The organism is Micromonospora sp. CPCC 206061 (assembly GCF_036906915.1).
Classification (GTDB): domain Bacteria; phylum Actinomycetota; class Actinomycetes; order Mycobacteriales; family Micromonosporaceae; genus Phytohabitans.
Map to the genome: position 1 here is coordinate 1 of NZ_JBAKHX010000048.1, position 55,669 is coordinate 55,669.

Genomic DNA, 55,669 nt, shown 5'->3' on the forward strand with positions numbered 1-55,669 from the left:
CCGCCGGGACCGCCGCGGAAGCCGCCGCCAGCGCCGGCGCCACCGCCGCCACCGGGACGGAAGCCACCGCCACCGCCGCCACCGCCGCCACGGAAGCCACCGCCACCGCCGCCACCGCCGGGACGGAAGCCACCGCCACCGCCACCGGTGCGACCGCCGCCGCCACCGCCGCCACCGGGACCGCCACCGGGACGGCCTGGACCGCCGCCGCCAGCAGGACGCCCTGGCCGCTGGCTCGGCATGGAAGCCGGGCTGGGCCGCGGCGGCATCGACGCCGGACTCGGCCGCGGCGGCATCGACGCCGGGTTGGGCCGAGGCCCACCGGACGCTGCCGGACGCTGGCCGCTGGGCGTGATGCCGAACGGGTTGTTGCCGCCACTGCGCCCACCCGGACGGGGACCGGGTCGACCACCGGAGCCGGGCCCACCGGACCCACCGGGACCGGACGGGCGGGCCGCCGGCGAACCAGGCCGCGGCGGGATCGCACCCGGGCCGGGCCTCGGCCGGGTGGCGCCGTCGGCCGGCGGCTCGCGCCGGGCCGTGTCACGCTGCTGAGCAGCCTGCTGCGCGGCCTTGACCGCGGCCTCCTGCTCCTTCTTCAGCCGGGCCGCGCGTTCCTCCGCCGCGGCGACCTCGATGTCGTGGGCACTGGCCGGTTTCGCCACCGGGGTGGGTGACGGCGGCGCGGGCACCGGGCCACGCGGACGGCCACCCGCGGGAGCCGCGGGCGCTGCCGGTGACGTCGGCGATGCCACCGGCGACGACGGCGCCGATGGCGTCACGCGCCTCGGCGGTGCCGGTCGGGCCGACACCCGGGCCGCGGACGGCGCGGGGGCTGCCGGTGGGGCCGCCGGTGCGGCTGCCTCCCTCGGTGCCGCAGGCGCGCTGCTGCCTGCCGCGAACGCGCCACGCAGGCGCCGTGCGACGGGTGCCTCGACCGTGCTGGATGCGGACTTGACGAACTCGCCCATTTCTTTCAACTTGGCGAGAACGGTCTTACTTTCGACCCCGAGCTCTTTCGCAAGCTCGTGTACGCGGGCCTTGCCTGCCACTGCACTCCTCACTCCGAGGTCGTGCGGGCGGCACCCGCAGCGACCTCACTCCTGCACTTGAAGCCTGGTCATTTCAGCGACTTCATCGTGTGCTCATGTCGGTCGTCCTACCTTGCTCTGTCTGCGACCCTCGCCCGACCTGGTGGCCGGTCGTAGTGGTTACCGCACGGAGGTGCTCGGCCAGCGCACCGGTGTCAAGGACCCCGGTGACGCGAAGCGCCCTGCCAAAGGCACGACGCCGCTCCGCCAGCGCGAAGCAGGCCGGATCAGGATGCACATGTGCTCCCCGACCCGGCAGTCTACGGGTCGAATCGGGCATGAGGCTGTGGCCAGCCTCACTGGCGACCGCGACAACCCGCAGTAACTCAGCGGCCGGCGCACGTTGCCGGCAACCCACACAAGTACGTACCGGCCGCGCACGTCGTACCAACGGAAAGTCTACCCCTAAGCCTCGGCGACCGCTCCGCCCGGTTCGGTCGCGTGATCACTGCCGCCATGTCGCGGCGGTCCAGCCGCCGGCGGCTGGTCGGTATCGGACCGGATGTCGATCCGCCATCCGGTGAGGCGGGCGGCCAGGCGGGCGTTCTGCCCCTCACGGCCGATCGCCAGGGAAAGCTGGAAATCCGGGACGGTCACCCGGGCCGTGCGGGCCGCCGCGTCGACGACCTCCACGCGCAGGGCCTTGGCCGGTGAGAGGGCGTTGCCAACGAACGCGGCGGGGTCGTCCGACCAGTCGATGATGTCGATCTTCTCGCCGTGCAGCTCGCTCATGACCGCACGCACCCGCTGGCCCATGGGCCCGATGCACGCGCCCTTCGCGTTCACGCCGGACGCCGTCGAGCGGACGGCAATCTTGGTGCGGTGACCTGCCTCACGGGCGATCGCGGCGATCTCCACCGTGCCGTCGGCGATCTCCGGTACCTCCAGCGCGAAGAGCTTCTTGACGAGGTTCGGATGCGACCGGGAAAGGGTGATCTGCGGCCCCCGGAACCCCTTCGCGACGTGCACCACGACGCACCGGATCCGCTGGCCGTGCGCGTAGATCTCGCCGGGCACCTGCTCGGAGTGCGGCAGCACCGCCTCCAGCTTGCCGAGGTCGACGGTGACGATGCCCTTCTCCGTACGCGCCTCGTGCGCCTGCACCACACCGGTCACCAGGTCGCCGTCGCGCCCGACGTACTCACCGAAATGCACCTCATCGGTGGCCTCCCGCAGTCGCTGGAGGATCACCTGCTTGGCGGTCATCGCGGCGATGCGGCCGAAGTCGTGCGGCGTGTCGTCCCACTCCCGGACGACAGCGCCGTCAGCGTCAAACTCCTGCGCGTACACCAGGGCCGCGCCGGTCTTGCGGTCGATCTCCACCCGAGCGTGCGGCTGGGCGCCCTCGGTGTGCCGATACGCGGTCAGCAGTGCTGTCTCGATGGCCGCGAGAATCGTGTCGAACGGGATCTCCCGCTCGCGCTCCAAGGCGCGCAGGGCCGCGAGGTCGATGTTCACCTCTCCTCGTCCTCCTCGATCTCGTCGTCGACGTCTTCATCAAAGTCTGCGCCGGCCCGGGTGAACTCGACCTCGATCCGGCCGGGCCCGAGGTCGGCGTACGCCAACTCGTGCCGGACGCCCTCGACGTCGAGCACCACCCGCTCGTCGTCGGCCTCCTCGATCCGGCCGGTCAGCGGGCGGCCGGCCGCGGTCACCTTGACCAGCCGGCCGGTGTTGCGCCGCCAGTGCCGGGGCAGGCTCAGCGGCCGGCTGACCCCACGGGAGCCGACCTCCAGCTCGTACTCGCCGGGCAGCAGGTCACCCTCGGCTTCCTCGGCCGCGTCGAGCGCGGCGGACATCGCCCGGGACACGTCAGCGATCGCGTCGAGGCTCACCCCGCCGTCGCCGTCGATGGCCACCCGTACGACGTGACGCCGGCCGACCCGGGAGACGGCGAACTCCTCCAGGTCGTACCCGGCCGCAGCGACCACGGGCTCGACGGCGGCGCGAACGCGGTCGGCCGAGACTCGTGGCGGTACGCGGGTGGTGCGGCCACGCTCCGTCATCTCCGCACCCCTTTACCTCGGTGAAGCCCCTGCCAGCAGCCACGGCTTCGTGCCGCCGGACCCACGCGCCCGGTGGCTGCGCAGAGCGTAACGCGCCCACGCACCTTCGGACCGGCCGGCGCACCGACTTGGGGACCACTGGTACGGGTACGGCAGACTTGGCCGGTGCAAAGCTGGCCGAACGATCGACCGCACGCCGCCCACCGGACCAAGCGCCGGGGCGTGCTGCGCGCCACCCTCCTGGCGGTGGCCGCGTACCCACTCGCCGGGTGTGACGTCTTCGAATCCGAGCCGGAGCCGGCGGCCAGCCCGGACCCGCTCGCCCCATTGCTCGCCGCGACGCTCGACCTCGCTGCGCGGCACGAGGCGGCCATCGCCGCGTACCCCGCACTGGCCGACCGCCTGACCCCGGTACTGGAGGCGCACCGCCAGCACGCGACCGAGCTCGCCAAGGTGACGGGAGCGGCGAGCGCGTCGCCGGCGGCTCCCGCCGCGAGCGCGAGCGCGGCCCCGGCGGGCGACGCCACGGCCACCCTCGCCGCCCTGCGCACGGCCGAGCAGCAGGGCCAGAAGGCCGCCGCCGACGCCTGCCTCGCCGCGCCCGCCGCGCGGGCCGCCCTGCTCGGCTCGATCTCCGCCGCCCGCGCCACCCACCTGGAAGTCGTCCGATGAAGTACCTCACGAAAACGCTCCGCTCCGCTCCGCGTCTCCATGGGGGCCTCGCATGAGCACCTTTGCTGACGCCCTGGCCGCCGAGCACGCCGCGATCTACGCGTACGGGCCGATCGGGGTGCGGCTCGCGGACGCCGCCGCCACCGCCGCCCGCGCGGCCGAGGCGGCACACCGGTCGCGGCGTGACGCGCTGATCCTCAAGCTCGCGGGTGCGGGTACGACCCCGGCGCCGGCCGCGCCCGCGTACACGCTGCCCTTCCCGGTCACCGACCGGACGAGCGCACTCCGCCTCGCCGTGGAGATCGAGGATCGCACTGCGGCGGTCTGGCGGGCCTGCCTGCCGGGCACGACCGGCACCGACCGGGCAACCGCGTTGGCGGCAATGACCGATGCCGCGGTGCGCGCCACTCGCTGGCGCCGCACCGCGGGTGTCAAGCCAGCAGTCGTCCCGTTCCCCGGCCGCCCCGCCTAGGGCCGTGGCCGTCCCGCAGCCGTAATCCAGCACGAAGTTGCGGCTAAAACGTGACAAAGACGGTCCGACTTGCCTACGGCATACCGGGTATGCATACTCGGTAGCCATGTCCATCCGCCACGGTCTGCTCGCCTTGCTCGAGCGCGGCCCCATGTACGGCTACCAGCTCCGCGCCGCCTTCGAGGAGTCGACCGGTGCCACCTGGCCCCTCAACATCGGGCAGGTCTACACGACGCTCAACCGCCTGGAACGCGACGGTCTCGTCCGTCCGCTGCCGGAGAACGACGGGGGGCAGCGGCCATACGAAATCACCGAACCGGGACGGGCCGAACTCGCGGTCTGGTTCACCACCCCGATCAACCGCACCGACCGCCCGCGCGACGAGCTGGCGATCAAGCTGGCGCTCGCGATCACAACGCCGGGGGTCGACGTGAAGACGGTGGTGCAGACCCAGCGCACCGCGACCATGCGCGCGCTCCAGGAGTACACGCGGCTCAAGACCCGCGGCGAGGAGGGCATCGACCTGCCCTGGCGGCTGGTGCTCGACGCCATGATCTTCCAGGCCGAGGCCGAGGTGCGGTGGCTCGACCACTGCGAGGCCAGCCTGATCCGACATACCCGCACGCCCCGGCCCCAGTCCGCTGCGCCGAGTCCGGCGCCGGAACACAGCGAGGTGACGTCATGAACGTTCTGGAGATCCGCGACGCCTACCGCACGCACGGCACCGGCGAGGCGGCCGTGCACGCGTTGCGTGGCGTCACGCTGACCGTCAGGCCGGGCGAGCTGGTCGCCGTCATGGGACCGTCCGGTTCGGGCAAGTCCACCCTGCTCAACCTGGCCGGCGGGCTCGACCGGCCCAGCCGAGGCGAGGTGTTCGTCGAGGACCAGCAGATCGGCAGGATGTCGCGGCGCCAGCTCGCCGCGATGCGGCGGCGCTCGATCGGGTACGTCTTCCAGGACCTGAACCTGCTGCCCAGCCTGACCGCCGCGGAGAACGTGGCGCTCCCCCTCGAACTCGACGGGGTCAGCGTGCGCAAGGCGCGCCGCCTGGCCGTCACGGCGCTCGGCGAGGTCGGCCTGGGCGACCTCGCGCCGCGCTTCCCCGACGAGATGTCCGGCGGCCAGCAGCAGCGCGTGGCCATCGCCCGCGCGCTGATCGGCGACCGGCGACTCGTCCTGGCGGATGAGCCGACCGGCGCCCTCGACTCGCAGACCGGCGAGGCCGTGCTGCGGCTGCTGCGCGCCCGGGTGGACGCCGGCGCCGCCGGTGTACTGGTCACCCACGAGGCGCGGCACGCCGCCTGGGCCGATCGGGTGGTGTTCCTGCGCGACGGCGTCATCGTGGACACCTCCGGCCCGCTGGCCGAGGCCGAGCAGCTCCTGGAACCCGCCTCATGAGCGGGTTTGTGAACGGCTGGCGCACCGCGCTGCGGATCGCGAGCCGCGAGGCGCGGCGCGCCAAGGGCCGCTCGGCGCTCGTCGTCGCCATGATCATGCTGCCGGTACTGGCGCTGTCCTTCGCCGCGGCGAGCTATGACATGTTCAACCTGACGCCCGAGGAAGAGGCCAACCGGGAGCTCGGCACCGCCGACGCGCTGGTCGACTGGTCGTTCGCCGGGCCTGTGCGACAGGCACCCAACGGCGACGGCTACGGCTCGGACGGGAACCCTCGCACCGAACCGGTGAGCAGCACCGAACTGCTCGGTGCCCTGCCCGCCGGCAGCCGAATCCTGCAGGCGCAGGAGGGGCTCATCGACCTCCGCACCGCCAACGGCGTCGGCACCCTCAACGCCTATGGCGTGGACGCAGCCGACCCGCTGGTAGCCGGCTACGCCAAACTGCTGGACGGGCGCGCGCCCACCGGCGATGGCGAGTTGGCGGTCACCGAGAGGGCCATGAAGCGGCTCGGCGCCGGTATCGGCGACACCGTACGGAACGCCGACCGCACCCGCTCCTGGACGGTCACCGGGGTCGTCGAGATCCCCTCCGGGCTCCACGAGAACGTGGTGTTCCCGAGCGGCCACCTGCCCACGCGCGGCAGCGACTGGGGCGTGAACCGCTGGCTGTGGGACGCGCCCGGCCCGGTCACGTGGGAACAGGTCAAGCAGCTCAACCAGCGCGGCATGGTCGTCAAATCCCGCGCGGTCCTGCTCGACCCGCCGCCGGCCAGCGAGGTCGACAGCTCGTTCGGGAGCAGCGACGTCCGCGCCGAGGCGGTCGCCGTGGGCGGCCTGATCGCCGGTCTGGGCGTTCTCGAGGTGGTGCTGCTCGCCGGGCCGGCGTTCGCGGTCGGTGCCCGCCGCCGCCAGCGTGACCTGGCGCTCGTCGCCGCCAACGGCGGTACCCCGGCACACCTGCGCCGCATCGTGCTGGCTGACGGCGTCGTGCTCGGCGCTCTGGGCGCTGGTGCCGGGCTGGTGCTCGGCGTCGTGGCCGCGTTCGCGGGCCGCCCGCTGATCGAGGAGTACCTGACTCACGCGCGGGCCGGCGGGTACCGGATCTTCCCGCTCGCTCTGGTCGCCATCGCCGGCGTCGCGCTGCTGACCGGGCTGCTCGCGGCGCTCGTGCCCGCGTTCACCGCCGCTCGCGCCGACGTCGTGGCCGCCCTTACCGGGCGGCGGGGCGTCATGCGGTCCCGCAAGCGGTGGCTGGTGCTCGGCATCGCGCTCGCCGTGATCGGCACCGCCACCGCGACGCTCGGCGCCTGGCGGGTCTCGTCGAACATGATCCTGGTCGGTCTGGTCGTTGGCGAGCTGGGACTGGTGCTGTGCACGCCGTCGCTGGTCGGGCTGATCGCCCGGCTCGGCCGCGTGCTGCCGCTCTCGCCGCGGATCGCGCTGCGTGACACCGCGCGCAACCGGGCCGCCGCAGCACCCGCGATCGCCGCCGTCATGGCGGCCGTGGCCGGCAGCGTCGCCTTGGGCGTCGTGCTCACCGCTGAAGAGGACCGCAACCGGCTCGGGTACCGGCCGACCCTGGTGACCGGCAACGTGCTGGTCCAGTACTACGCGACGAGCCCGGCCGACGCCACGCACAAGGCGCCGGACGTGAACCGGGTCGCGGCGATCGTCAAGGATTCGCTGCCGACCAGCGAGGTCGTCCCGCTCGCAAGGGTGATCTGCCCCGCCGGCACGGCGCCGGAGGCGTTCTGCGGCGCCAGTCCCCGCATCCCCAAGGAGCGGACCTGCCCATGGTCGGAGGCGAGCGGCCCGCTGACCCGCGACGAGCAGCGGGCCGCCCGCAAGGACTCCCGGTGCGATCACAGTTACGGCTGGAGCACCGGTGGGTACGGGTTGGCCGTCGGTGGGCCGGAGGTCGTGAGCGCCCTGACCGGGGCCACCGGCGACGATCTCGCCCGCGCGAAGGCAACCCTGGAGGCCGGGGGCGCCCTCGTCGACGACGCGAAGTACATCGTGGACGGCAACGTGACCCTGGAGCTCTACGACCCGTCCACCGACGGCACCATCACGCCGGAAAGCCAGCAGAAGCTGCGCACCATCACGGTGCCCGGATACGCCGTGAGGACCGGCACACCGCTGTCCGGCACGGTGATCTCGCCGGGCGCGCTGAGCAAGTCCGGGTTCGCCCACGAGCCGCACGGTCTCGTCGTCGCCACCAGCCGGATGCCCAGCCAGGCCGAGCGCGACCAGCTGGCCGCTGGGCTGCGCGACCTGGACCCGGGCCTGCATTACAGCGTGGAGACCGGGCCGCCGCGCGGCAGCGACGACCCGACCCTGCTGATCCTGGCGGTGGCGGCCGGGCTGATCACGCTGGGTGCGGCGAGCATCGCGACCGGCCTCGCCGCCGCGGACGGCCGTGCGGACCTGTCCACCCTCGCGGCGGTCGGGGCCAGTCCAGGGGTACGCCGGCGCCTGTCGCTCAGTCAGTCGGGTGTCATCGCCGGGCTCGGCTCGGTGCTCGGGGTGCTCGCCGGCCTCGGCGCTTCGGCGGCGGTGCTGTACGCCTTCAACCGGGCCAGCGCGGACATGTTCCCGGCCGAGCAGCCGTACCCGATCGGCGTGCCGTGGGACTCGCTCGCCGTCGTCCTCGTGGTGCCGCTGCTGGCGATGCTCGGGGCGGGCCTGCTGACCCGCTCCCGGCTGCCGATCGAACGACGCCGTTTGACGTAGTCCACACTGTGCCGATGGCAGGTATCCGTTCCCTCGCCCGCCGGCTCGGTGGAGCCGCGTGGTTCGCCAATACCGGCCGGATCCTGGTGCCGGCCGACCGTCTGGTCGGCCGGCTCACCGGCGGTCGCGTCGTCGCGCTCGGCATCGTCCCCTCGCTGCTGCTCACCACCACGGGCCGGCGCTCGGGGCAGCTCCGCACGCAGCCCCTGCTGTTCGTGCCGGACGGCGACGGGTGGGTGGTGACCGGCTCGAACTGGGGCCAGACCCACCAGCCGGCCTGGGCGCTCAACCTGCTCGCCAACCCTCGGGCCACCGTGACGGTGAAGGGGCGGCGGATACCGGTCGAGGCGCACCTCGCCACGGGCCCCGAGCGCGAGCGCCTGTGGCGGCTCGTCACGACCGAGTGGCCGCCGTACGAGGCGTACGTTAAGCGGGCCGGCGGGCGCGAGATCCACGTGTTCCGCCTGGCGCCACGCACCTCGTGAAATGCGCATGTCCGCGTAAGCGCAGCCCAGCGGCCACCATCCCTTCCATGCGCTCGACGAGATTGACCCCCGGTCATCGCGAACGAGGCAGCCGGCACCCGACGCCCTGCTGCGCCGACCATCACTAGGGCGCATCACTAGGGCGCATCACTAGGGCGCGGACGTCACCTCCAGGCGGGCAGCCGATTCCGGCACCAGTCCCAATTGGACGGTCTGGCGCGGTAGGACGGCGTCGAGCGCCCAGTCGACGGCGGTGCGCAGCCGGTTGCCCGGCATCGCCAGCAGGTGGTAGCCCGACGTGACTAGCTTGGCGGGCGGCCCGGCGAGCGGGATCCGCAGCGGGTTGGCGGTCGCCTGCCAGCCCCCGAGGTCCACCACGAACCCGAGGTCAGTGTGCTTGTACGCCCGCTTTTGTTTCCGGCCGTAGGACGCGGCGACATTGTGCGCGGCGAGCCTGCCCTGCCGGCTGGCGTGCTGCGCGGTCATCGTGGTGATCTCACCGGGCCGGGTCAGGTCGGGCACCGCCGCCGCGTCGCCGCACGCGAACACCTCCGGGTGACCGGGCACGTTGAGGTACTCGTCGACCACCAGCCGCCCCTTCGTGGTGGGCAGGCCGAGGTCGGCTACCAGCGGATCCGGCCGTACTCCGACGCACCAGACCAGCGTGCGGGTCGGCACGAACTCGCCGTCCGTGAGGTGTACGCCGTCGTGGGTGGCCTCCTTGACCGAGGTGCCCATGCGCACGTCGACGTCGCGCTCGCGCAGCACCTTGGCGGCGGTCGTCGACAGCCGCGGGTCCAACTCCGGCAGCACCCGGTCGGCGACGTCGAGCAGCAGCCAGCGCACCGGCTGGTCGAGCAGCCGGCGGTGCGCCTTGATCAGGTCGCCGGTGAAGAGCGCGCCGTGCGCCGCGACCTCGGTACCCGTGTAGCCGGCACCGACCACGACGAACGTGCACCGGGCGGTCCGCTCCTTCGGGTCATCGGTCAGGTCGGCCATCTCGATCTGGCGGGTAACGTGGTCGCGCAGGTACAGCGCCTCCGGCAGGCCGCGGAAGCCGTGCGCGTGCTCGGCGACCCCGGGAATCGGCAACAGCTTGTTGACGCTGCCGGCGGCGAGCACGAGCCGGTTGTACCCCATGTCGCGGTACACGCCCTCGGCATCGGAGTAGATCACCTTGCGCCGCTCCAGGTCGATGCCGGTCGCCTCGCCGAGCACCAGCCGGACGCCCGGCAGCGTCGCCGGCAGAGACACCGACACCCGCCGCGGCTCCAGCACTCCGGTCGCCACTTCGGGCAGCAACGGTACGTAGAGAAAATAGTCGGTCGGGTTCAGCAGCACGATCTCGGCCGCGCCCCGGGCGAGCCTGCTCAGCTTGCGGGCAGCCTGGTACCCGGCGAAGCCGGCACCGATGATCACGATCTTTGGTCGGCTCATCTGCCCGCCCTACCCGGGCGGTCGGGGATCAAACTTCCTGGCACTATCGGTCACATGCGCCGCCTCGTCATGTGGGACATCGACCACACGCTCATGGACGCCGGCAGGGCGGGGCCGCTCGCCTGCGCCGCCGCATTCACCGCGGTCACCGGACTGCCGCACCGCGAGACGGCGCTGATGGCCGGACGGACCGACCGGGACATCGCGATGCAGACGTTCACGCTGCACGGCATAGCCGACTGCGAGCCGCACCTCGACGGCTTCTTCGACGTGGTAGTCGCCGAATTCCTCGCCCGCCGGCACCTGCTGCGCGAGCAGGGCCGCCTGCTGCCGGGCGTGCCGGACGTGCTGACCGCGCTCGGCGGCCGGCCGCACGTGGTGCAGACCCTGGTCACCGGCAACCTACGACCGATAGCCGAGGCCAAGCTCGCCGAGTTCGGGCTGACCGGGCTGGTCGACGTGGAGATCGGCGGGTACGGCACCGAAGACGTCGTACGCGCCACTCTGGTGCGGGGCAGCCTGGAGCGGGCCACCGCGCGGCACGGCGAGTTCAGCTCCGCCGACGTGTTCGTGGTCGGCGACACCGTGCACGACGTGACCGCCGCACTGGCCAACGGCGTCACGGCGATCGCGGTCGCCACCGGCGGCACCACCGCCGCTGACCTGGCCGCCGCCGGGGCTCACGTGGTGCTCGACGACCTGGGCGACGTCGATGCGGTCGTGCGACTGCTCGCGGGGGCACCCGACTGACGTTGGGTCACCGTACCCTTACCGGATGACCGTGAATCGACGCACGTTGATCAAGGCCGCCGGTGCCGCGCCCTTGGCACTGGCTGTCACACCGCCTTCTGGGCGGCCGCCCGTCACGGTGCGGGTCGCGACCCCATTCGCGGCCGGGCACATCCTGGCCGACACCGCGCTGAAGTTCAAAGAGCTGCTCGAAGCCGACACGCGCGGGCGGCTCACCGTCGAAGTGGCGACGTCGGTGCTCAACGAGCAGACCATCAACCCGGCGATGATCCCGTGCGACCCCGCCGAGCGGGTCGCCGACATCATCCTCACGGGCGGCCAGCCGATCCAGGACTACGCCCCGGCGTACTTCTTCTTCAACGGGCCGTACGTCATCCAGGACTACGCCCACTTCCTGCGCGTCTGGGGCAGCCACCTCGGTGCCGAGGCGCGGGCGCTGGTCAGATCCGGTGGCAACCTGGTCTCGCTGGGCACGGTATACAGGGGCTTCCGGCAGTTCACGTCGAACAGGCCGATCGTGGTGCCCGCCGACCTCGCCGGCATCAAGCTGCGACTCCCGCCCGTCCCCGACTGGGTCACGGTGTGGCGTGCGCTCGGCGTAACGCCCGTCGAGGTGCCACTGACCGGCATCTACGAGGCCCTGCGCACGGGCGTGGCAGAGGCTTCGGAAGGCGACCTGACCCAGATCTCCTCGCTGCGCCTTTACGAGGTGCAGTCGCACCTCACGCTCACCGGCCACCTGGTCGGCTTCGGGCTGGCCGCCGCCAACACGTGCTTCCTGCGCGACGTGCCATGGCCGCACAAGGTGCGGCGGGCGATGCGCGGCGCCACCGAGTGGGCCAGCCAGTCGATGGCGGATCGGGAAGCGGGCCTACAGACCCAGCTGGAGCAGGCCGGCATGACCGTGGTGACCCCCGACGCCGCCGCGATCGAGGCCGCCGCCCGCCCCGCGATCAACGACCTCTTCGCAACAAAGTGGACGGTGACAACCTGGGACGAGGTCCTCTCCCTCTAACCCCTCCCACCCCCTCACCCCCTCTGGCCCCTCCCCGCCGTCTCGCCTCTCCCCGCCGTCTCGCCCCTCTCTCCGCGTCTCGCCCCTCTCGCCGCCTCTGGCGCCTTACCCTGCGTCTCGCGCCTCTCGCCGTCGATCAAGGGCGAACGCATGTGGTTTGATCTCTTTTCCACGTGCGTTTGCCCTTGATCCGTGGTTTGCCCTCGATCGACGAACGTCTGATCACCCCTACGCGGAGGCACACTAGCTGCGGGAAAGCGCCACCCCGTCCGAACAGCGAGGGTCGATCATGTTTTGATGGGGTCATGCCGGTACAGCCCGACCCCGACACTCGCCGTGGGCAGCCCACGCGGCGGCCGGCGGGGCCACGCACCAAGTGGGTGCCGGTGGAGGAGCTTTCGCCGCTGGCCCGCGCCCTGCTCAGCGAGGATCTGGGCGGCCGCGATGTGGTGCCCGCGCACGTGGCCAGCCGGGTGACGGCGCAGGCAGACGAGTGGAGCGCGCACGGCTTCGACGCGGAAACCCTCCGCCCATGGCAGGACATGGACCCGGCCACGGCCGCCTACCTTGTGCAGCGCGGCGTCGAACCGCGAGTGCTGGACCTGCCGGTGGCCGCGTTCGCGAACGCGCAGCCGGTGCCGCTGCGGCTGGCGATCACCACCGGCCGGATCACGGTGGAGCGGGCGTACGAGTTGCTGGTGCTGACCGGCGAACACCAGGAGCCCAGACCACCCGCCCTACAGTCGCCGGTGACGCCCGCCGCACCACGCACGGCCGAACCCTCCAAACCGGCCCCAAAGGTGACGCCGGTCCTGTTCTCTCACGCCACGATCCCCACCGACGACCTCCCCTAACGACCAGCCCCACCGCGCGGCCCTGTCCCGCCAAGCCCTTCGCGGCCGCCGACGACGCTGGCGCTCCAAGATCAGGCGGGTACTCGTGCGTGACGCCCAGCCCGCGTCAAGCGGGCGGCGGACGCTCCCACCCGTGTCGCTGTCGGCGGCGGCCTGAGGCCGCGTCGATCAAGGAAATCTGCATGGATCAAGGGCAAACGCACGCGGAAAAGAGATCAAACCCCGTGCGTTTGCCCTTGATCGACGGACAGAGGGGCGCCGGCCGGTGCGGCGCGGCGCGGCGCGGCTACTGAGTGGGTGGGGGGACTGGGTTGGGGAGGGCGCCGCCGAAGCGGCGGTCGCGTTGGGCGTACAACTCGCAGGCGTACCACAGGTGCCGGCGGTCGAAGTCGGGCCACAGCGTGTCCAGGAAGACCATCTCGGCGTACGCGCTCTGCCAAAGCAGGAAGTTCGACGTGCGCTGCTCCCCCGACGGCCGCAGGAAGAGGTCCACTTCGGGCACTTCCGGGTGGTACAGGTATCGCGCGACCATCTTCTCGTTGACCTTGTCAGGGTCGACCTTTCCGGCCGCCACATCCCGCGCGATAGCGGCCGCCGCGTCAGCGATTTCGGCCTGCCCGCCATAGTTGACGCAGAACTGCAGGGTCAGCATCGAGTTGTGCCGCGACATCTGCTCGGCGGTCACCAGCTCGGAGATCACGCTCTTCCACAACCTGCCGGGCCGGCCCGACCACACGACCCGGACGCCCAGGTCGACGAGCTGGTCGCGGCGGCGCCGGATGACGTCGCGGTTGAAGCCCATCAGGAAGCGGACCTCGTCGGGCGAGCGCCGCCAGTTCTCGGTCGAGAAGGCGTACGCCGACAGGTAGGGGATGCCCAGCTCGATGGCGCCCTCGATCGCGTCGAAGAGCGAGTATTCGCCCTGCTCGTGCCCCCTTGTCCGGGGTAGGCCGCGCTCCTTGGCCCACCGGCCGTTGCCGTCCATCACCATCGCCACGTGCCGCGGCAGGCTGTCTTTCGGCAGTGCGGGTGGGCGGGCACCCGACGGGTGTGGCGTCGGCGGGACGAGCTCCCGGCGAAGCGAACGGATCACGGTCAACCCCTATCGACGAGCGGCAGCGAGCGTAACCCGCGCTCCAGGTGCCACTGCAAATGCGCCGCGACCAGGCCGCTGCACTCGCGCCGGGTCGCATTTTCCGCGCCGTCGGCTAGCCGCCAGTTGCCGGACGTCAGGGCGGACATCAGGTCGATGGTGGCGGGTGCGGGGTGCGCCGCTCCCGGCGGCCGGCAGTCGGGGCAGACGCACCCGCCGGCGGGTACCGAGAAGGCGCCGTGCCGCCCGGGGGTGCCGCAGACCGCGCACTCGACCAGCGCGGGCGCCCAGCCGGCGAGCCCCATGCCCCGCAGCAGGTACGCGTCGAGGATCAGCGTGCTGGCGTGGGCCCCCTCGGCGAGCGCGCGCAAGGCGCCCAGGGTCAGCAGGAACAGCCGCAGCGTCGGCTCGGCCTCCACCGGGGTGAGCCGCTCGGCCGTCTCGGCGATCGCGCTGGCCGTCGTGTATCGGGGGTAGTCGTCAAGGAACCGCTTGGCGTACAGCTCGATGCCCTCGACCTGCCGCACGGTGTGCAGCCCTGTGCCCTCGGCGAGCTGCAGGTCGACGTGCCCGAACGGCTCCAGCCGGCCGCCGAACCGCGACGTGGTTCGCCGTACGCCCCGCGCGACTGCCCGGATGCGGCCGTGCCGGCGGGTCAGCAGCGTGATGATCCGATCGGACTCGCCCAGTTTCTGCACGCGCAGCACCACCGCGTCGTCGCGGTAGAGCGGCTTGCTGTATCCGGGCACGGCACCATTCTGCCCCCACAGAACTCAGGGTCTTATCGGGTGGTGATCCTGATGTGCCCTCCGGGCAGCCGGCATACGGTCCAGTCATGGTTTCCCGCGTCCTGCCCGCCGCTGTCCTCGGTGCGGCCCTGGTCGCCACGCTCGCCGCCTGCGGCGAGGTGGCCTACTCCCGGCTCGAGTTCAACGACACCGAAAACGTCGCGATCACCGAGATCCGCCTGGAGCCGGGCAGCGGCGACCTCACGGTGGAGAGCACCGACACCAAGCAGGTGGAGATCCGCCGCATGGTGCGGTACCGCTCCAACGAGCCCGACACGTCGTACAAGATCGAAGGCACGACGCTGGTGCTCGACGCCGACTGCGGCAGTTGGTGCTCGGTCAACTACGAGGTGACGGCCCCGAAGGGTGTCGCGGTGCGGGGTGGCAACGACTCGGGCAACATCAACCTGTCCGGGGTGTCCGCAGTGGACATGAAGATCGACTCGGGCAACATCACGGTGTCCGGCGCGACCGGCAAGGTGGCCGCCGAGACCGGCTCGGGCAACGTGATCGTCAGGGGGGCGACGGGCGGCGTCGACCTGAAGAGCGGCTCCGGCAACATCGACGCCGACAACCTGGGCGGCCCGCAGAACACCGCGCGCGCCGACTCCGGCAACATCGGGCTGTCGCTCACCGCGCCGGGCGCGGTCACCGCACAGGCCGACAGCGGCAACATCCGGGTGCGGGTGCCGTCGGACAGCTACCAGGTGGAGGCGCGCACCGACTCCGGCCGCACCGACATCGGGGTGCCGGACGTACCGGACGGCAAGCACCTGATCGACCTGAGCACCGACAGCGGCAACATCACGATCAGCAGTAGCTAGCGCCTGTGTCGAAGTGAGGCCGGAGCTTGGCGAGGCCAGGCGGCGACACGGGCCCTAGAGCGGCTCGCCGAGGGGGTGCTCGCAGAAGAAGCCGCCGAGCCGGTCCAGGGCGATCGAATTGCCCCGCGGTAGCGAGTCGGCGTAGGTCTCCGAATCGTCCCGCGGGTGGTAGCCGATCTGCTCGCCCTCGGCCAGCGACAGCCAGCGGCGGGTGTTACGGCTGATTCCCCACAGCACCTGGTAGCCGGTGCGGTCGGTCACCAGGCAGGCCTCGACCAGCCGGGCGCAGTCGTCCGGTGACATCCAGACGTCGAGCAGGCTGGCCGAGAGCGGCGTCGCGAAGCAGGCACCGATCCGCAGCGCGAACACGCTCATGCCGAACCGGTCGGCGTACAGGCTGCCGAGCGACTCCACCGCCGCTTTGCTCCAGCCGTAGTAGGTGTCTGGCCGGGCGGGCACGGTCGCCGGCAGCGGGTCGCCTTTCGGGTAGAAACCCGCGGCGTGGATGGTGGAAGCCAGCAGGACGCGGCGGACGCCGGCTTCGCGGGCGGCTTCCAGCACGGTACGGGTGCCATCGACGTTGAGTCGCTGCAGGTCCGCCCAGCTTCGCTCGACCGGGTACGCGGCGAGGTGCAGCACCGCATCGACATTGGCGACCGCCCGAGCGAGCGTGCCCGGGTCGGTCAGGTCGCCTTCGATCAGGGTCTCGCCGGGGGCGGCCGGTTCTTGGCGAGCCAGGTCGAGCAGGCGCAGCTCGCGGTCGGGGCGGGCGAGCCGGGGCCGGAGCAGGCGGCCGACGCGACCGGCCGAGCCGGTGACGAGCAGCCGCCCGCCCACTCAGAAGCCCAGCTTGCGGAGCTGCTTCGGATCGCGCTGCCAGTCCTTGGCCACCCGGACGTGCAGGTCGAGGTACACCTTGCCGCCGATCAGCCCTTCGATCGCCTGCCGGGAGCGGGTGCCGACCTCTTTGAGCCTGCTGGCCTTCGCGCCGATCACGATCGCCTTCTGGCTCTGCCGCTCGACGTACACGTCGGCGTAGATCTTGGTGAGCCCGCCCTCGCGCATCATCTCCTCGACCACGACGGCGATCGAGTGCGGCAGCTCGTCGCGGACGCCCTCCAGCGCGGCCTCGCGGATCAGCTCGGCGATCAGCACCTGCTCGGGCTCGTCGGTGAGCATGTCGTCGGGGTAGAGCTGCGGCGACTCCGGCAGGTATCCGGTCATCACGTCGATCAGCGTCTCGACCTGGTATCCGGAGACGGCGCTGACCGGCACCACCTCGGCGAACTCGCCCAGCTCGCTGACCGCGATGAGCTGTTCGGCGAGCCGCTTCTTGTCGACCAGGTCGGCCTTTGTGACCACGGCGATCACCGACGCCTTGAGCTCGGCCAGCTCGCCGGTGATGAACCGGTCGCCGCGGCCGATCTCCTCGTCGGCCGGGATGCACAGGCCGATCGCGTCGACCTCGCTCCAGGTCTGCCGCACCAGGTCGTTGAGGCGCTCGCCGAGCAGCGTGCGCGGCCGGTGCAGGCCCGGGGTGTCGACGAGGACGAGCTGCGCCTCGGGCCGGTGCAGCACGCCGCGGATGATGTGCCGCGTCGTCTGCGGCTTGTTGGATGTGATGGCGATCTTCTGCCCGATGATCGCGTTCATCAGGGTCGACTTGCCGGCGTTCGGCCGCCCTACGAAGCAGGCGAACCCCGCCCGGTACGTCACGAAGTCACCGTGCCGAGCACCGCGCCACTCGGCGCCACCACGTGGATTGGCGCATCCGCGGCCAGGTCGCGCACGGCGGCGTGGCCGGCACCGTCGAGAGTGGACGCCTCGGTGACCACGGCCGCGGCCTCCAGCCGGGTCGCGCCGGCCGCCACCGCCGACGCCACTGCGAGCTGGAGCGCGGTGAGGGTGAGGGAGGGCAGCGCCACGTTCGCCGCCGCGTACGTGCGCCCGTCCTGGTCGCGCACGGCGGCGCCCTCGACGGCGCCGATCCGGGCCCGCGCGCCGCGGGCGAGCGTGACCAGCTTGGCGTCTTCCGCCTCCAGCGCGGCGGGCGCGGCAGTGGGCTCAGGCATCTGCGGGTTGCCTCTCCTGTTCGGGTACTTCGGCCGGGATCTCGGCGTCGAGGTCGCGGCGGACGAGGACGGAGTCGATGCGGTTACGCCGGCCGGTGGTGCCTTCGGCGACGAGTCGCAGCCCGCCCACCGTAGCCTCCGCGCCGGGGATCGGTACGCGCCCCAGGGCCTGGGCGAGCAGACCACCCACGGTCTCCACCTCGTCGGCGGGCAGTTCCACGTCGAACAGCTCACCGAGGTCTTCGACAGGCAGCCGGGCGGTGACGCGTACGGCGCCGTCGTCGAGCCGCTCGACCGGTGGGCGCTCCACGTCGTACTCGTCGGTGATCTCGCCGACGATCTCTTCCAGGATGTCTTCGATCGTGACCAGCCCACCGGTGCCGCCGTATTCGTCGACGACGATCACCAGATGGGTGCGGGCGGCCTGCATCTCGGACAGCAGGTCGTCGACCGGCTTGGACTCGGGGACGAAGGTGGCCTCGCGCATCAGGTCGGCGACCGCCATCGCCTCGGCCGCCGGGTCGCCGCTCTGCGTGCGGCGCACCACGTCCTTCAGGTACAGGATGCCGAGCACGTCGTCGACGCTCTCCCCTATCACCGGGATGCGCGAGAAGCCGGAGCGTAGGAAGAGCACGAGCGCCTGCCGCAGCGACTTGTGCGACTCGATCCACACCATCTCGGTGCGCGGCACCATGACCTCGCGCGCGATGGTCTCGCCGAGCGCGAACACCGAGTGGATCATCTGCCGCTCGCCGTGCTCGACGACCCCGCGCTGCTCGGCGAGGTCGACCAGCTCGCGCAGCTCCACCTGGGTGGCGAACGGGCCTTCCCGGAAGCCGCGACCCGGCGTCACCGCGTTGCCGATCAGGATCAGCAATGACGCGAGCGGGCCGAGCGCCCGGCCCAGCCAGCGCACCAGCGGCGCGGTGGCGCGCCCGACGGCGTACGCGTGCTGGCGGCCGATCGTGCGGGGCCCGACCCCCACGACGACGAAGCTGACCACCGTCATGGCGCCCGCTGTGACCAGCGCGGCGGTCCAGCCGGCGTCGAACGTGTCGACGGCCACCAGCGCGACCAGTGTGGTGGCGGTCAGCTCGCAGAGCAGCCGCAGCAGGAGCAGCAGGTTGAGGTGCCGGACGACGTCGGACGCGACGATCTGGAGGGCGCGCGCTCCGCGTACCCCCTCACGAGCCAGCTCGGCGGCGCGCGCGTGCGAGACGGCGCCGAGCGCGGCGTCGGTCATCGCGAAGATGCCCGCGAGGACGACCAACCCAGCGGCGGCCAGCAGGAGCTGGAGGTCTGGTAAGCCACCCGCCGCAGCGGCCTCCGCGAGCATTACAGCGCCTCCTGATTCGCTCGCTTCGCGGCGCCCCAAGGCGCCGCGATCCCGCCGGCGGCGGCGATAGTCGACGGTCCAGCACCGCGACGCCGGCGGGAAAGCGTCACCGCGCCGCTACGCTCCCTCATTTGACCCGGGTTGCCCGCCAGCTGGACAGCAGACGGGCCTGCAGGGCGAACATCTCCCGTTCCTCCTCCGGCTCGGCATGGTCGTAGCCGAGCAGGTGGAGAGCGCCATGGACGGTCAGCAGGTGCAGCTCGTCGGCCGCGGAGTGGCCGGCGGTGGCCGCCTGCTTGGCCGCCACCTCCGGACACAACACGATGTCGCCGAGCAGGGCGGGCTCGCCGGAGCCGGCCTCACCGGGGCCGTGGTCGACGCTGCCCTCGTCCATGGGGAACGCGAGCACGTCTGTGGGACCGTCACTGCCCATCCAGCGATGGTTCAGCTCGGTCATGTATTCGATGTCGACAAGCAGCACGGACAGCTCGGCGAGCGGGTTGACCCCCATCTCGTCGAGGGTGTGCCTGGCAACGGCCAGCACCGCGTCGGTGTCGACGCTGACGCCGGACTCGTTGGCGATCTCGATGGACAACGTGCTTTCCCCCGATTGACTCAGCGACGCCGGCCCGCGCGGGCGGTGCGTCCGGGCACGGCGTGCACGCCCTGGCCGCCCTGGGACTCGCGTTCGGCATCCCAGCGGGCGTAGGCGTCGACGATGTCGCTGACCAGCCGGTGCCGCACCACGTCAGAGCTGGAGAGCTGCGCGAAGTGGACGTCTTCGACGCCCTCCAGGATGTCGCGGACGACCTTGAGCCCGCTCGTGGTGCCGCCGGGCAGGTCGACCTGGGTGATGTCGCCCGTCACCACGATCCGGGAGCCGAAGCCGAGCCGGGTGAGGAACATCTTCATCTGCTCGGGCGTGGTGTTCTGCGCCTCGTCGAGGATGATGAACGCGTCGTTGAGCGTACGACCACGCATGTACGCCAGCGGTGCGACCTCGATCGTGCCCGCCTGCATCAGCCGCGGGATCGACTCGGGGTCGAGCATGTCGTGCAGCGCGTCGTACAGCGGCCGCAGGTACGGGTCGATCTTCTCGTACAGCGTGCCGGGCAGGAAGCCGAGCCGCTCCCCCGCCTCGACGGCCGGCCGGGTCAGGATGATCCGGTTGACCTGCTTGGCCTGGAGAGCCTGCACGGCCTTGGCCATCGCGAGGTAGGTCTTGCCGGTGCCCGCAGGGCCGATGCCGAACACGATGGTGTGCCCGTCGATCGCGTCGACGTAGCGCTTCTGTCCCAGCGTCTTGGGCCGGATGGTCCGGCCGCGCCGGGACAGGATGTTGAGCGTGAGGACCTCGGCGGGCCGCTCGGCCGTGCCCTGCTCGAGCATGCCGACGGTTCGCCGCACAGCGTCGGTGGTCAGTGTCTCACCCTTCTCGATCAGCTCGAGCAGCTCGGTGAACAGGCGCTCGGCCAGCGCGTTGTCGGCCGGCACCCCGGTAATGGTGATCTCGTTGCCGCGCACGTGGACGTCGCTTCGCAGGGACCGCTCGACGAGCCGAAGGATCTCATCCCCGGCGCCGAGCAGGTTTACCATGATCTGCGAGTCAGGAACCGTGATCTTGGTCTGCACGCGGGTCTGCCCGGTGGGGGATGCAGTCGTCATAGGTCTGGCCCGTGGGCCAACGCCACCCGCTTCCATCTCGGTGTGCTGCTGAAGTACCTCTCATCGTATCGGCTCAACGCCTTCACCACCGCGCCCATTTCGCCTCGGGCGGATGTTTGGTGACGGAAAGCGACCGAAATACTTTCAGAACGTTCGGTGGAGTACCACTTCCCCCGAATGGGGGATTCGCGATCTTCAAAGCTTTTCCAGTATCACCGTCGGTGACCCACGTCACTTTGGACAAACCACCCCAACGGAGGCATTCAGTGGCCGAGCAGCGCCGTACTCCCGGAGCCGCACCTGGCCACCCGTGGCCTCCGAGCCGACCCGGGCAGTGGCCACCCCACAAGCCGGAATACCAGGCGAGCCGACCCACACCGGTACGCCCGCAGCGCCGTGCCGACGCGAGTCGATGGCACTGGCTGCTCTTTATTCCGATCGTCGTGCCGCTCCTGACGCCGCTGTACAACCGGATCGAGCCGACGCTGCTGGGGCTGCCGTTCTTCTACTGGTGCCAGCTCGCGTTCGCCCTCCTGGCCTCGGTGATCATCGCGATCGTGCACGTCGCGACCAAGGACAAGTAGGACATGCCGACATTCGCCGACCACCAGGTCGAATTCTGGATCTTCGCGTTCATGTTCGGCCTGGTCACCGTCATGGGCTTCTGGGCCGCCCGATGGCGCCGGCCAGACAACATCCACACGCTGGAGGAGTGGGGACTCGGCGGCCGCGCCTTCGGCAACTGGGTCACGTTCTTCCTCCTCAGCGGCGACGTCTACACCGCCTACACGTTCGTGGCAGTGCCCACGCTGGTCTTCGGCGTCGGCGCCTCCGGCTTCTTCCCCATGCCGTTCCTGGTGATCGTCTACCCGATGCTCTTCGTGGTGCTGGCCCGCTTCTGGTCGGTCTGCCACGTGCACGGGTTCGTGACGCCGGCGGAGTTCGTCCGGGCGCGGTTCGGCTCCCGGACGCTCGCGCTCGGCATCGCCATGACCGGCATCCTGGCCACGATGCCGTACATCGCGCTGCAGCTCATCGGCATCGAAGCGGTGTTCAAGGTGATGGGCCTGCCGGAGGGGTGGCCGCTCACCGCCGCGTTCATCGTCCTCGCGCTGTACACGTTCAACTCCGGCCTGCGGGCGCCGGCGCTGATCTCGATCGTCAAGGACGCGCTCGTGCTGTGGACCGTGCTGGCGGCGTTCCTGATCGTGGCCTCGCACTCCGGCGGCTGGGAGACGGTCTTCCGGGTCGCGGAGACCAAGTACGCCACGTCACCAAGCACCAGCGACGGCCTGCTGCTGCCGGCCAGCAGCCAGCTCAATTACATCACGCTGGCCGTCGGGTCGGCGGTCGCGCTCTTCCTGTACCCGCACACGCTGACCGGCGTGCTCGCCTCCCGCAACCGGGCCACGCTGCGCCGCAACCTGTCGGTACTGCCGCTGTACACGCTGACCCTCGGCGTGCTCATGCTGGTCGGGTTCGCGGCGATCCTCAGCGACATCCAGCCGATCGGCGGCGACCGCAACACGGTCGTGCCGCTGTGGTTCGACGAGAACTTCCCCGCCTGGAGCGCGGGGCTGGCGTTCGCCGCGATCGGCGTGGGCGCGATGGTGCCCGCCGCGATCATGTCGATCGCCGCTGCGAACCTCTTCACCCGCGACGTGTACAAGGAGTTCATCCGGCCGGAGGCCACGCCCGCCGAGGAGACCCTGGTCAGCAAGATCGCCTCGCTGGCCATGAAGTTCGGCGCGGTGATCTGCATCCTGATGCTGAACACCCAGTTCGCCATCGACCTCCAGCTCATCGGCGGCGTCTTCGTCATGCAGACGCTGCCGGCGGTCGCCATCGGGCTCTTCACCGCGTGGCTGCACCGGTGGGCGCTGATCGCGGGCATCATCGGCGGGCTCACCACCGGGCTCGTGATGCTGTACCAGATCCCCCAGCGCGGCGCCGACGGCAACATCGTGCGGGAGCACTTCGGCGGGTCCGCGTGGCCGCTCAGCAACCTGGGCTTCGACACCCGCAGCACGATCTACGTGGGCGTCGTTGCGCTGGCCGCCAACCTGATCGTCGCCGCGCTCGCGACGCCGCTACTGCGGGCGATGGGCGTGCCGGACGGGCGCGACCGCACCCGCGAGCAGGACTACGTGGCCGACGAGGGTGACCCGACGGTGCGCCGCATGACAGAGCTGATCGACGGCGAGCCCACCCGCGACCAGACCGCCGCCCAGTCCCTGTTCACCCCGACGGGCGGCGGCCGCCACTCCCTCTAGCGCCGTCTCAAGCCGACGGCGACGCGCCCTCGAAGGTTTCCTGAGTACGGGTGAACCGGTACGTCGACCAGTGCATGCGCACCACCGTGCCGGCCCCGTCCCGGGTGAGCCGCAGCAGCTCGCCCGCCTCCCGCCCGGAGGCGGTGCGCAACACGTCCGGCTCACCCGGCTCCGGGGCGAACACCGCCGGCGGCTTGCCGTCCGGGTCGTCCGCGCCGCGCCCGCGCAGCGTCCCGTCCTTCCAGAAGAAGACGTACTCGAACCCCTCGCTCCACCACCGGCCCAGCACCGACCGGTACGGCTCGGGCACCGGCTCGCCGGGCGTCCACGGCGCGATGCCGGCCGGGTCCTCCTCGACCGCGGCCGCGAGCAGCTGGTGCGGCAGTTCGAAGATCTTGACGGCGGTACCCGACGACCCGAGCGCCGCGCAGCCCATCGCGCCCGGCGTGCCGTCGCCGCCACGCCGCCCGTACACGCCGGCGATGAACCCGGGCATCGCGCCGTCGTGCCCCACGTGCGTGACCCGGGCGCCTTGCGGAACCAGGATCAGCCCCAGCCCGAACCCGGCCACCCACAGCGACTCGTCGGTCGTGGTCAGCGGCCAGCGCATCTCGTCGAGCGTCGCCGGGCGGAGCACCGCGCCGTCGGGGTCGAGCGCCGCCGGGTCGGCGAGGAACGCCGCCCAGCGCGCCATGTCGGCCGCGGTGCTCCAGAGCTGAGACGCGGGTCCGACCCCGTCGAGGTCGAGCGGCGGCTCGGGCCGGGCGTGATCCGAGTACGCGTCGACGAGGTACCCGGTCACCGCCCGCTCGGTGGGCGCGACCGTCGTGGCCGTCAGGCCCAGCGGGCTCAGCACGCGGTCGGCGAGCACCTCGGCCCAGGTGCCGCCGCGCAGCCGCCCGACGACGTGCCCGAGCAGCGACAGCCCCAGGTTGGAGTAGTGGTACCGGCGGCCCGGCGGCAGTACGCGCTCGACGCGGTCGAGTTCGGCGAGCATGCGGCCGGTGTCTGGTGCCAGCAGGGTGTCCCAAACGTCGCCGTGCGGCTCGCGCTGGATGCCGGACGTGTGCGACAGCAGCCGCCGCACGGTCAGCTCGCCGTGCGCCGGCACGTCCAGGTGCCGCCCGATCGGGTCGTCGAGGTCGAGCAACCCGTCGTCGCGGCACTGCATGACCAGTACCGACGTGAAGGTCTTGGTGACCGACCCGATCCGGAACTGGCTGTCAGGTGCGGCCGCACCGACCTGGACCCGCCACAGCGGGCGGTCGGACCGGTGCAGGGCGACGGACAGCGCGGGCACCCGCGCCTCGGCCTGTACCTTCCGAGCGAGACGCTCAAGCTTGATCATTTGGCGAGCATAGGGCCCAGCGGCTCGCCACCCAACACGTGCGCGTGGACGTGGGAGACCTCCTGGCCGGCGTACTCGCCGGTGTTGAAGATCACCCGGAACCCGTCGGCGACGAGGCCCTCGTGCTCGGCCACGATGGCCGCCGTCTCCAGCACCTCGCCGGCGAGCTTGGCGTCGGCCTGCGCGAGCGTCGCGACGTCGGCGTAGTGCTCCTTCGTGATCACGAGGATGTGCGAGGCCGCCTTGGGCGTGATGTCGCGGAAGGCCAGCGTGGTGTCAGTTTCGCGCACCAGGGTCGCCGGGATCTCGCCCGACACGATCCGGCAGAAGAGGCAGTCCATCGTCACGAGGCTCATCGTATGCTCCGGGCCGCCCACAAGGGTGGTACTCACGCAGACCGGCCACACCCGACCCACGCGCCTCGGCCGCTGATATGACGCACTTGGGATGCCATTGACTCATTGCCATTCCTGAATCGCTGTCCGTACGCTCCCCGACAAAAGCGTGCCCACAAGGCGCGCGAATCCATTGGGGAGGGTCAGGAAATGATTCGCAGACTTGCTGCCGCCGCGATGGCCGCGGCCGCCGTGGGCAGCATGACCCTGGCAGCGCCGGCCACGGCCGCCGACATCGGGCCGTACGTCGTCGGAGGCACGCGCGCCGCGCAGGGCGAATTCCCGTTCATGGTGCGGCTCTCGATGGGCTGCGGCGGGGCGCTCTACAGCCCGCGGCTGGTGCTCACCGCAGCGCACTGCGTGAGCCGTACCGGCACGAACACGAGCATCACCGCCACGCTGGGCGCCGTCGACCTCCAGTCGTCGAGCCGCATCCAGGTGCGGTCCAACTACGTGTACCGGGCGCCGGGATACAACGGAAGCGGCAAGGACTGGGCGCTGATCCGCCTGGCCAGCCCCGTCACCAGCCTCGCCACCTTGCCGATCGCGACGAACACCGCGAACAACAGCGGGACGTTCACGATCGCCGGATGGGGCGCCGCGCGCGAGAACGGCGGGCAGCAGCGGTACCTGCTGAAGGCCCAGGTGCCGTTCGTCAGCGACAGCAGCTGCAACTCGTCGTACGGCGGCGACCTCATCCCGAACGAGGAGATCTGCGCCGGGTACGCGTCGGGGGGCACCGACACGTGCCAGGGCGACTCCGGCGGCCCGATGTTCCGTCGCGATGCCAGCAACGCCTGGATCCAGGTGGGCATCACGAGCTGGGGCTACGGCTGCGCACGGGCCGGGTACCCCGGCGTCTACACCGAGGTGAGCACATTCGCCTCGGCGATCGCCTCGGCCGCCGCGTCCCTCGGCGGCTGACCCGGCCGATCAAGGGGCGGTTCCTTCCCCCGGGGGACCGCCCCTTGAACGTGGATGATGGTCGGATGGCTGGACGATCTGTACTGGTGACAGGCGCCTCGCGGGGCATCGGGCGGGCGGTGGCCCGAGCGTGGCGCGGACATCCGGGCGCAGAGCCCGTTCAACCGGGTCGCCCGGGCCGACGAGATCGCCGCCGCCGTCCACTGGCTCGCCTCACCGGCCGCGGAATGGGCATCGGGCACCATCATCGATCTCAACGGAGCCTCCTACCTGCGGACCTGACCGGTTATAGGGTCGGTTGATGTCCGACATCGAAAAGGCGCTCGCCGCTCTCGACCTGGAAACCAAGGTCAAGCTCCTGTCCGGCAAGGACTTCTGGACGCTACCGGCGGTGCCGGAGATCGGTCTGCGTTCGCTCGTGATGTCCGACGGCCCCATCGGGGTACGCGGCATCGGTTGGACGCCGGACGACCCGTCGATCGCGCTGCCGAGCCCGACCGCGCTCGCCGCCACCTGGGATCCCGACCTTGCCCGCACCGCCGGCCGCCTGCTCGGTCAGGAGGCCCGCCGCAAGGGCGTGCACGTGCTCCTCGCGCCCACCGTCAACCTGCACCGCAGCCCACTCGGCGGCCGGCACTTCGAGTGCTACTCCGAAGACCCGCTACTGACCGCCCGGATCGGCGTCCAGTACGTGCTCGGCGTGCAGGACCAGGGCGTCGGCACCACCGTCAAACACTTCGTGTGCAACGACTCCGAGACCGACCGGTTCACTGTGGACGTGCGCGTCGGCGAGCGGGTGCTGCGCGAGCTGTACCTGGCGCCGTTCGAGGCGATCGTCGAGGCCGGCGCGTGGGGCGTGATGGCGGCGTACAACAGCGTCAACGGCTTCACCATGACCGAGCACGACCAGTTGCAGAACGGCGTGCTCAAGCGCGAATGGGGCTTCGACGGCTTCATCGTCTCCGACTGGACCGCTGCCCGCAGCACCGAAGCCAGCGCGTGCGGCGGCCTCGACGTGGTCATGCCGGCCGTCGGTGACCCGTGGGGCTACGACCTGGTCGCCGCCGTGCGCGCCGGCACCGTCCCGGAAGAGGTGATCGACGACAAGGTGCGCCGGGTGCTGCGGCTCGCCGCCCGGGTGGGCGCGCTCGGTGACGGTCCTCGCCCCGCGGTGTCATCTCTCGTCGGTGCCGTGGTAGCCCGCGAGATCGCCACGCGGTCGTTCGTGCTGGCCCGAAACGACAACGTGCTCCCGCTGGACGCGGGCGCGCTCCGCCGGGTGGCCGTGTCCGGAGCGCTCGCCGTGGACGCCCGGGTACAGGGCGGAGGCAGCGCACAGGTGTACCCGCCGTACATCGTGTCCCCCCTCGACGGGCTCACCGCCGCGCTCCCCGGTGCCGACGTGTCGTACACGATCGGCGCCGACCCGCGCCGCAGGGTGCCCGCCGCGACCGCTCCACAGTGGAGCGACATCGTCGCGACGCTGCGCGCCGAAGACGGCCGCGAGCTGTATCGCACGCCTCTTCACACCGCGACCGTACGGTGGATGGGCGACCCGCCGCCCGGCGTCGACCCGTACGAGCTGGCCACGATCGAGCTGACCGCGCGGCTGACCCCGGCCACCGGTGGCACGCATCAGCTCGCGATCGTCGGGTTCGGCGAGTTCACGCTCAGCGCCGCCGACGCCGTGGTTTTCGAAGGCCCTGTGTACCGCGAAGACGACCCGGCGTTGGTGTTCCTGTCGTCGGAGGAGCGGCGGTTCCCGGTCGAACTCACCGCTGGCGAGCCGGTCGACGTGACGCTCACCCAGCGTGTGACCATGCCAGGCTTCGTATCGTTCACCCTCGGTCACACCCCACCCAGTGGCACCCCCGAAGAGTTGCTCGACGAGGCGGCCCGCGCCGCCGCATCCGCCGATGTGGCCGTGGTCGTCGTGGGCACCACCGAAGAGGTCGAGTCCGAAGGCTTCGACCGCAAGACGCTCGCGCTCCCCGGCCGCCAGGACGAGCTCGTCTCCCGGGTCGCTGCCGCCAACCCGCGCACCGTCGTCGTGGTCAACGCCGGCTCGCCTGTGCTGATGCCCTGGGCCGACGAGGTGGCGGCGATCCTGCTCACCTGGTTCCCCGGTCAGGAGGCGGGAGCCGCCCTGGCCGACGTCCTGCTGGGCGTGGCAGAGCCCGGCGGGCGGCTGCCCACCACCTGGCCCCGCCACGCCGAAGACATACCTGTCCTTTCGACCCGGCCGGTCGACGGCGCACTGCCGTACGACGAGGGCGTGTTCGTGGGGTACCGCGGGTGGCGGGCCGAGCCACTCTTCCCGTTCGGGCACGGGCTGGGCTACACGACGTGGGCGTACGAGTCACTGTCCATCGAGGACACCGACGCGGTCGTGGTGGTACGCAACACGGGCACGCGCCCGGGCCGCGAGGTCGTCCAGATCTACGTGGCCCCCGAAACCCCCGACCCGGAGCGTCCGGAACGCTGGCTGGCCGGCTTCGCGACTGCGGCAGCCGCACCGGGTTCGACCGCCACCGTGCGCATACCCCTCCCCGACCGCGCATTCCAGATCTGGCGCGACGGCTGGCACCTCGTTCCCGGCGCGTACCGCGTAGAGGCCTCCCACTCCCTACCCGACCCCCGCCTGACAACCCCCCTCCTCCGCTAGCCCTGCCTCGCCCGCGCGCCCGCACCCTTCCGTCGCCCCTTTCCATCGATCAAGGCCAAACGCACGCGGTTTGATCTCTTTTCCACGTGCGTTTGCCCTTGATCGATGCGGCTGGCCTTGATCGATGGCAGGGCGGCCGCGGGGTGCCCGCGGGACGCGCGGCGTGTCCGCCGCCACGCCCCACCCCGCGCGAGCTCCCCGCAGCGAACGCGGGCGGCGCCGGGATGAGGAGACGCGGCCTGGTGAGGCGCAGTGGGATCGCGACGACCCTGGCGCCGCGCGACGATCAAGGAGATTCGCATCGATCAAGGGCAAACGCACGCGGTTTAGAGATCGAACCACGTGCGTTTGCCCTTGATCGACGGCACGGGGCGCGGCGCGCAGCGCCACAGCACGGGGCGCGGCGCGCAGCGCCACAGCACGGGGCGCGGCGCGCAGCGCCACAGCACGGGGCGCGCGGGAAGCGCCACAGCACGGGGCGCACGGGAAGCGCCACAGCACGGGGCGCACGGGAAGCGGGCGCGGCGCCAGAATGCGCGGGAGCGGGGAGTGGGGTGGTGTTACCAGCGGGCCAGGCGAGTGGCCAGGACGGCGAGGGCGGCTACGCCTGCTGTTGAGGTGCGGAGGACGGTGTCGCCCAGGCGGACCGGAACGGCGCCCGCGGATTCGAACACTGACAGTTCCTCCGGAGCTATGCCGCCCTCGGGGCCCACGACCAGGGCGATCTCGCCGGTCGCCGGCAGGTCGATCGTGGAGAGGCGGGCGGTCGCCTCCTCGTGGAGTACGAATGTTGCCCTGGTCGCCGCCTCGCGGGTGGAAGCGGGCGGCGCGACCACGGGCAGCCACGCGCGCCGGGCCTGTTTCGCAGCCTCGCGGGCTGTCGCCGCCCACTTTTCGTGCGCGCGGGTGCCTCGCTCGCCGCGCCACTGCACCACGGAACGGGCAGCCGCCCAGGGGACGATCTCGTCGACCCCGACCTCGGTCATCGCCTGCACGGCCAGCTCTCCACGGTCACCCTTGGCGATGCCCTGGATCACCACCAGGCGCGGGTCGGGCGGCTGGGCGTACACCTTGGAGGTGATCGTCAGGTCGAGCGTGCCTCGGCCGACGGCCCGGACCACCGCGGTCGCGATGCCCCCGCGCCCGTCGGCGAGCAGCAATTCCTCGCCGACCCGCAGCCGTTGGACGGTGGCCGCGTGATGGCCCTCAGGCCCATCGAGGACGAAGGAACCGGAGGGCAGCGACGCGACCAGGAAGAGCGGCGCGCTCAAGCGGGGGCCCCGCAGAAATGCGCAGCGCAGCGCAGCATTTTCGTGGGGTGCTTCAAGCGTGGCCGTTGAAGGCGTCGCGGACCCGGGAGAAGAATCCGCCCTGCTTGCTCAGCTCGGCGACCTCTTCGCCGCGGGTCTTCGCGAACTCGCGCAGGATCCGCTCCTGTTCGGGGTCGAGCTTGGTGGGCGTGCGGACGTCGAGGTGCACGAAGAGGTCGCCGCGCCCGGTGCCGCGCAGGTGGGGCACGCCGCGGGCGCGCAGCCGCAGGGTCGCGCCGGGCTGGGTGCCGGGTTTGACGTCGAGCTGCTCTTCGCTGTCGAGGGTCTTGATGGTCAGCCGGGTGCCGAGGGCGGCGGCGGTCATCGGGACGGTGACGCGACAGTGCAGGTCGTCGCCCTTGCGGGAGTAGACGTCGTGCGGCCGCTCGTGGATCTCGACGTACAGGTCGCCGGCCGTGCCGCCGCCGGGGCCGACCTCGCCCTGCTGGGCCAGGCGGATGCGCATGCCGTCTTCGACGCCGGCCGGGATCTTGACGGTGAGCGAGCGGCGGGTGCGGACCCGGCCGTCGCCGGCGCAGGTGGGGCAGGCGTGCGGGATGACCGTGCCGTATCCCTGGCAGACGGAGCAGGGCCGGGACGAGACGACCTGGCCGAGGAACGTGCGCTGGACGGACTGCACCTCGCCGCGCCCGCCGCACGCCTCGCAGGTAGCGAGGTGGGTGCCGGCCGCGGTGCCGGCGCCGGCGCAGGTGGTGCAGAGCACGGCCGTGTCGACGGTGATAGGCGCCTCGACGCCGAACGCGGTCTCGGTGAGCTCGAGTTCGAGCCGGAGGATCGCGTCGGCGCCGGGCCGGGTGCGCGAGCGGGGCCCGCGGGTGGCACCGGCCGTGCCGAAGAACGCGTCCATGATGTCCTGGAAACCGACGAACGGTCCGGCACCTGGGCCGCCACCGCCCGGCCCGCCGCCACCGGGCGCGAGCGGGTCGCCACCGAGGTCGACGATCTGCCGCTTCTGGTCGTCGGAGAGCACCTCGTAGGCGGCGTTGATGTCCTTGAACTTCTCGTGCGCTTCCGGGTCCGGGTTGACATCCGGGTGGTACTGGCGGGCCAGCTTCCGGTAGGCGCGCTTGATCTCGTCGTCGGAGGCGTCCCGGTTTACACCGAGAATCCCGTAGTAGTCCTTGGCCACTGCGTTCCGTGTCCTCATGTCGTTCGCGCTATCCCCGGGCCGTCCGTAAATACTGCCTAGTTGTTGCCCAGCAGCTCGCCCACGTAGCGTGCCACGGCGCGCACGGTAGCGATGGTGCCGGGGTAGTCCATTCTGGTCGGCCCCAGCACACCCAGGCTGCCAACGATCGTGACGCCTGGGCCGTAGCCGGTGCTGACAACCGAGGTGGACCGCAGGTTGTCGATCTCGTTTTCGTCGCCGATGCGCACCCGCAGGGTGCTCGCGTCAACCTCACCGAGCAGCTTGAGCAGGATGACCTCCTCCTCCAACGCCTCCAGGATCGGACGCAACGAGCCCTGGAAGTCCAGAAGGCTACCCCGAGTCAGGTTAGCCCGTCCGGCCAACGCGATGCGCTCTTCGTGCCGTTCGACAAGTGTCTCTAGCAACACACTGGCCAATGTCGCCATCGTGCCGCGGATATCCGGGGCAACCTCGTCGACCAGAGCTTGCACCAGAGGCGGAGTGTCGGAAAGCCGCTTGCCCACGAGCTTTTCGTTGACCATGCGGCGCAGGTCGGACACGGCCTCGTCAGGCACCGGGCCAGGCAGTTCGACGAGCCGCTGCTCGACCCGGCCCGTGTCGACGATCATGACGAGCATCAGGCGGGTGGTCGAGATCGGCACCAGCTCGAGGTGGCGCACCGAGGAGCGGGCCAGGCTGGGGTACTGCACGACCGCGACCTGGCGGGTGAGCTGAGCGAGCAGGCGCACGGTGCGGTGCACGACGTCGTCGAGGTCGAGGGCGCCGGCGAGGAACCGCTCGATGGCCCGGCGCTCGGCCGGGCTCAGCGGCTTGATCCGGGACAGCCGGTCGACGAAGAGCCGGTAGCCGAGGTCGGTAGGCACCCGGCCGGCGCTGGTGTGGGGCTGCCGGATGTAGCCCTCCTCTTCGAGGACGGCCATGTCGTTGCGAACCGTCGCCGGAGACACGCCGAGGTTGTGCCGCTCGACCAGCGCCTTGCTGCCGACCGGCTCCTGGGTGGCCACGTAGTCTTCGACGATCGCCCGCAGGACGTCGAGTTTGCGCTCGTCGAGACTCATATCACCTCCTGCGGCCCAGGCACGGCGATCCGGCCGGGACCGGCCGGATATCGCTGGCACTCGACTGTAACGAGTGCCAGTCTACGTCGCACCCCCCAACCTCGCGATGATCACTTTGGGCATAATGTCCATGACTGGACGTGTGTGTTGTCTGGCGCAGGTTGATCGATGCCCCTACCGTGACCTGCATGACCGAAGCACCTCGCCCTCCTGGAGAGAGTGATCCCACCTCTCCACCGACACCCCCAGCGTCCTATTCGATGCCGGGCGAGGATCCCTCTCCCGGCCAAGTTCCGCCGCCCGCGGCGGAACCGCCACCACCCTTCAGTGGGGCTGGCTATCCGCCACCCCAGCAGCCCGGCTATCCACCACAGGGCCCGCCACCGGGCGCCTACTACAGCGGTCCGCCGCCTGCCGGCTACGCGAACAACGACGAAAAGACCTGGGCGCTCGTCGCCCACTTCGGTGGCGCCGCCGGCGCGCTGATCGGCGGCGGCACGCTTGGTTGGGTGGGGCCCCTCGTGGCGCTGCTCGCCAAGGGCAACCAGTCGCCCACGGTGCGGGCCCACGCGATCGCCGCGCTCAACTTCCAGCTGCTGTGGTCGATCATCACGGTCGTCTGCTGGATCCTGGCATGTGCCCTGATCGGCTTCATCCTCGCCCCGATCGCGACGATCATCGCGATCGTCTTCGGGATCATCGGCGGTGTGAAGGCCAACGACGGCCAGCTCTACCGGTACCCGATGAGCGCACCCTTCGTGAAGTGAGACGTGCGGCCCGGGTTTTCGGACCCGGGCCTCACGGCAGCAGGTCGCGCACTACCGCGTCGGCCAGCAGTCGGCCGCGGAGCGTCAGCACGACCCGGCCGTCGTGCTCTTCCAGAAGGCCCTCCGCCACTTTCTGGACAGCGGCTGCCCGCCCGCCGGCATCCAAGCTGGCGAGCGAGATCCCCGACGCCAGCCGCAACCGCAGCATCACGTCTTCCACATGGCGGTCGGCGTCGGTGAGGATCTCCCGCCCGTGGCCCGGCGAGACGCCAGCCGCCAGGCGAGACGCGTAGCTCGACGGGTGCTTGACGTTCCACCAGCGGACGCCGCCGACGTGGCTGTGCGCGCCCGGCCCGAGACCCCACCAGTCGCCGCCGGTCCAGTAGAGCAGGTTGTGCCGGCAGCGGGCGTCCGCGCTCGTCGCCCAGTTCGACACCTCATACCAGGAGAAACCGGCCGCGTCGAGGGCGGCCTCCGCGGCCAGATAACGGTCCGCGGCCACGTCGTCCGACGGGTACGCCAGCTCACCGCGCCGCATCCGAGTGGCGAGCCGGGTGCCGTCCTCCACGATCAACGCGTACGCGCTCACGTGGTCGACTCCCGCACCGACCGCCGCCGCCAGCGACGCCGCGAAATCGTCGCCGGACTCCCCCGGCGTGCCGTAGATCAGGTCCAGGTTGACGTGGTCGAAACCGGCATCGCGTGCCTCCAGCGCCGCGGCCCGCGCACGGCCCGGCGTGTGCCGCCTGTCGAGCACCTGCAGTACGCCCAGCGCGGCCGACTGCATGCCGAGGGAGACCCGGGTGAACCCGGCCTTGCGCAGCCGGCCCAGCGACTGGGGCGTGACCGACTCGGGGTTTGCCTCGGTGGTCACCTCGGCATCGCCTGCGAGGCCCCAGGTGCGATCGATCGCGTCCAGGATGCGGCCCAGGTCGTCCGGGTCCAGCAGCGTGGGGGTACCGCCGCCGAAGAACACCGTGTCGACACGCGCGGGCTTCACGATGCGGCGGGCCAGCGCCAGCTCGGCGAGGACGGTGTCCGCGTACTGGTCCCGGCTCGCTCCCCCGCCCAGCTCAGCGGCGGTGTACGTGTTGAAGTCGCAGTACCCGCACCGGCTGGCGCAGAACGGCACGTGCACGTACACGCCGAAGCCCCGGCCGGTGAGCGCGGTGCCGTCGGGGAGCGCGCCATCGGCCGGTACGGCCTCACCGTCTGGGAGCTGACCTGCCACGCCCTTTAGTCTGCCCGCATGGCAGCAACGGAGCTGATACGGGTCGACCGGGCACGTGGCGTGGCGACGCTCACCCTGGACTCCCCGCACAACCGCAACGCGCTCTCCACCCCGTTGATGACCCGGCTCCTCGCCGAGCTGGACTCGGCGGCGGCCGACGAGGCGGTACGGGTGGTGGTGATCACGCACACCGGGCCGGTCTTCTGCTCCGGGGCGGACCTGTCGGAGACCGCCGCTGGCGTGGCACCCACCGGGCTGCTCTCGGACGTCCTCGCCGCCATCTGGGAGTCGCCCAAGCCGGTCGTGGCGAGGGTCGGCGGGGCGGCGCGGGCGGGCGGCCTCGGGCTCGTCGCGGCCGCCGACATCGCTATCTGTGCCGACGAGGCAACGTTCGCGTTCAGCGAGGTCCGCATCGGAGTGGTGCCGGCGATCATCTCGGGCACCGTGCTGCGCCGGCTGGCTCCGCGCGCGGCCGCCGAACTCTTCCTGACCGGTGACGTCTTCGACGGGCGCCGGGCGGCCGAGATCGGGCTCGTGACGGCCGCCGCGCCCGCCGAGGCTCTGGACGCCACGGTCGCCTCGTACTGCGGTGCCCTGCTGCGCGGCGGGCCGCTGGCGCTGGCCGGTACCAAAAAGGTTCTGCACCGGCCGCCGGCCGCTACGGTACGTGAAGATCTTGCGGATTTGGCCGCGCTTTCGGCCGAGTATTTCGGTTCTGACGAGGGGCGCGAGGGCGTACTGGCGTTTCGCGAGAAACGCGCTCCCCGCTGGGTACCCGACGAGTAACTCCCCTTTACGTGCCAAAGGACCCACAGGTACGGTCGCTTGTCGAATGTTGCGTACCCTGGACGCACGACTCATGTGGGGGTGACGGTGCGTATTCGGCCAGGCGTGGCGGTTTTCATAGCGCTCGTGGCAATCGCTGGTCTGGGCCTATACGTGGGCAAGCGCGACTGGGGTGTCGACATCAAGCTCCCCACGGTGGCCCGCCGGTGCACCGTCCAAGCCGATGGCCAGGTCACCCTCGACGCCAGCCAGATGGCCAACGCCGCCACCATCGCCGCGATCGGCATCCGGCGCCAGATGCCCGAGCGGGCCGTGGTGGTCGCGCTGGCCACCGCTCTACAAGAGTCCAAACTGGAAAACCTGGCCGGCGGCGACCGCGACTCCATCGGCCTGTTCCAGCAGCGTCCCAGCCAGGGCTGGGGCACGCCGGAGCAGATCCGCGACCCGCGGTATGCGTCCACAAAGTTCTACACGGCGCTCAACAAGGTGCGCGGCTGGGAAGACATGCGCGTCACCGACGCTGCCCAGCGGGTGCAGCGCTCCGCCTTCCCCAACGCCTACGAGAAGTGGGCCGACGAGTCCGCCGTGCTGGCCAAGGCGCTGCTCGGCAACGCCACCGGCGCGGTCGCCTGCAGCATCGACGGCGAGCCGGCGGTGCGCGGGCTGGCGGCCGCCGAGGCGCTGGGCGCCAACCTGCGGCTCGACTGGGGCAAGCTCGAGGTCGCGGCGCCGGCTGAACTCATCGGCCTCGCGGTGCCGGCGGGCAGCCCGCAGGCTGGCTGGCGGTACGCGCACTGGCTGGTCTCGCACGCCACTGACCACGGAATCAAGCGGGTGCGGTTCGGCGATCTGGAGTGGACGGCCGACGAGGGCAACTGGTCGCGGATCGATGCGTCTTCGGCCGAAAGCGGTCAGGTCATCGCCGAGGTCCACACCGACGCCTGACGTCACCACGTTCACTGGCCGTATTCGGTTGCGTGGGCCTGAACGGTTTTCGCGAAATCGGATTTGGCCGCTTCTTAATCCGACCGCCGCCGGTGACGCTCGTGCTCGACGAATCTGTCCGACGTCACCCGAAAGAGGCTCCGCAGTGTTCCCTGACTCCACTGACAGGAGTGCCCGCCGCCACCCCTCTTTGGGTGACGGCGGGCGTTGTTTACGGATGGAACGGTGTTAGTACCTGCTGACTCCGCGCCGGCCGGTCACTCCGGCCACGAGAGCCACACCGACGGCCGCGAGGACCACTTGCAGCAGAATCTCGGTCCAGTCCAGGCCCGCCGTGTCGGCGACTCCCGCCGCCCGCGCGATCACGGTGCCGAGAAGTGCGGCACCCACGCCGACGAGAATGGTGAGCCAGATCGGGATGTTTTGGCGGCCTGGTAGGACCAGACGGCCCAGTGCACCGATGATCAAACCGATGATCAGAGCGGAGATGATGCCGGTGGCGGTCACGGTCGCCTCCTTTTCCGGGGGAGTTTTCGTTACCGCCTAACGTTTCCCGGGGGTTCCCGTTCCCAAACGCAGCGCCGCGTCCCGGACTGCCTTGTCCATCGTCTCGAAGGCGAGCTTGGGCGGCTCATCCAGGGCGAACCAGGCCATCTCGGATGACTCGTCGGGGTCGAGCGTCACTCGCGCGCCGTCGAGCGTCGCCAGGTAGAAGCAGTCGAGTACCGGCAGAAGCTCGCCCTGGAAGGCGTAGCTGCCGACGTACATCCCGACGAAGTCACCGAGCGTGACCTCGACGCCGAGCTCTTCGCGGCCCTCGCGCACCGCCGCGACCGCGGGCTCCTCCCAGCCGTCGCAAAACCCCCCAGGCGTCTCCCACAGGCCCGCCTGCGGCTCGCGGGCGCGCTTGAGCGCCAGGAACCGCCCATCCTCGTACACGATCAGGCTGCCCGTCGGGCGGGCGTTGACGAAGAGGGCGTACCCGCAGGCACCGCACGTGGTCGGCGCCGCGTTTTCGAGCTTCTGGCCGCAACGCGGGCAGAACATTACTTCTTGCCGCCCTTGGCATCTCCCGCGTCGGAGGTGGACAGCGCCGCGATGAAGGCCTCCTGCGGGACCTCGACGCGGCCCACCATCTTCATCCGCTTCTTGCCTTCCTTCTGCTTCTCCAGCAGCTTGCGCTTTCGGGTGATGTCACCGCCGTAGCACTTGGCAAGCACGTCCTTACGGATCGCGCGGATCGTCTCGCGTGCGATCACCCTGTTGCCGATCGCGGCCTGGATCGGCACCTCGAACTGCTGGCGCGGGATCAGGTTGCGCAGCTTCGCCGCGATCGTGACGCCGTAGTTGTACGCCTTGTCCTTGTGCACGATCGCGCTGAACGCGTCGACGGCGTCGCCGTGCAGCAGGATGTCGACCTTGACCAGGTCGGCCTTCTGCTCGCCGCTGGGCTCGTAGTCCAGGCTCGCGTAGCCCTTCGTGCGGCTCTTGAGCTGGTCGAAGAAGTCGTAGATGATCTCCGCGAGCGGCAGCGTGTAGCGCAGCTCGACCCGGTCGGCCGAGAGGTAGTCCATGCCGAGCAGGGTGCCGCGCCGGCCCTGGCACAGCTCCATCACCGCGCCCACGTAGTCGGTGGGCGTGAGCACGGTCGCCCGCACCACCGGTTCGTAGACCTCGGCGACCTTCCCGGTGGGGTACTCGCTCGGGTTGGTGACCGTGTGCTCCACGCCGTCTTCCATGATCACCCGGTAGACCACGTTGGGCGCGGTGGAGATCAGATCGAGGCCGAACTCGCGCTCCAGGCGCTCCTGGATGATCTCCAGGTGCAGCAGGCCGAGGAAGCCGCACCGGAACCCGAAGCCGAGCGCGGCGCTGGTCTCCGGCTCGTAGCCGAGCGCGGCGTCGTTGAGCTTGAGCTTGTCGAGCGCGTCGCGCAGTCCCGGATAGTCGGAGCCGTCGATCGGGTACAGGCCGGAGTAGACCATCGGCTTAGGGTCCTTGTATCCGCCGAGCGCCTCGCTCGCTGGACGGATGTTGATCGTCACGGTGTCACCGACCCGTGACTGCCGGACGTCCTTAACCCCGGTGATCAGGTAGCCGACCTCGCCGACGCCCAGCGCCTGCGCCTTCTCCATCTCTGGTGAGATGACGCCCAGCTCCAGCAGCTCGTGGACGGCGCCGGTGGACATCATCTTGATGCGGTCGCGGGCCTCGATGCGGCCGTCGATGACCCGGACGTAGGTGACCACGCCGCGGTACACGTCGTAGACCGAGTCGAAGATCATCGCGCGGGCGGGTGCGCTGGCATCGCCGGTGGGCGGCTGGAACTGCCGGACGATCTCGTCCAGCAGGTGCGACACCCCCTCGCCGGTCTTGCCAGACACGCGCAGGCAGTCTTCCGGCTGGCAGCCGATCAGGTGGGCGAGCTCCTCGGCGTACTTCTCCGGCTGGGCGGCCGGCAGGTCGATCTTGTTGAGCACGGGGATGACGTGCAGGTCGTTCTCCAGCGCCAGGTACAGGTTGGCGAGCGTCTGCGCCTCGATCCCCTGCGCCGCGTCGACCAGCAGCACCGCACCCTCGCACGCGGCGAGACTGCGCGACACCTCGTACGTGAAGTCGACGTGCCCAGGCGTGTCGATCATGTTGAGAACGGCCTGGTCACCGGTCTGATCGCCCTCGCGGACCGTCCACGGCATGCGGACGGCCTGGCTCTTGATGGTGATGCCGCGCTCGCGCTCGATGTCCATCCGGTCGAGGTACTGAGCACGCATCTGCCGCGCGTCGACCACGCCGGTCAGCTGCAGCATCCGATCGGCCAGGGTCGACTTGCCATGGTCGATGTGGGCGATGATGCAGAAGTTCCGGATACGTCCGGGGTCGGTCGCGCCGGGGCTGTTCGCGGTCACCGGTGGCACAGTCGTCCGTTCTTGTCACGCTGTAAGGGACGGCTCCTATGCTCCCATGCCGGCGCCGGTTACTCCTCGGGTGGCTCTTGGAAGAGTGCCGCCAGCCTTGGAAGGTGGCGCCGGACCTCACCTTCGTCGTCGAAGTCCCAGAAGTCGTTGAGCTCCGGCTGCCGGGGCGCCTCTTTGGGCAGCTCGACACCCGTCGCCTTGTGATGGGCCTCGCGGGCGATGTCGAGCATCGCCTCGCACTCGAACTCCTCGCCGGTGGCGGAGGCCCTGCGCACCGCCGGCAACTCGGCGAGCGAGTCAGGATCGGACACCGCCCGGGCATACGCCTCGCGACCCTGCGTCATCAGCCAGCCACGGAACGCGTCGAAGCCCTCGGCGGAACAGCCACCGTTGATCAGGTAGGCGGCGCCCCAGAGGTCGACCCGGTAGGAGGCGCCCAGCACCCGCTGGATGTGCTGGTCACAGCCCACGATCTCGGCCGGGTCGCGGGTCGCGAGCGCGGCGGCCGCCCGCCCCGCCACGGCGTTGGCGCCGCCACCCTCAGCACGCGCCTCGTCGACAAGCTTCCAAAACTCATCGGTGTTCATGACCACGGACTGTGCCAGACCGGTGTGACATCGCAGGGCAAGATGGGTGCATGCCCGCGCGCCCGTTGCCCGCCGTGCCGTACGACGCCACCGCGGTACGGCCGGACTGGGCCGACCTTCCCGCCGACCTGCGCGCCGCGATCACCGCCAGGCTCGGCTCCCCGGTGACCTGGGCCACCACCGCGGGCGGCGGGTTCACCCGGGGCTTCGCCGCCGTCCTCGACACCGCGGCCGGCGAGCGCGTCTTCGTCAAGGCCGCTTCGCTGCGCCGTCAGCGCCACCTCACCGACTGGTACGCCCGCGAGGCCGCCGTCACCGCCGCCCTCCCCGAGGCGGTGCCGGCCGTCCGCCCCCGCTGGACCCTGACCGCCGCCGGGCACTACGTGATCTGCCTGGACGCGATCGACGGCCGGATGCCGGCTCTGCCCTGGCAGCCCGCCGACCTGGACGCCGCCCTGACCGCCTGGGCCGCCGCCGCCGAGGCGCTCCGCCAGCCACCCGCCGAGTTGGAGGCCGTCGGCCTGCCTCCCCTCTCCGGTCTCGCCCGCGGCGACCTGTCCTGGTGGCGCGAGATCGCCACCGGTAGCGAGCCCATGCCGCCGACCCCGCCCTGGGTGGAGAAGCGACTCGACGAGTTGGTGGCGCTGGAGTCGGCGCTGCCCTCCCTGGTTGTCACCACCGGCGTGACCCACTGTGACCTGCGGCTCGACAACATACTGATCGACGGTGCCGGCGCCGCGTGGCTCTGCGACTGGACGTGGGTCTGCTACGGCCCGGCCTGGTTCGACACGGCCAGCCTGCTGATCAGCGCGTACGCCAGCGGCCTCGACGCTGACACGCTCTTCGCCGCCCACCCGACGGCCCGCGACGCCCCCACCGACGCGCTGGACGCGACGCTGGCGGCGATGTCCGGGTACTGGTTGACCTCCGCCGAGGCCGGCCCGAGCACCGCATCCCCCCACATCCGCAGCCACCAACGCTGGAGCGCCGAAACCGCCCTGTCCTGGCTAGCCACCCGCCGCACCTGGTCCTAACCACCCTTCACCCTCTACCCACCACCACCACCCGCCCGCCCTCTTTCCGTCGATCAAGGGCAAATGCACGTGGTTTGATCTCTTTTCCGTGTGCGTTTGCCCTTGATCGAGGCGGATGGCCTTGATCGGCGGTGGGCGTTTTGGTCCTCGGGCGCGGGTGCTGGTAGCCTGGCTCTTCGCGCGTGGCGACGCGTAGTTGTCGCCTGCGCCCCGAAGCAACCAACCCGAGCTAGTAGGACGAGGCTGTCGCGTGGCGAACATCAAGTCCCAGATCAAGCGCAACCGGCAGAACGAGAAGCGCCGGTTGCGTAACAAGTCGGTCAAGTCGTCGCTGAAGACCGCCATCCGCAAGTTCAACGAGGCCAGCGAGGCGGGCAACACCGAGGCCGCCGCTGAGCTGATGCGTGACGCCTCGCGCAAGCTGGACAAGGCGGTCAGCAAGGGCGTAATCCACAGGAACCAGGCCGCCAACCGCAAGTCGGCGATCGCCAAGCGGCTGGGTTCGCTCGCCGCCTGACGAGGCCTTCGCGCGGGCGCTGCCCGAGCCGCATCGGCTCGCGCGGCGCCCGTTGTGCTGTCCACCACACGGCAGCCGCGCAGGTCCGCAGGTGCCTTGCTCTGCTTCCACCACGGCAAGCTCCGCCTCCGCGCGGCGCGGTCGGCGCTCGAGCCGCGGTCAGTCGTCGTAGCGGCGGGTCGCGGACTGGCGCGCCCGGAGCTCGTACACGTCGGTCTGGTCGATCTCGGTCTGGTCGATCTCGGTCGGCTGCGCGTTGGGCGCCGGTGCCGGCACACCCCAAGATCCAACGGGTGGTGCGCCCTCCTCGATCGCCCGGTGGCGGGCGACGACGGCGGCCCGCCCGACAGCGACGCTCGCCTCACGCTCCCGCTCGATCTCGGCAACTCGCTGCGCCGACCGGGCAACCGCCCCTGCCACCAGGTCGTTGACCTTCACCATGACGGCGATCGACACCGGCAGGATCACGATCGCCCACCAGCTCACCAGCTCGGTCAGCGCAAGCAGCACACCGAACGCGGCCGCGCCCTCAAAAAACAGGAAGCACACCAGACCACTGGGGTGGAGGTGGCGCAGCCCGAGCACGCGCGCGTAGAGCGGCCGGTAGAGCACCCCTTCCGGGGCGAGGGCCTCCTGCCGTGCCCTGATCTCGCGGCTCATCGGGTGGCACTCCCCCGCTGCCCGGCACCCTGACGAGCGGCGGCCACCGCGAAAATCGCCCGCTCCAGGGCGTACCCGCGGTCGTCGGAGCCGCCCTTCACCTCGGCGTTGCAGTCGGCGGCAGCGCGCATGGCGTCGACCAGGCCCTCGGGGCTCCAACCCCGGCCCTGGCGCTGTGCCCGCTCGATCTTCCACGCCGGCATCCCGAGGCTGCTCGCGAGCTGATACGCGTTGCCGCGCCCCGCCGAGGCGACCCGCGCCACGGTGCGTACCCCGTCAGCGAGCGCGTCGGCAATCGGCACCGGGTCGACGCCGACGTGCAGGGCCCACCGCAGTGCCTCCAGCGCGCCGGGCACGTCTCCCACCATCGCGGCGTCGGCAACCGTGAAGCCGCTCACCTCCGCACGACCGCGGTAGTAGCGCGCCACCGTGTCGACGCCGATCCGGCCATCGGTGTCGGCTATCAGCTGCGAGCACGCGGCCGCCAGCTCGCGCAGGTCGTTGCCGACCGCGGCGAGCAGCGCCTCCGCGGCGTCGTCGGTGCACTTGCCGCCGTTTCGACGGATCTCGTCACGGACGAAGCTCACGCGTTCGCGCTGGCCCTTCAGCTTGGCCGCCGGAACGACGGCCGCGCCAGCCGCACGCAGGCCGTCGGCGAACGCCTTGCCTTTCGCACCGCCCAGGTGCGTGACCACCAGCGTCACGTCCGGATCGGGGCTCTTTGCGTACGCAAGGAGAGCCGTGACCAGGTCTTTCTTGGCGTCCTGCCCGTTGCGGACGACCAGCAGCCGGCGCCCGCCGAACAGCGACGGGCTCAGCATCTCGGCGACCTCGCCGGGGGTGAGCGCGCCCGCCTCGTACTCGCGAACGTCTGCGCCCGGGTCGGTGGCGCGTGCGGCCTCGATGGCCTGAGCGACCGCCCGGGTGGCCAGAAGCTCCTCGTCGCCGGAGACGAGCACGATCGGGGGCGAGGATGTCGAGGTCACGGAGCCATATTGGCACGACGGATCGTTGCTGGATCACGGTCTCTCACCCGTTCGGGCATTCGGGGGATCGCCTTTCGATAAAGCAGACAAATCACTCAGTCGCCTTTCGAGTGACCACCGCCAGGCCACGGTCGGTTTCAACCACGGCGACGTCACCGTCCACATCGGTCCGCAGTACACGTGCGCCACCCCGGCTGAGGCGAGCGAGGACCGCGTTCGCCGGGTGTCCGTACCGATTGCCGGAACCGACCGGCACGAGTGCCACCGCCGGGTCGACCGCGTCGAGAAAGCCTGGATCTTGGAAGGCGCTCCCGTGGTGGGCGACCTTCAAAATGTCGGCTCGGAGCCCGGCGGCACCCACCCGTTCCAGCAACGCCTGCTGCAACTCCACCTCCGCGTCACCGGTGAGCAGCACCCGCACACCGTCGCCGCGCACGGTGAGCACCAGCGAGTTGTTGTTGGCGTCCGACCGTGTCCCGCGCATCGGGTGCGGCGGCCCGATCGCCCGTAGTTCCATCGGGCCGACCACGCGTGCCCAGCCGGCATGCGCGGCCACCACCGGTATCCGATGGGCGGCCGCCGATCGTGCCACCAGCGCACGGCCGAACTCCGGCTCATGCCACGCCGTGGTGACCACCGCACCGACGGCTCGGCCACGCAGGATGCCCTCGATGCCGCCGATGTGATCGAGATGGAAGTGCGTCACCACCAGCAAAGGCACGGCGCGTACGCCCAGCCGACGCAGGCAGCGGTCGACCGCTGACGGATCGGGCCCGGCGTCGACCACGATGGCCTGCCCGGACGCCACCGGCATCACCACGACGTCGCCCTGCCCCACGGCGCACACCGCGACGATCAGCCCCGCCGGCGGCCACCCGGACGCCACCAGTCGCACCGGCAGCGCGCCGACCGCCACCGCGACCACAACGACCGCCACGAGCCGCCGGACGAGCCGCCACCTCGACGCCAAGAGGAACGCGATCGTCAGCGCGCCGAGCAGCAACGCACCCGGCACACCGGGCGGCCACGGCACGCTCCCCGCCGGCACCCGCGCCCCGTAGCGCGCCACCAGCACCAGCCACCATGCCGGCCAGCCGCCCAGCCACGCGGCGAACTCGGCACCCGCTGGCCAGATCGGCGACACCACCGCCGCCGCGACGCCCAGCAGGGTGGCTGGCGCGATCGCCGGCACCGCCAGCAGGTTGGCCGGCAGCGCCACCAGGCTCACACCACCGGACAGGCCCGCGACGACCGGCGCGCAGGCGACCTGTGCCGACGCCGGAATCACAATCGCCTCGGCCACGCCCGCCGGCACGCCCCGCCGCCGGAGCGCATCACGCCAGCGCGGCGCGAGCAGCAGCAACCCGCCGGTCGCGAGGACGGACAGGGCGAACCCGGCGTCGCCCGCCAACTCCGGATCCACCACGACGAGCACCGTCACGGCGGTCGCCAGCGCCGGAAGCGCCGCCCGTGGTCGGCCGGCCGCCAGCGCAAACAGACCGACCGCTCCCATCGCCGCAGCCCGGACGACACTCGGCGACGGCCTGGCCAGAATGACGAACCCGGCCAGCGCGAGCCCGCACGCTCCCGCCGCGAGCCACGGCCCCGCCCGCGACCACCGGGCTGCCAGGAGCACCGCTCCGATCACGATCGCCACGTTGGAACCGCTGACCGCCACAAGGTGAGTCATGCCGGTGGTGCGGAAGTCGTCGACCACCGCCGGATCGAGCCGGCTGACATCGCCGACCACGAGACCGGGCAACAGCCCACCCGGCTCGTCGGGCAGCGGGCCGCAGGCTTGCTGCAAGCCGGCGCGAAGGCGGCCGGCGGCCCGCTGCGCCCACGATGGCTTGCCGTGCAGGGCTGGTGCACCACGCGCCGACAGGACACCGGCCCGCAGGTCACCGCCGCGCGCCGGCATCAGTCGCCCCTTCGTGGTCAGCCGCTGTCCGGGCAGCAGCGGGCGCCAGGCAGGATCGGTCGCCAGCACCAGGATGCGCGCGGACACCCGCAGCGTCTGAGCTGGACCGTCAACTGGACGCACGGTCCGCAGGTCGGCTGACACCACGTACAGGGGCGGGCGCCCCGAGTCGCCGCCGACGCGGCGCGGATCGTCACGAACGACGAGGTCGGCGTCGACGGTGGCCTGGTCGCGCACCAGGGCGGCCAGCGGGCCGGCATCCCGCGCCACCAGGCGTGCGCTGGTCGCCGTGCTGCCGCACACGACGCCGATGAGCACCCCGGCAACCGTCCACCCATGCCGGCAGCCCCGACTCTTCCAACCCCGCAAGCCGAGCCCGCCCGGCTGCCCAGACCGAGCCCGCCACCACGGCTCGCCCTGCGCCCACAGCCACCCTCGCCAGCCCGTCTGGGGCTGCAGGCGCGGCAGTCCTCGCCACCCTGCTGAGCCCGGCGAGCGGAGCCTGCCCCGCCAGGTCGGTGGGTCCGAGCGCAGCCGGTCTTGCCGGGTCGGTGCGCCCAGCGACCGCAGCCAGCCCCATCGGCCCGGCCGACCCGGACGGCGCAGCATCGCCGTCGAGACGATGGTCGCGGCGAGGGCCGCGCAGGCGCCCACGAGGGCCGACGTGCGTGCCGATGTGTAGAGGGCGCCGAGCGCGGAGAGCCAGGTGGCCACCGCCAGGCCGGCGAGCCGGAGGTCGGGCGGCCTCATACCACCACCAGCTCCTTGAGCTGCTCGTATCGCGCGTCACCGATGCCATCGACCTGCCGGAGGTCGCTCACCGACCGGAACCCGCCGCGCTGATCGCGGTGGTCGAGGATGCGCTGCGCCAAGACCGGCCCGACTCCCGGCAGGGTGTCCAACTCCGCAAGGGTCGCGGTGTTGAGGTTGACCTTGCCGCCGCTCTGGGCGGACGGCCCAGCACCACCCGGCGGTGCGGGCGGGGCCGTGACACCGACCAGGATCAGCTCGCCGTCGGTGACCTTTCGCGCCAGGTTGAGCAGTGCGACGTCGGTGCCGGGCAGCACTCCCCCGGCTGCCTCCAGCGCGTCGGCAACGCGGGCGCCCGCGGGCAGCCGCACCAGACCTGGCTTACGCACCTTGCCCGCGACTGCCACCACGACCTCCGCCGGGCTGGCGTCCACCGCTCCGCCGGACGCGGGGTCGCCGGAACCAGCAGCGCCATCGGGTCCTGCCGCCCCAGCTCCGGGCTCGGCCGCGCCCCCGCCAACGGCCGTGCCGCCCGGCTCGGCCGATGTGCCCGCCACCGCCTCCGCGGCGACCGGTTGCGGCCTCGGCCGAGCTCGCCATGCGATCACGGCGGCGACCAGCACCACCACCAGGGCCACGACCGCGAGCGCCTTGACGCCGCGGCGACCCGGATCGAACGGGCTCGCCCCACCGAACCTGCTGGGTCGCTCGTCCGGCTCGTCCGGCGGCGCCTGCCAGCCGGCCGCTTCGTCGACATGCCCGGCCCGCTCCCAGCCCGTCCGCCTCGAAGAGGGCGCCGCCCCCGTCGGGTCACCCGTCAGGGCCCGGCCGCCAAAGTCTCGCGGAGACGGCAGATCCCAAGGGTGCGCTCCTAGGCCCGACGGAGGCGGCACGTCATCAACCGCCGCCTCGCCCGCTGAGGCGTCGCGCGGGCGGGCCGCGGCTGCATGGTGCGGGACAGGCTGAGAACGCCGCGCGGCCGCTCGGGGCATCGGAACCGCGGGCATCGCCCGACGCCCCCCACCCACACCTCGACCGGCGCCGGCGTGGCTCGAAGCACGAACAGCCCCGCCCAACCCAGCCCGGCTCGGACCACCAGCGGCCGGGCTCGCCCCTTCACCAGCCCCGCTCAGACCGCCACCAGCCCGGCCGGACCCAGCGCCAACCCAGCTCGCACCATCAGCAGCGTGATCGGACCCACCCGCAGCCCAGGTCGCCCCGCCAACAGCCGCGCTTGCCCCTCCATGAACCCAGCTCGGCTCGCTCGCGGCCTGGGTCGGCCAGCCGCCAGCCCCGTCCGACTCGCCAAAATCCCAAGCGGACCCGGCCGCCGGCATCACCGTGCCCAGCTCGCCAAGGTCTCCTGGCGGCGATGCCACCCAGGTGTCGCCGGCCGATGCACCGGAAGCCGAAGGGACGGCCAAGCCTTCTCCGGCGGGGCTTGCCTGAAGGTGCGGAGCGGCGAGGTCGCTGACAGCCGGCGGCAGAGGGAACGCCGGCTCGTCGTCAGTGCGGTGAGCGCCCGCTCCGGGTGAGGGAACGGCCGCCGTGCCCAGCGGAAACGCGACCATCGTCGCGTCCGGGAGGGCAGGCACGGCGGCCGCCGTGCGCGATGATGGCGGTGCGACGTCGCGGGCCTTAGGCCCCATCGGCCCGCTCCGCAGCCGTGCCAGACGCTGCCGCACCGTCACTTCGTCGTCCCTCGACGTATCGCGCACGGACCGAAGCTATGGCCCTTGCCTCACCCGCCGCCCCGAACATTTCCTCGGCTGTGGACAACCCAAGGCCCTGTGGAAAACGCCCTGATCAAGCCCTCACCTGCTACGGCGCCGCGTTGACACGCAGGGCCGCCGATCAAGGAAAACCTCATCGATCAAGGGCAAACGCACACGGATCAGGGATCAAACCACGTGCGTTTGCCCTTGATCGACGAAAAGCGGGAGGCACGGCGCGCACGCGGCGCCGTACGAAGGCGAGCGGGGAGAGAAGGCGAGAGCGCTAGGCGTGGCGGTGGGTTACCACGCAGAGGAGGCCGGGGCCTACGTGGGTGGCCACCACTGCGCCTACCTCTGTCACGTAGCGCTCGTGCAGGCGCGTGCCCAGCCGCTGCTCCAGCGCGTCGATCAACTGCCCCGCCCGCTCGGGCGCGCCGAAGTGGTGCACGCCCACGTCTACATCGGACTCTTCTGCGGCCTCGACGGCCAGGTCGAGCAGGCGTGCCACGCCACGGCTGGCGGTGCGCACCCGGTCGCGCACCACGATCGCCCCGTCGACGACGTGCAGGATCGGCTTCACGGACAGGGCTGTGCCGAGCAGCGCCGACGCCGCCCCGATGCGACCGCCCCGCCTGAGGAACTCCAGCGTGTCGACGTAAAACAGCGTGTCGGTGCGGTCGATGGCGGCGCGCGCCGCTTGGCGTACGGCTGCCAGGTCGGCGTCTCGCGCGGCGGTCTCGGCGGCCGCGAGCGCCGGGAAGCCGAGGCCCATGCCCGTGGATCGGGCGTCGATCACCTCGATCGCCCCTCCGACCTCGGCCGCGGCGAGCGTGGCGGATTCGACCGTGCCGGACAGTTCGGCGGAGATGTGCACGGAGACAACGCCGGTGGCGCCGTTGTCGAGCAGCTTGCGGTACACCGAGGCGAACTGCTCCGGGGCCGGGCGGGAGGTGGTCATGCTGACGCGGCGTTCGGTGAGGGCCTGGGCGATCTCGCCACGGCTGGCGTCGACGCCCTCAAGGCCGACGGCGTCGTTGATGACGACGGTGAGGGGCACGACGGTGATGCCATGCGCCTGGACGAGGGCGGACGGCAGGTACGCGGTGGAATCGGTGACGACCGCGACTGGCATGCCGGCACGGTAGCCGATCAGGGCCCGAACGCAATGTTCGGGGAACTCGCGGTGGGTGCCGATCAAGGAACATCGGATCGATCAAGGGCAAAATGCACGCGGATCAGAGATCAAACCACGTGCCTTGCCCTTGATCGACGGATAGGGGCGCGGCGCGTGCGGCAAGAAGCGGGGCTCAGCCCGGCATGACCTCGGTGACCCTGAACGGGGTGCCCTGCTGGCAGGTCGTCATCATGTCGGGCTGGGGGCGGCCACGCACCGTGACCTGGGCACCGACCGGAATATCGGCGTCGCTGACATCGCCGGACGGCAGCAGTAGGTAGCTGGTGCCGCCGCTGCTCAACAGCTTGCAGCCGCCCTCGACGCCGGCCACAACCCGCCCGGTTAGCGTCACCCCACCAGAAGCCGGAGGAGAGGACGGCGCGGCCGACGAAGGCGAGGCCGCCGTGGCCGAGGGCGAGGGCGAAGGCAAGGGCGAAGGCGAAAGCGAAGGCGAGACCACCGAGGGCGAAGGTGACGGCGAGGGCGCGGATGTCGGAGCCGACGAACCGCAGCCAGCCAGCGCCAACGTCAGAAGGAGAAGAGCCGAACGGGTACCCATATCAGGTCAGACGGGCGACGGCGTCGGCCGGTTGCCGGAAAGCCCGGCGTTGTGCGAGCGCAGCCACCACCCGCGGACCTGATCATGCCCCAGCTCGGTCCAGTGGCAGTTCTGCAACGGGCCGACCGAGCGCAGGATCTCCGGCGACCAGCCGAGAAGGAAGCCGCACCCCTGCCGGGCCGCCCCGCCGTGAGTCGCCACGACGATCGTGCCGCCGGGCGCCGCGTCGGCCGCCTCCTGGAGCGCCTGCCCGACGCGTTTTCCCAGGTCGTCGAGGGTCTCGACGTCACATCCGACGTCGCGCTCCCCGGCCCGCCAGCGGGTGTGCTCGTCGGGGTACCGCTCGGCGACCTCCGCCATGGTCAGGCCCTGCCACTTGCCGTAGGACCGTTCCCGCAGCCGTGGGTCGGTGCGAACCGGCAGCCCGGTGAGCGCCGCGAGCGTCGCCGCGGTGTCGGCCGCGCGCCGCAGGTCGCTCGCGACGATCGCGTCCGGATGCAGCGCCGCGAGCAGCGGCGCGGCGGCGGCGGCCTGCTCGCGACCCAGATCGTTCAGCGCAGTGTCGGTCTGTCCCTGGACGCGGTTCGACGCGTTCCAATCCGTGTTGCCGTGTCGCCAGACGATGAGACGGGTCATTCGGCTTCGACCAGGGCGCGATCCACGAATGGGATCGTCGGGCAGTCCTTCCACAGCCGGTCGAGCGCGTAGAACTCTCGTTCCTCGCTGTGCTGGACGTGCACCACGACGTCAACGTAGTCGAGCAGCACCCACCGGCCGGCCCGCTCGCCCTCGCGCCGCACTGGCTTGGCCTTTTCCGGAAGGTTGGCCAGCCGCTCCTCGATCGCGTCGACTATTGCCTGCACCTGCCGCTCGTTGGGGGCGGAGGCGAGCACGAAGGCGTCGGTGATGACCAGTTGGTCACCCACGTCGATGATGACGATGTCTTGCGCCTTCTTGTCGGCGGCGGCCTGGGCGGCGGCGAGCGCCAACTCTCGGGCGCGCTCGGATGCAGTCACCCGCCTAGCCTCTCACACCCACGCAGCCGTCGCCGAGCGTTAAAACGGACAAATTACCGGTAAAGACGTCGCTTGGCGATGTACTGCACCACACCATCCGGCACGAGGTACCAGACCGGCTTGCCGGCCGCGACCCGCGCCCGGCAGTCGGTCGACGAGATCGCCATCGCCGGCACCTGCACGAGGCTCACCACGTCAGCGGGCAGGTGATCATCGGACAGCGGGAAACCCGGACGGGTGACCCCGATGAAATGCGCCATCTCGAACATCTGGTCGGTGTCTTTCCACGACAGCAACTTCTCCAGCGCGTCGGCGCCGGTGATGAAGAACAGCCGCGCCTTCGGCCCGTACTCCGCGCGCAGGTCGCGCAGCGTGTCGACGGTGTAGGTAGGTCCAGTTCTGTCGATGTCGACCCGGCTCACGTGGAACTGCGGGTTTGACGCGGTCGCGATGACCGTCATCAGGTAACGGTCCTCGCGCGGGCTGACGGGAACGTCGCCCTTCTGCCACGGCTCGCCGGTGGGCACGAACACCACCTCGTCCAGCCCGTACCGGTTGGCCACCTCGCTCGCCGCCACCAGGTGACCATGGTGGATCGGGTCGAACGTGCCGCCCATGATCCCGATCCGCCGCGCTTCGTCCGCCATGCCGGAATCGTAATTCGATCACGCGGACGACCGCGCCGCGAGGGCGCGGCGCAGGCCGTCGTCCATGTCCGTGACGGCCCGGCGCACGCTGGGCTCCAGGTCGTCGCGGGCCAGCAGCGCGGCGGCCGCTTCCCGGGTGGTCGACGCCACGGCGTAACGGGGAAAGGCCAGCGACGCGACGGCTTCAGCAATCCATGCGGTACGCAGGCGCGCGGCGGCCGGCATTTCCGAGAAGTACCGCTCCACATAGGACTCGGTCACCTCGGGCCGCTCCGGTTGCCAGAAGCCTTCCGCGTACCCGCCGACGATGCGGTTCGACCGGGTGGTGTCGGATGTCACTACCCGCCAGGCGTGGGCCTTCGCGTCGGGGTCCGGCCGCGCGGCCACACAGCGTGCCGCCCACTCCTGCCCGAGGGCGCTGGGGTCGGAGGCCAACTCCGCCTCGATCTCCGCTCCGCCGATCGCACCGAGCACCGCCTGCCGGTACCGGATCGACCATCGCAGGTCGGCGTCGACGATCAGGCCGTCGGGTACCTCGGCGCCGGCCAGCCAGCCGGCCAGCCGCGCCGTGTCGACCGTGGCGCCGATCCAGCCGCGCGCCGTGGCGAGCTGTAGGGAACCGCCCGGCGCCGCCGTTCTCAGCAACCGGTCGCACGCCTGCGCGACGTGCACGAGCGCCGCCGCCCGCTGTCCGGTGTCGAGGTACCTGTCGAGCAGGTCCCGGCTCATCCGCAGCACGTCCGCCACGACGACCGCCTCGGTCTCCGCCGGCAGCGCGGTCACGATGAGCGCCACCAGATCGGCCACCGGCAGCTCGTTGTCGCCTACCGCGTCCACAGTGGCCGCCCACAGCAGCGCGCGGGCGAGCGGGTCGGTGAGCGCGGGCAACGCTCGAGGCAACGCCGCCGCGGAACCGGCGTCGAGACGCACCTTGGCGAAGGTCAGGTCGCCGTCGTTGGGCAGCAGCAGATCTGCCGCGGACAAGCCGGTGAGCGCCGGCACGGCCGTTCGCACGCCATCCACGTCGGCGTCGACGCGCTGCCGGAGCACACCTCCGTCGTACAGCCCGATACCCACCCGGTGCGGTCGCAGCGTGGGATGCGACTCCGGCGCCGTCTGGACGACGTGGACCGTCTCATAGCGACCGTCCACGATGACCGGTTCGAGGCGCAGCGTGTTGACCTGCGCGGTGCGCAGCCACGCGTCTGCCCACCCGCGTAGGTCGCGCCCACTGGCCTTTGTCAACGCGGCGAGCAGGTCGGCCAGCGTCGCGTTGCCGAACCGGTGAGCCGCGAAGTGCGCCCGCAGCCCGGCCAGCACCGGCTCGTCGCCCAGCCACGCCACGAGCTGGCGGAGCACGGAGGCGCCCTTGGCGTACGAGATGCCATCGAAGTTGAGCAGCGCGTGCGCCGCGTCGGGCACGTGATCGGGCGCGACCGGGTGCGTGGACGGCCGCTGGTCGGCGATGTACCCGGTCGCCTTGCGTCGCATCGCGAACGTGGTCCAGGCCCCGCCGAACCGGGTCGCCTCGGCGGTCACCCGCACGCCCAGGTACTCGGCGAACGACTCGCTGAGCCACAGGTCGTCCCACCAGCGCATGGTCACGAGGTCGCCGAACCACATGTGTGCCATCTCGTGCGCGATGGTCACCGTCCGCTGCTCTCGCTGCCCCTCGGTGACCGCCGACCGGAAGACGTAGTCGTCGCGCAGCGCCACGAGGCCCGGGTTCTCCATCGCGCCCGCGTTGAATTCCGGCACGAACGCCTGGTCGTACCGGCCAAACGGGTACCGCACGCCGAACAGCTCGTGATACCGGTCCAGGCACTGCCGGGTGACCGTGAACAGCTCACCGGCCTCCTTGTCCAGGTCGGCGGCCAGTGACCGCCGGCAGTACAGGGCGAGCGGGATGCCGTCGTGCTCGTCGTACCGGGCGTGGTACGGGCCGGCGATCAGCGTCACGAAGTACGTGGCGAGCGGCTGTGTGGTGACGAACGTGTGACGGCCATCGTCCATCTTGGCCACGGCGCCGTTGGCAGCCACCAGCCAGTCCGGTGGCGCGGTCACCGAAAGGGTGACTGGTGCTTTCAGGTCGGGCTGGTCGAAGCACGCGAAGATACGCTGTGCCTGGTCCAGAAACGACATCGCGTACAGGTAGGTCTCGCCATCGACGGGGTCGACGAAGCGGTGCAGCCCCTCACCCGTGTTGGAGTACGCCATCTCCGCCTCGACGGTGAGCGCGTTGCGCGCGGCCAGTCCCGCCAGCGGCAGCCGGTTGCCGTCCACCATGGCCGGTGTGAGCTGCACGCCGTTCAGCGTGGCCGCGACCAGCGTGGTGGGTTTGATCTCGACGAACGTGCTGGCGCCGGGCCGCGCGGCCCGGAAGCGGATCGTGGTGGTCGATCGGAATCCACCATCCCGCGTCAGGTCCAGGTCGATCTCGTACGACTCGACGGCGAGCAGCTCGGCGCGCTCGACGGCTTCGGCACGGGTGAGGCAGCGCATCCGCCCATACTGCACGATTGGCAGAGGTATAGCCTGTGCCGCGAAGACACACTCTTGCGAAGGAGCAAGCGATGGCCCAGCACCCGAAGGGTGACTTTGACCTGTCCCGAGCGGTGTGGCAGCGGGCCAAGGGTGACGACTCCGAGAGCGCGGTCGAGGTCGCGTTCGTCGACGAGCTGATCGGCCTGCGCAACTCCGCTGACCCTGCCGGACCGGTGCTCGTGTTCACGAAGGACGAGTGGGACGCGTTCGTGGGCGGTGCGCAGGACGGCGAGTTCGACGTCGACTGAGCGGCGCCTGACGGCGTGTTGTACGGCCCCTGAGGCGATGCTCACCTAATTTCCCCAATATGGACATTCGGGGCGCGGCCGGCGCGCTTCTGGCGGCGCTCACCGTTGTGGCCGCCACGCCCGCGCCGGCAGCCGCCCGCCACCAGACCACGATCGTCAACTTCGACCGCAGCGGCAACCAGCTCACGCGGTTCGACGTCGAAGGACACGCGGTCGACGCGCACGACGGCGACCTCGCGCTCTTCGGCAGCCGGTACTTCCTGTACGGCACCAGCTACGACTGCGGGTACGGGCTGAAGGTCAACGGCACGCCGTTCTGCGGGTTCAAGGTGTACAGCTCGCCGGACCTCGTGCACTGGACCGACCGCGGCCCGCTCTTTGACGCGTCGACCGACACGTGGCAGCGCCGGTGCGCGCCGCCCACGTTCGGCTGTTACCGACCGCATGTCGTCTACAACGCGCGCACCGAGCGGTACGTGTTGTGGATCAACGGATACGACAACCGCAGCGGTTATCACGTCTTCACCTCGCGCAAGCCGTCCGGGCCGTTCAAGGAGGAAGCCGAGCCGACGCTGCGGCACATGGGCGCCGGACCGGGCTTCAACAACGGCGACTTCGATCTCTTCGTCGACGCGGACGGCGCGGGATACATCGCGTACACCGACATCAGCCGCCGTCACGCGCAGGTCGTCGAGCGGCTGGACGACACGTACACCACCGGCACCGGCGTGGCGGCCGACGTCGGCGCGATCCGCTCGGAGGGTCCGTCGCTCTTCCGCCGGGGCGGGACCTACTACCTCGTCTACGGCAACACCTGCCCGTACTGCGCGGCCCGCACCGAATACCGGACCGCGAGGGGCCCGCTGGGGCCGTGGTCGGCCACGACCACCATCAGCGCCAACTCCTGCCAGGGCCAGCCCGCCTTCGTCGCACCGATACCGACCACGTCCGGCACCGCCTACCTGTACGGCGCCGACCTGTGGAACTCGCGCCGCCCCAACCAGGCCCTCGCGAACTACTTCTGGGCGCCGCTGTCGTTCGCCGCGGACGGCGCGATCCGGCCGATCTCCTGCGTCGCCACCGCACGCCTCGCGCTGGCCACCGGATCGCCCGGCGAGCCGGTCGCGTCGCCCGACCTCGACCAGACCGCCGGCCGGGACGGCTTTCGTACGCACTGCGACATCAGCGCGACCTGGAGCCGGCTGCAGAGCTTCGCACCGTCGCGCACCGGCAGTCTGAGCGGCGCCTCGCTGACCACCTTTCAGTCCGGCTGGCCGGATCGGGACCTGGTGCTCGACGTGGTGCGCGTCGACGGCCGCCTCCAACCGGTTGGCGCGCCACTGCGCACGATCACCGTGCCGCGCACCCGGGTGGGCTGGTCGGCGCGCTCGATCACCGTGCGGCCGGGGGTGCCGGTGGTGGCGGGCAAGCGGTACGCCATCCTCGCCCGGACCTCGTCGGGGCGCGGCTGTTACGGCTTCGCCTTCAACGACGCGACGCCGTATCGCTCCGGTAGCGCCGCGTATCGCAAGGGAACCGCGGCCTGGACGGCCGAGACCCGCCGGTCGCTCAAGTTCGACACCGAGATGAACGGTAGTGCCTTCAAGGGTCGAGGAGGCTGCGGACCAGGTCCATGCGAGTGACGCGCGGAGCGAGCCGGCGCAGTTGGAGCGCGAGGTTCATCGCGGTGAGCACCGGCTCGTCGTCGGGCAGTTCGAAGCCCATCCGCTCGCGCAGCCAGACCGACACCTCCGCCCAGCTGTAGAAGGTGGTGTCGCAACCGGGGTTGAGCGGTGGCGGGAAGCCACCCGGCCCGTACCGCCCGACGGCCCACAGCCGCACGTTTTCGCGCGAGCGACGGACGCGTACGCCGATGTCGGCGAGCGTCACCCAGTCGCCGGCGTCGACGCGGACCGGGCGATGCCCTTCGGCTTCGAGATCGCGAACGGCGGGCGGGACGGCCTCGGCGAGGCTCGGCGCGTCGCGCTCGACCTGAACGGGCGCGGCGGACGCGTCGGCGACCACGATGGCGAACTGCTGTATCGGCACGGCTCCTCCTTCGTTTGCCCCTCGGAGGGGATCACGCCGACCCCGGGGTCCGGAGGAGCCAGCACAGCAGGGGGCCAGCTCGGAGACTCGCTTCTCTTGTTGCTGTCGTATAGTCCAGATGGACTATACGGGGAGGACTAATCCACACGGATGTTGACGACACTGGCGCTGGTGGTGCTCGAGCTGCTGCATGAGCGGCCAATGCACCCGTACGAGATCCAGCAGATGATCCGCGACCGGTACATCGACCACGTCGTCAAGGTGCGCGCCGGCTCGCTCTACCACACCGTCGACCGGCTGCACCGGTCCGAACTGATCGAGCCGATCGAGACCGCCCGCGCCGGCCGGCGCCCGGAACGCACCGTGTACGCGATCACCGAAACCGGGCGGGACGAGTTCGGCGCCGGGCTCCGCGAGCTCGTCCGCGAGCCCCGCCAGGAGTACCCGGCCTTCGCCGCCGGCCTGGAGATGCTGCACACCATCGACGGCGACGAAGCCGCCGAGATGCTCGCGCGCCGCTGCGTCCGGTTGGAGGCGGAGATCGCCGCGTACGCCGAGGTGCTGGCGGGCGTCATGAGACGCGGCGTGCCCCGGGCCGGCCTCATCGAGGTCGAGTACGCCCAGGCCATGCGCCAGGCCGAGCTCACGTGGATACGGGGGCTGATCGACGACATTCAGAGCGGCGCCCTGCCCTGGGACGCCGAGAAACCGGAGGAAACCCGATGAGAGCACGGCAAAACCCGTGGCTGGTACTGGCCACGCTGTGCCTCGGCTTCTTCATGAT

Annotated in this window: 56 protein-coding genes and 1 pseudogene (1 of these 57 cut by a window edge); 23 read left to right on the forward strand and 34 right to left on the reverse strand. The window is 71.1% G+C overall.

All coding sequences use genetic code 11. The annotated features are described in order from the left end of the window. The 4 genes and pseudogenes from V6V89_RS26815 to rimP form a co-directional block, all read right to left on the reverse strand. The coding region (locus tag V6V89_RS26815) for a translation initiation factor IF-2 N-terminal domain-containing protein (protein ID WP_334622151.1) at positions 1-1,052 on the reverse strand (1,052 nt) is incomplete at its 3' end. 93 nt (positions 1,053-1,145) lie between these two features. Beyond that, positions 1,146-1,482, reverse strand: a pseudogene (locus V6V89_RS26820) (YlxR family protein). 14 nt (positions 1,483-1,496) lie between these two features. Then, positions 1,497-2,549, reverse strand: a complete 1,053-nt coding sequence (nusA, locus tag V6V89_RS26825) for a transcription termination factor NusA (RefSeq protein ID WP_334622152.1) — start codon at positions 2,547-2,549, stop codon at positions 1,497-1,499. After that, positions 2,546-3,097, reverse strand: a complete 552-nt coding sequence (rimP, locus tag V6V89_RS26830) for a ribosome maturation factor RimP (RefSeq protein WP_334622153.1) — start codon at positions 3,095-3,097, stop codon at positions 2,546-2,548. The genes nusA and rimP overlap by 4 nt, the downstream gene beginning before the upstream one ends. A gap of 222 nt (positions 3,098-3,319) precedes the next feature. Here rimP and V6V89_RS26835 point away from each other — a divergent pair, with 222 nt between their 5' ends. From V6V89_RS26835 to V6V89_RS26860, 6 genes are all read left to right on the forward strand, one after another. Then, positions 3,320-3,769 carry a hypothetical protein gene (locus V6V89_RS26835; RefSeq protein WP_334622236.1) on the forward strand — a complete coding sequence of 150 codons (450 nt, stop codon included), beginning with the start codon at positions 3,320-3,322 and terminating at the stop codon, positions 3,767-3,769. 52 nt (positions 3,770-3,821) lie between these two features. Next, positions 3,822-4,241 (forward strand): ferritin-like domain-containing protein, encoded by a 420-nt coding sequence (locus V6V89_RS26840; RefSeq protein ID WP_334622154.1) that lies wholly within the window; start codon positions 3,822-3,824, stop codon positions 4,239-4,241. Between the two features lie 106 nt (positions 4,242-4,347). Further along, positions 4,348-4,926, forward strand: a complete 579-nt coding sequence (locus tag V6V89_RS26845) for a PadR family transcriptional regulator (protein WP_334622155.1) — start codon at positions 4,348-4,350, stop codon at positions 4,924-4,926. Then, a complete protein-coding gene (locus tag V6V89_RS26850; protein WP_334622156.1) occupies positions 4,923-5,639 on the forward strand; it encodes an ABC transporter ATP-binding protein in 717 nt (238 codons plus the stop codon). The genes V6V89_RS26845 and V6V89_RS26850 overlap by 4 nt, the downstream gene beginning before the upstream one ends. Further along, complete coding sequence (locus V6V89_RS26855) at positions 5,636-8,371, forward strand: FtsX-like permease family protein (protein ID WP_334622157.1); 2,736 nt, start codon at positions 5,636-5,638, stop codon at positions 8,369-8,371. The genes V6V89_RS26850 and V6V89_RS26855 overlap by 4 nt, the downstream gene beginning before the upstream one ends. A gap of 14 nt (positions 8,372-8,385) precedes the next feature. Beyond that, complete coding sequence (locus V6V89_RS26860) at positions 8,386-8,856, forward strand: nitroreductase/quinone reductase family protein (RefSeq protein ID WP_334622159.1); 471 nt, start codon at positions 8,386-8,388, stop codon at positions 8,854-8,856. Between the two features lie 150 nt (positions 8,857-9,006). On the opposite strand, the gene V6V89_RS26865 is transcribed toward V6V89_RS26860, so the two are convergent. Continuing rightward, entirely contained in the window at positions 9,007-10,293 is a 1,287-nt protein-coding gene (locus V6V89_RS26865) for an NAD(P)/FAD-dependent oxidoreductase (RefSeq protein WP_334622160.1), read from the reverse strand. Between the two features lie 54 nt (positions 10,294-10,347). Between V6V89_RS26865 and V6V89_RS26870 the strand changes: the two genes are divergently transcribed. The 3 genes from V6V89_RS26870 (at position 10,348) to V6V89_RS26880 (ending at position 12,912) form a co-directional block, all read left to right on the forward strand. After that, positions 10,348-11,043 carry an HAD family hydrolase gene (locus V6V89_RS26870; protein WP_334622161.1) on the forward strand — a complete coding sequence of 232 codons (696 nt, stop codon included), beginning with the start codon at positions 10,348-10,350 and terminating at the stop codon, positions 11,041-11,043. A gap of 25 nt (positions 11,044-11,068) precedes the next feature. Continuing rightward, positions 11,069-12,058 (forward strand): TRAP transporter substrate-binding protein, encoded by a 990-nt coding sequence (locus V6V89_RS26875; RefSeq protein ID WP_334622162.1) that lies wholly within the window; start codon positions 11,069-11,071, stop codon positions 12,056-12,058. A 305-nt stretch (positions 12,059-12,363) separates the two neighbouring features. Then, positions 12,364-12,912 carry a hypothetical protein gene (locus V6V89_RS26880; protein WP_334622164.1) on the forward strand — a complete coding sequence of 183 codons (549 nt, stop codon included), beginning with the start codon at positions 12,364-12,366 and terminating at the stop codon, positions 12,910-12,912. Between the two features lie 286 nt (positions 12,913-13,198). Here V6V89_RS26880 and V6V89_RS26885 read toward each other — a convergent pair whose 3' ends face one another. Both V6V89_RS26885 and recO read right to left on the reverse strand, forming a co-directional pair. After that, the gene (locus tag V6V89_RS26885) at positions 13,199-14,005 is read right to left on the reverse strand and encodes an isoprenyl transferase (protein WP_334622165.1); all 807 of its coding nucleotides are present in this window, start codon (positions 14,003-14,005) and stop codon (positions 13,199-13,201) included. Between the two features lie 2 nt (positions 14,006-14,007). Next, a complete protein-coding gene (gene recO / locus V6V89_RS26890; RefSeq protein WP_334622166.1) occupies positions 14,008-14,754 on the reverse strand; it encodes a DNA repair protein RecO in 747 nt (248 codons plus the stop codon). Between the two features lie 86 nt (positions 14,755-14,840). On the opposite strand from recO, the gene V6V89_RS26895 reads away from it, so the two are divergent. Next, positions 14,841-15,617: a DUF4097 family beta strand repeat-containing protein gene (locus V6V89_RS26895; RefSeq protein WP_334622167.1), complete on the forward strand. Its 777-nt coding sequence runs from the start codon at positions 14,841-14,843 to the stop codon at positions 15,615-15,617. Positions 15,618-15,671: 54 nt separating this feature from the next. On the opposite strand, the gene V6V89_RS26900 is transcribed toward V6V89_RS26895, so the two are convergent. The 6 genes from V6V89_RS26900 to V6V89_RS26925 form a co-directional block, all read right to left on the reverse strand. Next, positions 15,672-16,454, reverse strand: a complete 783-nt coding sequence (locus tag V6V89_RS26900) for an NAD-dependent epimerase/dehydratase family protein (RefSeq protein ID WP_334622169.1) — start codon at positions 16,452-16,454, stop codon at positions 15,672-15,674. After that, on the reverse strand, positions 16,455-17,333 hold the full coding sequence (era, locus tag V6V89_RS26905) for a GTPase Era (protein WP_334622170.1): 879 nt from the start codon (positions 17,331-17,333) through the stop codon (positions 16,455-16,457). After that, the gene (locus V6V89_RS26910; protein WP_334622171.1) at positions 17,330-17,689 is read right to left on the reverse strand and encodes a cytidine deaminase; all 360 of its coding nucleotides are present in this window, start codon (positions 17,687-17,689) and stop codon (positions 17,330-17,332) included. The genes era and V6V89_RS26910 overlap by 4 nt, the downstream gene beginning before the upstream one ends. Continuing rightward, the gene (locus tag V6V89_RS26915) at positions 17,682-19,025 is read right to left on the reverse strand and encodes a hemolysin family protein (RefSeq protein ID WP_334622172.1); all 1,344 of its coding nucleotides are present in this window, start codon (positions 19,023-19,025) and stop codon (positions 17,682-17,684) included. The genes V6V89_RS26910 and V6V89_RS26915 overlap by 8 nt, the downstream gene beginning before the upstream one ends. 127 nt (positions 19,026-19,152) lie before the next feature. Beyond that, positions 19,153-19,620 (reverse strand): rRNA maturation RNase YbeY, encoded by a 468-nt coding sequence (ybeY, locus tag V6V89_RS26920; protein ID WP_334622174.1) that lies wholly within the window; start codon positions 19,618-19,620, stop codon positions 19,153-19,155. 20 nt (positions 19,621-19,640) lie between these two features. Then, positions 19,641-20,690 carry a PhoH family protein gene (locus tag V6V89_RS26925; protein ID WP_334622175.1) on the reverse strand — a complete coding sequence of 350 codons (1,050 nt, stop codon included), beginning with the start codon at positions 20,688-20,690 and terminating at the stop codon, positions 19,641-19,643. A gap of 266 nt (positions 20,691-20,956) precedes the next feature. Between V6V89_RS26925 and V6V89_RS41860 the strand changes: the two genes are divergently transcribed. Both V6V89_RS41860 and mctP read left to right on the forward strand, forming a co-directional pair. Beyond that, positions 20,957-21,274, forward strand: a complete 318-nt coding sequence (locus tag V6V89_RS41860; RefSeq protein ID WP_442935222.1) for a DUF3311 domain-containing protein — start codon at positions 20,957-20,959, stop codon at positions 21,272-21,274. Positions 21,275-21,277: 3 nt separating this feature from the next. Then, positions 21,278-22,963, forward strand: a complete 1,686-nt coding sequence (gene mctP / locus V6V89_RS26935; protein ID WP_334622176.1) for a monocarboxylate uptake permease MctP — start codon at positions 21,278-21,280, stop codon at positions 22,961-22,963. A 7-nt stretch (positions 22,964-22,970) separates the two neighbouring features. Here mctP and V6V89_RS26940 read toward each other — a convergent pair whose 3' ends face one another. Both V6V89_RS26940 and V6V89_RS26945 read right to left on the reverse strand, forming a co-directional pair. After that, the gene (locus V6V89_RS26940; RefSeq protein WP_334622177.1) at positions 22,971-24,311 is read right to left on the reverse strand and encodes a serine hydrolase domain-containing protein; all 1,341 of its coding nucleotides are present in this window, start codon (positions 24,309-24,311) and stop codon (positions 22,971-22,973) included. Continuing rightward, a complete protein-coding gene (locus V6V89_RS26945) occupies positions 24,308-24,652 on the reverse strand; it encodes a histidine triad nucleotide-binding protein (protein ID WP_334622240.1) in 345 nt (114 codons plus the stop codon). The genes V6V89_RS26940 and V6V89_RS26945 overlap by 4 nt, the downstream gene beginning before the upstream one ends. Before the next feature lie 204 nt (positions 24,653-24,856). On the opposite strand from V6V89_RS26945, the gene V6V89_RS26950 reads away from it, so the two are divergent. After that, on the forward strand, positions 24,857-25,630 hold the full coding sequence (locus V6V89_RS26950; RefSeq protein ID WP_334622179.1) for a S1 family peptidase: 774 nt from the start codon (positions 24,857-24,859) through the stop codon (positions 25,628-25,630). Between the two features lie 301 nt (positions 25,631-25,931). Next, entirely contained in the window at positions 25,932-28,295 is a 2,364-nt protein-coding gene (locus tag V6V89_RS26955) for a beta-glucosidase family protein (protein ID WP_334622180.1), read from the forward strand. 560 nt (positions 28,296-28,855) lie between these two features. Here V6V89_RS26955 and V6V89_RS26960 read toward each other — a convergent pair. Genes V6V89_RS26960 through hrcA form a run of 3 tightly spaced genes read right to left on the reverse strand, consistent with a single transcriptional unit; the run spans position 28,856 to position 31,834 of the window. Continuing rightward, positions 28,856-29,566 (reverse strand): 16S rRNA (uracil(1498)-N(3))-methyltransferase, encoded by a 711-nt coding sequence (locus V6V89_RS26960; protein WP_334622181.1) that lies wholly within the window; start codon positions 29,564-29,566, stop codon positions 28,856-28,858. 52 nt (positions 29,567-29,618) lie between these two features. Continuing rightward, the gene (gene dnaJ / locus V6V89_RS26965) at positions 29,619-30,755 is read right to left on the reverse strand and encodes a molecular chaperone DnaJ (RefSeq protein WP_334622242.1); all 1,137 of its coding nucleotides are present in this window, start codon (positions 30,753-30,755) and stop codon (positions 29,619-29,621) included. Between the two features lie 56 nt (positions 30,756-30,811). Beyond that, positions 30,812-31,834 carry a heat-inducible transcriptional repressor HrcA gene (hrcA, locus tag V6V89_RS26970; protein ID WP_334622183.1) on the reverse strand — a complete coding sequence of 341 codons (1,023 nt, stop codon included), beginning with the start codon at positions 31,832-31,834 and terminating at the stop codon, positions 30,812-30,814. A 260-nt stretch (positions 31,835-32,094) separates the two neighbouring features. Between hrcA and V6V89_RS26975 the strand changes: the two genes are divergently transcribed. Continuing rightward, the gene (locus tag V6V89_RS26975) at positions 32,095-32,601 is read left to right on the forward strand and encodes a DUF4870 domain-containing protein (protein WP_334622185.1); all 507 of its coding nucleotides are present in this window, start codon (positions 32,095-32,097) and stop codon (positions 32,599-32,601) included. Positions 32,602-32,632: 31 nt separating this feature from the next. On the opposite strand, the gene hemW is transcribed toward V6V89_RS26975, so the two are convergent. Continuing rightward, positions 32,633-33,832 carry a radical SAM family heme chaperone HemW gene (gene hemW, locus V6V89_RS26980; protein ID WP_334622187.1) on the reverse strand — a complete coding sequence of 400 codons (1,200 nt, stop codon included), beginning with the start codon at positions 33,830-33,832 and terminating at the stop codon, positions 32,633-32,635. A gap of 18 nt (positions 33,833-33,850) precedes the next feature. On the opposite strand from hemW, the gene V6V89_RS26985 reads away from it, so the two are divergent. Both V6V89_RS26985 and V6V89_RS26990 read left to right on the forward strand, forming a co-directional pair. Then, the gene (locus V6V89_RS26985) at positions 33,851-34,618 is read left to right on the forward strand and encodes an enoyl-CoA hydratase-related protein (protein WP_334622188.1); all 768 of its coding nucleotides are present in this window, start codon (positions 33,851-33,853) and stop codon (positions 34,616-34,618) included. Between the two features lie 81 nt (positions 34,619-34,699). Further along, the gene (locus V6V89_RS26990; protein ID WP_334622190.1) at positions 34,700-35,563 is read left to right on the forward strand and encodes a hypothetical protein; all 864 of its coding nucleotides are present in this window, start codon (positions 34,700-34,702) and stop codon (positions 35,561-35,563) included. A gap of 228 nt (positions 35,564-35,791) precedes the next feature. On the opposite strand, the gene V6V89_RS26995 is transcribed toward V6V89_RS26990, so the two are convergent. The 4 genes from V6V89_RS26995 to V6V89_RS27010 are packed head-to-tail and all read right to left on the reverse strand — an operon-like array spanning position 35,792 to position 39,065. Beyond that, positions 35,792-36,070, reverse strand: coding sequence for a GlsB/YeaQ/YmgE family stress response membrane protein (locus V6V89_RS26995; protein WP_334622192.1), 279 nt, complete (start codon positions 36,068-36,070; stop codon positions 35,792-35,794). Positions 36,071-36,106: 36 nt separating this feature from the next. After that, positions 36,107-36,610, reverse strand: coding sequence for an NUDIX hydrolase (locus tag V6V89_RS27000; protein WP_334622193.1), 504 nt, complete (start codon positions 36,608-36,610; stop codon positions 36,107-36,109). Next, positions 36,610-38,478: a translation elongation factor 4 gene (gene lepA / locus V6V89_RS27005; RefSeq protein WP_334622195.1), complete on the reverse strand. Its 1,869-nt coding sequence runs from the start codon at positions 38,476-38,478 to the stop codon at positions 36,610-36,612. Before lepA ends, V6V89_RS27000 begins: the two co-directional genes overlap by 1 nt. Positions 38,479-38,537: 59 nt before the next feature. Further along, positions 38,538-39,065 (reverse strand): DUF4240 domain-containing protein, encoded by a 528-nt coding sequence (locus V6V89_RS27010; protein WP_334622198.1) that lies wholly within the window; start codon positions 39,063-39,065, stop codon positions 38,538-38,540. Positions 39,066-39,115: 50 nt separating this feature from the next. Here V6V89_RS27010 and V6V89_RS27015 point away from each other — a divergent pair, with 50 nt between their 5' ends. Then, entirely contained in the window at positions 39,116-40,099 is a 984-nt protein-coding gene (locus tag V6V89_RS27015) for a phosphotransferase (RefSeq protein ID WP_334622199.1), read from the forward strand. Positions 40,100-40,349: 250 nt separating this feature from the next. After that, a complete protein-coding gene (gene rpsT, locus V6V89_RS27020) occupies positions 40,350-40,616 on the forward strand; it encodes a 30S ribosomal protein S20 (protein WP_334622200.1) in 267 nt (88 codons plus the stop codon). Positions 40,617-40,775: 159 nt separating this feature from the next. Here the strand turns inward: rpsT and V6V89_RS27025 are convergent, their stop codons facing one another. The 10 genes from V6V89_RS27025 to pepN all read right to left on the reverse strand — a co-directional run bounded on the left by V6V89_RS27025 (position 40,776) and on the right by pepN (position 52,546). Further along, entirely contained in the window at positions 40,776-41,276 is a 501-nt protein-coding gene (locus tag V6V89_RS27025; protein WP_334622202.1) for a hypothetical protein, read from the reverse strand. Continuing rightward, a complete protein-coding gene (gene holA / locus V6V89_RS27030) occupies positions 41,273-42,262 on the reverse strand; it encodes a DNA polymerase III subunit delta (protein ID WP_334622203.1) in 990 nt (329 codons plus the stop codon). Before holA ends, V6V89_RS27025 begins: the two co-directional genes overlap by 4 nt. A 91-nt stretch (positions 42,263-42,353) precedes the next feature. After that, a complete protein-coding gene (locus V6V89_RS27035; RefSeq protein ID WP_334622204.1) occupies positions 42,354-44,933 on the reverse strand; it encodes a ComEC/Rec2 family competence protein in 2,580 nt (859 codons plus the stop codon). Next, positions 44,930-45,754 (reverse strand): helix-hairpin-helix domain-containing protein, encoded by an 825-nt coding sequence (locus tag V6V89_RS27040; protein ID WP_442935224.1) that lies wholly within the window; start codon positions 45,752-45,754, stop codon positions 44,930-44,932. The genes V6V89_RS27035 and V6V89_RS27040 overlap by 4 nt, the downstream gene beginning before the upstream one ends. 1,177 nt (positions 45,755-46,931) lie before the next feature. Further along, positions 46,932-47,780, reverse strand: a complete 849-nt coding sequence (locus tag V6V89_RS27045) for a DegV family protein (protein ID WP_334622208.1) — start codon at positions 47,778-47,780, stop codon at positions 46,932-46,934. 175 nt (positions 47,781-47,955) lie between these two features. Further along, positions 47,956-48,174 (reverse strand): hypothetical protein, encoded by a 219-nt coding sequence (locus V6V89_RS27050; protein WP_334622210.1) that lies wholly within the window; start codon positions 48,172-48,174, stop codon positions 47,956-47,958. 213 nt (positions 48,175-48,387) lie between these two features. Next, a complete protein-coding gene (locus V6V89_RS27055; RefSeq protein ID WP_334622212.1) occupies positions 48,388-49,017 on the reverse strand; it encodes a histidine phosphatase family protein in 630 nt (209 codons plus the stop codon). Further along, positions 49,014-49,397 (reverse strand): ribosome silencing factor, encoded by a 384-nt coding sequence (rsfS, locus tag V6V89_RS27060; RefSeq protein ID WP_334622214.1) that lies wholly within the window; start codon positions 49,395-49,397, stop codon positions 49,014-49,016. The genes V6V89_RS27055 and rsfS overlap by 4 nt, the downstream gene beginning before the upstream one ends. A gap of 53 nt (positions 49,398-49,450) precedes the next feature. Then, the gene (gene nadD, locus V6V89_RS27065; protein WP_334622216.1) at positions 49,451-50,044 is read right to left on the reverse strand and encodes a nicotinate-nucleotide adenylyltransferase; all 594 of its coding nucleotides are present in this window, start codon (positions 50,042-50,044) and stop codon (positions 49,451-49,453) included. Positions 50,045-50,062: 18 nt separating this feature from the next. After that, the gene (pepN, locus tag V6V89_RS27070; protein WP_334622218.1) at positions 50,063-52,546 is read right to left on the reverse strand and encodes an aminopeptidase N; all 2,484 of its coding nucleotides are present in this window, start codon (positions 52,544-52,546) and stop codon (positions 50,063-50,065) included. A gap of 71 nt (positions 52,547-52,617) precedes the next feature. Between pepN and V6V89_RS27075 the strand changes: the two genes are divergently transcribed. Both V6V89_RS27075 and V6V89_RS27080 read left to right on the forward strand, forming a co-directional pair. Next, the gene (locus V6V89_RS27075) at positions 52,618-52,836 is read left to right on the forward strand and encodes a DUF397 domain-containing protein (RefSeq protein WP_334622220.1); all 219 of its coding nucleotides are present in this window, start codon (positions 52,618-52,620) and stop codon (positions 52,834-52,836) included. Between the two features lie 59 nt (positions 52,837-52,895). After that, the gene (locus V6V89_RS27080; RefSeq protein WP_334622222.1) at positions 52,896-54,479 is read left to right on the forward strand and encodes a family 43 glycosylhydrolase; all 1,584 of its coding nucleotides are present in this window, start codon (positions 52,896-52,898) and stop codon (positions 54,477-54,479) included. Here V6V89_RS27080 and V6V89_RS27085 read toward each other — a convergent pair. Beyond that, positions 54,439-54,885 carry a hypothetical protein gene (locus V6V89_RS27085; protein WP_334622224.1) on the reverse strand — a complete coding sequence of 149 codons (447 nt, stop codon included), beginning with the start codon at positions 54,883-54,885 and terminating at the stop codon, positions 54,439-54,441. The two genes, V6V89_RS27080 and V6V89_RS27085, sit on opposite strands and share 41 nt — an antisense overlap. Positions 54,886-55,035: 150 nt before the next feature. Between V6V89_RS27085 and V6V89_RS27090 the strand changes: the two genes are divergently transcribed. Together V6V89_RS27090 and V6V89_RS27095 are read left to right on the forward strand one after the other, a co-directional pair. After that, positions 55,036-55,611, forward strand: a complete 576-nt coding sequence (locus tag V6V89_RS27090) for a PadR family transcriptional regulator (protein WP_334622227.1) — start codon at positions 55,036-55,038, stop codon at positions 55,609-55,611. Further along, a protein-coding gene (locus V6V89_RS27095) for a DHA2 family efflux MFS transporter permease subunit (RefSeq protein WP_334622229.1) crosses the window boundary here: on the forward strand, positions 55,608-55,669 show its 5' portion. The gene runs 1,564 nt beyond the window's last position; the window shows 62 of its 1,626 coding nt (coding positions 1-62); the start codon lies at positions 55,608-55,610; its stop codon lies beyond the right edge, outside the window. The genes V6V89_RS27090 and V6V89_RS27095 overlap by 4 nt, the downstream gene beginning before the upstream one ends.

What these genes read in the sequence shown, in the direction of transcription:
- rimP (WP_334622153.1), bottom strand. Translation starts at nt 3,097, where the DNA reads ATGACGGAGCGTGGCCGCACCACCCGCGTACCGCCACGAGTCTCGGCC.
- V6V89_RS26840 (WP_334622154.1), top strand. Translation starts at nt 3,822, where the DNA reads ATGAGCACCTTTGCTGACGCCCTGGCCGCCGAGCACGCCGCGATCTAC.
- V6V89_RS26845 (WP_334622155.1), top strand. Translation starts at nt 4,348, where the DNA reads ATGTCCATCCGCCACGGTCTGCTCGCCTTGCTCGAGCGCGGCCCCATG.
- V6V89_RS26850 (WP_334622156.1), top strand. Translation starts at nt 4,923, where the DNA reads ATGAACGTTCTGGAGATCCGCGACGCCTACCGCACGCACGGCACCGGC.
- V6V89_RS26855 (WP_334622157.1), top strand. Translation starts at nt 5,636, where the DNA reads ATGAGCGGGTTTGTGAACGGCTGGCGCACCGCGCTGCGGATCGCGAGC.
- V6V89_RS26860 (WP_334622159.1), top strand. Translation starts at nt 8,386, where the DNA reads ATGGCAGGTATCCGTTCCCTCGCCCGCCGGCTCGGTGGAGCCGCGTGG.
- V6V89_RS26865 (WP_334622160.1), bottom strand. Translation starts at nt 10,293, where the DNA reads ATGAGCCGACCAAAGATCGTGATCATCGGTGCCGGCTTCGCCGGGTAC.
- V6V89_RS26870 (WP_334622161.1), top strand. Translation starts at nt 10,348, where the DNA reads ATGCGCCGCCTCGTCATGTGGGACATCGACCACACGCTCATGGACGCC.
- V6V89_RS26875 (WP_334622162.1), top strand. Translation starts at nt 11,069, where the DNA reads ATGACCGTGAATCGACGCACGTTGATCAAGGCCGCCGGTGCCGCGCCC.
- V6V89_RS26880 (WP_334622164.1), top strand. Translation starts at nt 12,364, where the DNA reads ATGCCGGTACAGCCCGACCCCGACACTCGCCGTGGGCAGCCCACGCGG.
- V6V89_RS26895 (WP_334622167.1), top strand. Translation starts at nt 14,841, where the DNA reads ATGGTTTCCCGCGTCCTGCCCGCCGCTGTCCTCGGTGCGGCCCTGGTC.
- V6V89_RS26910 (WP_334622171.1), bottom strand. Translation starts at nt 17,689, where the DNA reads ATGCCTGAGCCCACTGCCGCGCCCGCCGCGCTGGAGGCGGAAGACGCC.
- V6V89_RS26915 (WP_334622172.1), bottom strand. Translation starts at nt 19,025, where the DNA reads ATGCTCGCGGAGGCCGCTGCGGCGGGTGGCTTACCAGACCTCCAGCTC.
- V6V89_RS26925 (WP_334622175.1), bottom strand. Translation starts at nt 20,690, where the DNA reads ATGACGACTGCATCCCCCACCGGGCAGACCCGCGTGCAGACCAAGATC.
- mctP (WP_334622176.1), top strand. Translation starts at nt 21,278, where the DNA reads ATGCCGACATTCGCCGACCACCAGGTCGAATTCTGGATCTTCGCGTTC.
- V6V89_RS26940 (WP_334622177.1), bottom strand. Translation starts at nt 24,311, where the DNA reads ATGATCAAGCTTGAGCGTCTCGCTCGGAAGGTACAGGCCGAGGCGCGG.
- V6V89_RS26945 (WP_334622240.1), bottom strand. Translation starts at nt 24,652, where the DNA reads ATGGACTGCCTCTTCTGCCGGATCGTGTCGGGCGAGATCCCGGCGACC.
- V6V89_RS26950 (WP_334622179.1), top strand. Translation starts at nt 24,857, where the DNA reads ATGATTCGCAGACTTGCTGCCGCCGCGATGGCCGCGGCCGCCGTGGGC.
- V6V89_RS26955 (WP_334622180.1), top strand. Translation starts at nt 25,932, where the DNA reads ATGTCCGACATCGAAAAGGCGCTCGCCGCTCTCGACCTGGAAACCAAG.
- hrcA (WP_334622183.1), bottom strand. Translation starts at nt 31,834, where the DNA reads ATGAGTCTCGACGAGCGCAAACTCGACGTCCTGCGGGCGATCGTCGAA.
- V6V89_RS26975 (WP_334622185.1), top strand. Translation starts at nt 32,095, where the DNA reads ATGCCGGGCGAGGATCCCTCTCCCGGCCAAGTTCCGCCGCCCGCGGCG.
- V6V89_RS26985 (WP_334622188.1), top strand. Translation starts at nt 33,851, where the DNA reads ATGGCAGCAACGGAGCTGATACGGGTCGACCGGGCACGTGGCGTGGCG.
- V6V89_RS27000 (WP_334622193.1), bottom strand. Translation starts at nt 36,610, where the DNA reads ATGTTCTGCCCGCGTTGCGGCCAGAAGCTCGAAAACGCGGCGCCGACC.
- V6V89_RS27010 (WP_334622198.1), bottom strand. Translation starts at nt 39,065, where the DNA reads ATGAACACCGATGAGTTTTGGAAGCTTGTCGACGAGGCGCGTGCTGAG.
- V6V89_RS27015 (WP_334622199.1), top strand. Translation starts at nt 39,116, where the DNA reads ATGCCCGCGCGCCCGTTGCCCGCCGTGCCGTACGACGCCACCGCGGTA.
- V6V89_RS27025 (WP_334622202.1), bottom strand. Translation starts at nt 41,276, where the DNA reads ATGAGCCGCGAGATCAGGGCACGGCAGGAGGCCCTCGCCCCGGAAGGG.
- V6V89_RS27035 (WP_334622204.1), bottom strand. Translation starts at nt 44,933, where the DNA reads ATGAGGCCGCCCGACCTCCGGCTCGCCGGCCTGGCGGTGGCCACCTGG.
- V6V89_RS27045 (WP_334622208.1), bottom strand. Translation starts at nt 47,780, where the DNA reads ATGCCAGTCGCGGTCGTCACCGATTCCACCGCGTACCTGCCGTCCGCC.
- V6V89_RS27055 (WP_334622212.1), bottom strand. Translation starts at nt 49,017, where the DNA reads ATGACCCGTCTCATCGTCTGGCGACACGGCAACACGGATTGGAACGCG.
- nadD (WP_334622216.1), bottom strand. Translation starts at nt 50,044, where the DNA reads ATGGCGGACGAAGCGCGGCGGATCGGGATCATGGGCGGCACGTTCGAC.
- pepN (WP_334622218.1), bottom strand. Translation starts at nt 52,546, where the DNA reads ATGCGCTGCCTCACCCGTGCCGAAGCCGTCGAGCGCGCCGAGCTGCTC.
- V6V89_RS27075 (WP_334622220.1), top strand. Translation starts at nt 52,618, where the DNA reads ATGGCCCAGCACCCGAAGGGTGACTTTGACCTGTCCCGAGCGGTGTGG.
- V6V89_RS27080 (WP_334622222.1), top strand. Translation starts at nt 52,896, where the DNA reads ATGGACATTCGGGGCGCGGCCGGCGCGCTTCTGGCGGCGCTCACCGTT.
- V6V89_RS27090 (WP_334622227.1), top strand. Translation starts at nt 55,036, where the DNA reads ATGTTGACGACACTGGCGCTGGTGGTGCTCGAGCTGCTGCATGAGCGG.